The organism is Brevundimonas sp., from assembly GCF_046295775.1.
In the GTDB taxonomy this organism is placed as follows: Bacteria; Pseudomonadota; Alphaproteobacteria; order Caulobacterales; family Caulobacteraceae; genus Brevundimonas.
The window spans coordinates 1-54,059 of record NZ_JBKBML010000012.1; the positions used below are offsets into that span (position 1 = coordinate 1).

The following is a 54,059-nucleotide window of genomic DNA, read 5'->3' on the forward strand; positions in this document are numbered from 1 at the left end:
CGCACTTCGAACGTAGGCAACGCGGGCTACCCGGCCTGGACGACGCGAGTGGCGCCTGGGCGAACCGAGACGCTACGCTTCGCTATCGAAACTCGCCCGTAGGCTAGCTGGCGCCGCATCCGGCGGCTGCGTAGAACGTTTGCAGCCGAAACTTTCGTTTCGAAACACTCACGGATTGCCTTCTCGGAAGGAATGAGAGCTACCTTGCCGTAGCGACGGATTGTGGACTTCACCACGGCTCACGAATGTCGCGTTGCCGGCGGACTGCCAATGTCGGCTGAGGGCGCATAGCGGCTGTAGCGAACCCGACCGCAGAGTTAGCTCAACCCCGCGCAACCATCCCGGTCTTATGCGCAGCGTACGCCTTAGCATAACATCTAGATGCCCGATTGGCTGACTTGCACAAACTCTTACACGTCCGGGTCTCCCATGATGCAAACATATTAAGTATCAAACGGTTGATACTGGCATGTGTGACTTAAAATCTGCATCTTCGAAGTGCCGGTTCGAGTCCGGCCGCCGCACGACACGACGAAGGTTTAGCATGGCGGATCTTTCGACGTTTTTTGAGATGGCCGACGAAGCGTCTGGCTTCGAGCAGGCGTTTACCAAGGCCATTTCGGTCCTAAAACGCGGCGGCATGCAGTCGATGATCGCCGAGGAAAACATCCAACGGTTCTCGCATGGCAAACGGTGGAACCATCGTGCCAACCCGCACACCGTTGATGGTGAAATGCAGACGATGTCCGTCGAATGGGCCACGCCATTTCAGGAAATCGTCGACGGTGATCTGACCCTCATTCCCCGCGCCATACGGAGCATTTCCGAGCAGATGCACAGTGCCCAGATGCGGATGATGTATAAGACGCTTAGCGATGTTTGCGACGCCAATGGGCAAACCGTGGATGTCGCCGCGTCCGGCTCCCATGCAGCCGCCTTCCTTGAAATGCTGCGGAAGATCGAGTTCGGCGTCGATCGCGACGGCAACGTCAGTATGCCGCAGATTCATGCTGGTCATCAGGCGGCTGAGAAGATGATCGCCGACCTCGAAGCCCAACCACCCGAGTTCGCGGCCGAGGTCGAGCGCCTTAAGGCAGAAAAAAGCGAGGCGGCGCTTGCGAGGGAGCGAGAGCGTCTGAGCAAGTTCAAGATGCCGGAGGCGCGATGACCCGCGCGCTTATCGCCATCGGCGTCAACACGTACGACCATGTGAACGCCCTCGGTGCGGCCGAGCATGACGCTACCGTGGTGTTCAACGAGCTCATCAAGCCGCATGTGGGTGCGTACGAGCCGGCCTTCTCGCGCTTGCTGCTTTCACCGACGCTCGCCGAGGTCCGATTAGCCGTCGAGGAGGTCGTTCTTGGCGGCGTTCAATTCGACGAGCTGACCTTCTTCTTCGCCGGGCACGGGATGATCCAGCCTGTCGGCTTCTACATGGCCATGCGAGACACGAGGCTCGATCGCGCTACCGCAACGGCCTTCAGTCTTTCGGAGCTTTTCGCTCAGATTGCCGAGGCATCACCGGCGCAAACCAATGTGATCCTTGATGCATGCTTCAGTGGCGGCCTCGCGGCGGACCTGAGCATGCTCACCCGCCCAGAGACGAGCGGCTACGTCGGCTCACCGGCCGTGACCCTGCTTGCCATGTCCGCCCGAAACCAGGAAGCCAACGAGTATGTGGATGGCGGTGTCGGCACCTCGGCGCTGCTCGACTGCATCACGGGACGGGCGCTGGTCCGAGAGGATGTCGGCTCGCTTGAGCTCTTCGACATCGCCCAAGTGGTCATCCAACGTGTCCGCCGATCCGGCGACCAAAACCCGGTGCTGTCGGCGCTGAATGTGCACCGCCGTTCCCAGTTCTGTCGAAACCCCCTGTTTCAGGCGAGCAGCCAGTCGGCACTGAGGAAGTGGGAGCCCCGAGCATTTCTCGATGCCGTCGAGCCCGTTCTGGCGTCCCACCCCCACGACCCTCTGGACTTGATCGCCGACGTGGAGCGCTTGTTCGGGCATCTGATCGGCAAGGCGGACGAAAGCCGCGACGTGTTCAAAGGGGCTGAACTTCGCGCGACGGCTGCGATTGCCCTGCTGCCCTATGCCAGCATTCATCCTCAAATCAGCCGCTGGCTGCTGAGCCAACTGGAAAGCCTCATCGGCGTAATCCATCGAGCGCTTGATGAGGCCGTGGAGGCCTTCGAAGCCGAGAAGTTCGCTATGTTGGCCGGCCCCGGCGGGATGGCCAACCTCTACCTCCTACCAATCCGCCTATCGAAAGTACTGGGTTGGACAGGAGCGGCTTTTCACCTGGGGCGGCTGATCGGGCGCGAGGCAGAATTCCCGCGTGACAAGTTTAAGCGACTGCTGGATCTGATTGTCGAACGCTACCGTCTTTCCCTCGCGTCGATAAGCGACGCCCAAGCGCCATATCTGGCCTTGGCGCTCACTGCGATAGCGGCCCTCGATCTGAGGGAGGAAGGCGAAGCCATACTGAGCCCGCTCTTCAACTCGTATGTCGAGTGCAAAGCGCGGATCGCTGCCACCAGCATCGAGCCGTCTCGCATCTTCGCCTACATGCTCGCCCGCCTTACGGATTCCTTCGCTGAAGTGCAGGGGCAGGTCGCCCAGCCGAATGAGCTGGGAACGGTCTACCTCTTGGCAGCCCCGCTGTTTGATCTCACCGATGTCTTCGACGAAGCGATGAGCGAGCTCGACCACGTTACGATCAATGCCTTCGTAGCTGACGATCATACCCTGTTTGCTCTTGAAACGATCGACGACGGCGAGAACAACCCTTTCACCATCGGCCACTACATCTGGCGTATCGACGACTTGCTCCAGCACTTCCCGCCTCATGCGTTTGTCCAGCCGACCGACCCGTCGGTCGCGGGCGGCGCGATCCTAGCGTCACTCATTTTCCCGGACCGTGTGCCCTGGTTCGTTTTCGAGCGCTCGATCAGCTGAAGGTGCTGTCAGGTTAAGCGCCGCTGGACGTAACCTGCCTGACCCGACGAAGTCTGACGGTCAGTTATCCGGTCGCCTTCCAAGGTCCGCTGCTGGTTCATTGCGCCGAAAGCGACGACTTTTCTGACCGTCTCTGGTACGCTCCCAGACGTGCCGGAAAACGCTGCGATTTCCGTTGCCGTGGTGGCCATATGGTGACCACGAGCATCTGCCGAGTTGGTCGGTGCGAACTTTTGTTAACGTGCCCAATGACTTATCGGCGCGAATAAGGCGTTTTCAGTTACCTGTACTGGGACATCGAGCTGGAGCCCTAGGTCAGCTCCAAGGCGTCAGGCCTGCGGTGAAAGCCGTGTAGGCGGCGTAGGCGGCGAGAAGGATCGCGCCCTCCCGACGGCTCAGCCGGCCGCCGGTGTAGGCGAACAGCATCACCAGCAGCGTCACCGCGACCAAAACCGGCAGGTCGAAACCGGCGATGGCCGAGGGCACCGTCGTTGGCGCGATGATCCCGGTCAGGCCGCCGATGAACAGGATGTTGTAGATGTTGGAGCCCAGGACGTTGCCCAGCGCCATCTCGCCCTGGCGACGCCACGCGGCCATTGCCGAGGTGACCAGTTCCGGCAGGGATGTGCCGATGGCGACGATGGTCAGACCGATCACGGCGTCGCTGACGCCCAGCGTCTCCGCCATGCCGATGGCGCCGCTGACCAGCACGCCGCCGCCGGTCACGATCAAACCGAGCCCAGCGACGAACAGGATCAGGGCGAGCCAAAGCCGTCCCTTGGCCAGAGCGTGCGCCTCGAAGTCAGCGTCTACGCCCTCCATGGCGGCCGACCGATCATAGGCGGCGCTGTGCGTCGCTCCGGCGCGCTCCTGTCGATAGGCGTAGTAGATGTAGCCCGAGATGGCCGCCAGAAAGATCAGGCCCGCCTCTCGCGTCAGGCCGACGGTGGCCCCGGCGGCCAGCAAGGCCAGAACCGCCATCAAGCCCACTCCGCCGTCGCGCCATAAGGCGCTGGCTTTCACCGCGAACGGGGCGATCAAGGCGGCGGCGCCCAGGATCAGCAGCGAATTCGCGATGTTGGAGCCGACGATGTTGCCCACGGCGATGCCAGGCGACCCCGCCAGGCTGGCCTGGACGCTAGCGGCAAGTTCGGGCGTCGACGTGCCCATGCCCACGATCGTCAGGCCGATCAGCATGGGGGACAGTCTGAGCCGCTCGGCGATGCGCACGGCGCCGCGCACCAGCAGATCGCCGCCCAGAACCAGAAGAACGAGGCCGAGCAGGAGGAACAGGATATCGGTGGCCATGGGTGGTCCGGCCGTCTGGCTGTCGAACGATCAGTGGTGCTCAGGGTCAGCCTTCGGCCGGCTCTCGCGTCTGCGAGCGCGCTTCGGGCGAAAGACAGCGTTGGGTTCCGCCGGCCTCGTTGCGCGGCTCAAGGCTCACGGCCTGACCGTCCGCGCCGTAGGTCGCCAGCCACTGGCATCCGGTCTGAAGATCGGTCAGGACGAACAGGTTGGGCTCGGCGGTCGCGGTTTTCGTGAAGGTCGCGCCCAGTGCGGCGGTGCGCAGGGCGCCCAACGGGTCCTGGGCTGCGTTCTGAAGCGTCTCCGTCTGGCTGTTGAGCGCCTCGGCGGACGCGCGAAGCGAGCCTGCGGCCGTCTCGACGTCTTCCAGCATGGAGGTATCGATGGGCTCGCAGGCGGCCAGAGACACGCCGACGGCGGCGGCGATCAGCGGGAGTTTCACGGTGCGGATCACGGTTGGTCCTTGCTGCGCAGTTGATGATTGATCCGGAACAGGCGGTCGAGGTCGCGTGCGCGGCTTGTCATCAAGGTCGGCGATGCGGCGGGATGATTTCGACACGGCGGCTCCTCATGCAGTTGAGAGGCGCGCGATCACCGAGCTGCGGAATAGGCCGGACCCAGTCATCGAGCGCACCCGATGCGGTCCGACATCACGATCAGCGATCGTCAGAGGGGCCCGGGCCGCGAGCGGTCATATAATGCGGCGACGCGCTTGAGCCAATGGGTTTCGAGTGCGTCGAACGGCGGCCGTCTACTGACCGGGCCAGTTGACGCCGCGCGGACGGTACCAGCTGGGGGCGGCGGGCGGGGCGCAGTTGCGCTGCATCCCAAGGCCCTTGAGGAAGGCGCGGCGCAGCCGGCCGGCCTGCAACGCCTCCTGGACATGACGGCTGTGCTGTTCGGCGCCGGTCAGACGGCGGATCCAACTGCGGCCCGGAATGAAGTCCGTGGCGGCGTCGCGGATAGCGTCCAGCGCGGCCCTCGACGCCGCATCGGCGGCGCGCTCGCTCAGCAGCCGGCCGTCCGGCGGCGGGGGCTCGTCGGCGTCAGGGCCTAGCGCCTCGTTCAGCCGCTCGACCTCCAAGGCGATCGAGCTGCATTGATAGAGGTTACGCTGGTCGTAAGGGCTGGCCTGAGCCTGCAGCAGGACCATGGGAATCACCTGGCGACGCAGACCCAAGTCCTCAAGCGGGGCCGCGGCCGCTTCGTCCAGGCCGGACGCCACGGTGCGGGCGCCTTCCCCCGCCGAGCGCGCAGCCGCGCAGGCGCCGAGCAAGGGAAACAGGAGGAGCAGACAGGCGACGCGCATCATCGGGCTTTCACCACGCAGGCGCGGCGGCAAAAAGGCGGCGGATATCAGGCGACTGCGCGCTGCCCGTCGGATCCGTCCAGGTCCGCCGAGGCGGGGGTGGCGCTCGCCAGGGCGGTGTTCATTGCCATGCGAAGGCGTTCGGGCTTGATCGGCTTCTCCACGACGCAGGCCATGCCGGCGGCGACATAGCGTTTGGCGTCTTCCGGGTCCGCGTTGGCGGTCAGGGCCACGATCGGGGTTCTGCCGGCGGCGTCGGGCAAGGCGCGTATGGCTAGCGTCGCCTGGACGCCGTCCAGGCGGGGCATCTTGATGTCCATCAGGATCAGGTCGAACGGGCGGGACTGCACGGCCTCCAGCGCTTCCTGCCCGTCCTCCGCGAGTTCGGAGGTGCAGCCGAACATTTCGCACAGAGCCTGGGCGACCACACGGTTCGTGGCGTTGTCATCGACGATCAACACATGCGGCTGGGCCGCCAGGTCCAGCCCGGACAGGTCGGCCACATTGGTTGCGGGTTCGGCCTCGACCTGGGCGCGCTCGGCCTCGATGTCAAAGGCGAAGGTGGCCCCGCGTCCCGGGTTGTTCTCGGCCCAGATGCGGCCGCCCATGCGGTCGACCACCTGGTGGCAGATGGCCAGGCCCAGGCCGGCGCCGTCAGGACCCGCCTCATGCACAAAGGGTTCGAAGATGGTGTCGATCCGGTCGGGCGCGACGCCCGGTCCGTCGTCGCGCACGCGCGCCTGGATGCGGACGCGGCCGTTCTCCAGCCAGGCGTGAAGACCCGCCTCGACCACGCCGCCGCGTGCGAATTTCAGGGCGTTGCCGACCAGATTGTTGAACACCTGTTTCAGCCGCACAGGATCGACCAGGGCGGCCAGGTCGGTGTCGCCCTGATAGCGAACCATGAGCGACACGCCGTCCTGCGACGCGCGCGGCGTCCAAAGGGCCTGGATGTCGTCCATCATCGCCCGCAGAGGGGTGGGGACGGCCTGCAGCTCCAGTTCGCCCGCCTGGGCGCGCGACAAATCCATCGCATCCTGAAGGATGCGCAGCAGCGTTTCGGACGAATCCGTGATGGTCTGGACATGGGCCAGGGCCGTCGGATTCAGCGGCTGGCGACGCAGAAGCTCGGCCACCGCCAGGACGCCGTTCATCGGCGTGCGCAGCTCATGGCTCATGATGGCCAGGAACTGGCTGCGCGCGCGCGCAGCCGCCACCGCCTGGGCGCGGGTGTCGTTCAGATCACGGCTTTGATCGACCAGGGCCTGGTTATGAAGGCGCTGGCTCTCATTGACGGCCTTAAGGATCGACAGACCTGTGCCGACGCCCAGGTATCGGCCCTCATGGGTGACGATGAAGCCGCGCGTCAGGGCGCTGGGGCCGCCTTTCAGGAAGGCGTCGCAGAAGGCGTCGACCTTGACGCCCGCCTCGATCACGGCCGGCTCCGCGTCCATCAGGTGCGCGACGTCGCGATTGAGATACATGGCGTGACCCAGCGGTCCGGCCAGTTTCAAAAGGAAGGGGTCGCGCTCGATCAAGCCTAGCGGCCGTCCATCGGCAACCACGGCCAGGGCCAACAGATCGGGTTCAGCCTCAAAGCGCGCAAAGGCCTGGCTCGCCGTGGTGTTCGGCCCAACGGGATCGGCCCGCCGAATGAACGCTTCCATGGTCGGCATACTGGCCGTTACTCCACTGAGACCGGTGGACAATGCCGCCGATCCTTTGCGGAATCCTTAAGCTGAGCCGGCTTTTGCTCACCAAGGCGAAAACGATTTTTGCGCTGCGGGGACGGCTGGGTTAAAAGGCCGCCCCATCAACCGACACACCCTGGACTGACGCATGCGCGCGGCCGAACGGCCGACCGCAGACTTGCCATGAGCGATTTCACCTCATCAACGCCCGCCGCGTCCGCCCTCGTCCTGTTTTCGGGCGGGCAGGACAGCGCGACCTGCCTGGCCTGGGCGCTGGAGCGGTTCGTGCGGGTCGAGACCGTCGGCTTCGATTATGGCCAGCGGCATGTGGTCGAGATGCAGGCGCGACAGGCGGTGCGTAACCGTATGGTCGAGGCCCTGCCGCAGTGGGCCGACCGGCTGGGGCCGGATCACGTGGTCGATCTTACGGGATACGGCCGGATCGCCGAAAGCGCCCTGACCGCCGATCGCAAGATCGAGCTGGATGCGCGCGGCCTGCCGACGACCTTCGTGCCGGGACGAAACCTGGTGTTTCTGACGACGGCGGCGGCTCTGGCCGATCGGCGCGGGCTGGAGGTGCTGGTCGGCGGCATGTGCGAGACCGACTACTCCGGCTATCCCGACTGCCGAAACGACACCATTCAGGCCATGGCGCGCGCACTGTCGCTGGGGCTGGACAAGCCGGTGGTGATCGAAACGCCGCTGATGTGGCTGACGAAGGCCCAGACCTGGGATCTGGCGCATCGGATCGGCGGCGACGCCCTGGTCGAACTGATCATCGAGGACAGCCATACCTGCTATCAGGGCGACCGCACGCACCGCCACGCCTGGGGTTACGGCTGCGGCGACTGCCCGGCGTGCGAGCTGCGCGCCGCAGGGCATGCCGAGTGGGTCGCGAGCCGATGACCTATTCCGCCAAGGAAGTCTTTCTGACGGTGCAGGGCGAAGGCGGGCAGGCGGGCCGTCCGGCCGTCTTCCTGCGCTTCGCCGGCTGCAATCTGTGGAGCGGGCGTGAGCAGGACCGCGCCACGGCGGTCTGCACCTTCTGCGACACCGACTTCGTCGGCGTCGACGGGGGCGGCGGCGGCAAGTTCGCCACGGCCGATGGTCTGGCCGACCATGTCGCGGCGATGTGGCGGGGCAGGGCGGGGGACCCGCGCCTGGTCGTCTGCACCGGCGGCGAGCCTCTGCTGCAACTGGACGCCCCGCTGATCGAGGCCCTGCACGCACGCGGGTTCGAGATCGCCATCGAGTCCAATGGCACCCTGGCCGCGCCGGACGGGATCGACTGGGTGTGCATCAGCCCCAAGGCCGACGCGCCGGTCGTCCAGACCACGGGCCAGGAACTGAAACTCGTCTATCCGCAGGACAAGGCCATGCCCGAGCGGTTCGAGCATCTGGCGTTCGAACGCTTCTGGCTCCAGCCCATGGATGGTCCCGATCAGGCGGCCAACACCGCCGCCGCCATCGAATACTGCCTGACCCACCCGCAATGGCGCCTCAGCGTCCAGACACACAAGTACATCGGCGTCCGCTAATGCCCGTCTTCGAGATCACCAAACAGGCCACCTTCGACGCCGCCCACCACTTTCCGAACGAGCCGGAGGGCAGCATCTATCGCCGCGTGCACGGTCACTCGTTCACGGTCGAGGCGACGGTGCGGTCCGAGGTTCTGGACGCCGAACACGGCTGGGTCGCCGATCTCGGCGCGCTGGACCGGGCGCTGAAGGCCGCGGCCGAGACGCTGGACCACGGCATGCTGAACGAGCACGAGGGGCTGGAGCTGCCCAGCCTGGAGAACCTGTGCCTGTGGTTCGCTCGGACTTTGAAGCCGCAATGGCCGGGCCTGTGCCGTGTCCAGGTGGCGCGGCCGACCGTCAACGAACGCTGCGTCCTGACGCTTTAAGCGGTCAGCAGTCGCGGCCCTGGCGCTGACGCTGTTCGCAACGGCGCTGCTCGCGCTCGAACGCTCGCTGTTCGCGCTCTCGCTTCAGCTTGGTTTCCTCGTCCGAGGTGGTGACGGCGTCGAAGCCGGCGCCCACCACGGCCCCGCCGGCCTTGGCCGCTCCGCCGACCACGGCGGCGCCAGTGCCCACCACCGCGCCGACTAGACAGCCTTGCAGCATCAGGGCGCAGGCGATGAGGGCGGACAGGGACGCGATACGGGTCATGACGAGACCTTAGCCTGCGCTACGCCTCTGCGGAACCAGTTTGCGACGCTGACGCGCCACCGCCAGCGGCGACCCGTCCGCCCCCCAGCACGTGGCCTCGTCAACGGTCCAGCCGTGACCGAAGTCGAGCATCCGGAACTCGAAAAAGGCCCAGCCGTTCGGGGCCGTCTTCGGTGTGGGGTCGGCCAGGATGTCGTAGCGCAGGTCCACGGTCGTCATCGGCGGCGGGAGGCTGAAAGCGGTCCAGGCTGGCGGATAAAGTGCGTCCAGCAGGTAGCACAGGCCGTCGGCGTCCAGGGGGCGTCCGCCCTTCAGCCGCATCCAGAGACGTTCCACCACCGGCCGTCCTTCATTGCCCCCCAGGATGAAGGGACCGCCGTCGAAGCGGTAGTCGACGTGCTGGGAGAAGCGCGGGGCCATCGGCCCGCTGATCTCGCCGGTCGGCTCTTCAAGCCGGTGCAGCGGCGGAGGGGAGGCCAGCGGAGTCAGCGGGTTCGCCTCCGCCGCGTCCACGCCCCAGGTGGCGGTGGCGTGATGGGTCAGACGCTCGCCCTGTCCGGCCTCGACGGCGGAATAGGCCACGGTGCGGCCCCCGCGCAGCAGACGCGGCCGAAAGCTCATCGGCGCCTCGAACTTCGCCGCCGCCAGATACTGGACCGACAGAGTGCGCAGCGGCGCCTCGATCGCCAGGCCTTCACGCATGGCCTTGGCGCACAGGGCGGCCAGCAGCCCGCCGAACGGAAAGCCGGCCTCGGGCGGGGCGCCGATCGGGCCGTTCGAGAAATCGCCCGACAGGTGGGCGGTAAGGTCCTGGTCGAACGTCAGGGCGCGGGCGTAGGCGTCGGTCATAAGCCCCTTCTGGCAAGAAGGACGGGCGAAAGGCCAGCCCTTCGCCCGCCGAAGTCGGGAATGCGCAGCGCCTGACGCTCAGGTGCGTTGCCAAACAAGACTGACTGACTCCGTTTGCATTGGCAACCCACTTGCCAAACCCCTGACGCAGGGTCACTTTCCAGCCATGGGACGCACAGCCGACTACAGCCGCCAGAGCTGCTCCATCGCCGCGACGCTGGAAGTGATCGGCGATCCGTGGACGCTGCTGGTCATCCGCGACGCCTTCAACGGCGTCAGCCGCTTCGAACAGTGGCAGGAGCGGCTGGGCGTGGCCCGCAACGTCCTGGCGTCACGGCTGAAGACCTTGGTGCAGCATGGCGTGCTGGAGCCGCGCGCCTATTCCCAGCGCCCGCCGCGCAACGAATACGTCCTGACCGCCAAGGGCAAGGACCTGTACGCCGTGCTGGTGACCCTGCATTCCTGGGGCGAGAAGCACGTCTACGGCGGCGCGGACTCGGGCGTGACCATGACACACAAGACCTGCGGCGAACGGCTTCAGCCGCGCATCGCATGCGGCTGCTGCGGCGAGATGGTCAAACCGCGCGAGGTCCAGCTGGACTGGGCCGCCGACCGCCCGACCGTCGGCGACGTCATGCCCCGCGAAGAGGCGGCCTGACCGGGTCGAGGCGTCAGAACACCCCGACGGCGCCGTCGGCCCAGATCAGCAAAACCGCCAACAGGATCACGCCGGCCCCGAATAGGCGCGCGTTCGGGTTCAGCAGCTTCCGCACCGCCAACTCCACCGCCAGGCCCGCACCGATCAGAAGCACGCCGGCGAAGGCGAAGTCGTAAGCGGTCCAGGCCACCTCGCGGGTGAACTGCATCGCCGCCAGAGGAGCCAGCAGCAGCAGGCCGATGGCGGCCCACAGAGCGACGCGCCATAGGGCCAAGGCTGAACGCGCGGGCTTGACGGTCACCATCATGGTTTCTCCTTGCGACCGCCATGATGCGCCTGTTTCAGGCGGGACGGAAGAAGGCGGGTCAGCCGATCCCGGCCCTTTGCAGCACAGGAACCACGATGTCCTCCTCATCGTCGAGGTGGCGGTTCAGGGGCGTCTGGGCGGCGTCCAGCGCGTCGGCCAGACGCAGGGCGGCGTCGGCGGCCGGACTGCCTGACCGGACGGCGTGGTGCAGCGCGTTGCCGGTCGCGGACAGCGCCTCGAGGTGGGCGTGGATGGCGTCGTGATCGCGGTCCAGCAGGTCAAGCGCGGGCTGCAGGCGCGTGTCGAGGCGGCGGAACTGCGGGAAGTAGTGGCCGGTCTCGATCCGGTGATGGCCGTCGAGATGCTGGAGGAAGCCGGCGAGAACGGGCAGGGCGCGGTCGTGGAAGCCGCGCGCATCGGCGCGGCCGGCCCGCAGGTCGGACGCCGCCGCTGTCATCATCGCGGTCTCGCGGCGGAAGCCGTCATGCATCTGCAGCCAGAAGCGGGCGAGGTCCGACAGTTGGGCATCCGTCGCTTGAGCGCGGGGCGGGGACTGACACAGCGCGGCCATCTCGGGCGGCAGACCCTGCCGCGACGCCAGGGTCCAGGGGTCAGCCAACGGCGGTGGTCGCGGCGATGAAGCCGCCGCCCAGCAGGCGGTCGGGATCTGCGGGGGCGTAAAGGGCGCAGGCCTGACCGGGCGCCACGCCCTCTTCGCCTTGATCGAAGACGACGTGCACCGCTTCACCGTCTATCCGCAGACGAGCGGGGGAGGGCTGACGCGTCGAGCGGACGCGGGCCAGCACGGGCGCGCCCTCGCGCGCGGCGTCGTGGATCGTGGGCTGGTCGCCCAGCCAGTTCAGCTCTTCCAGCACCAGCGAGGCGGTCAGCAGGGCTTCGCGCGGGCCGACGACGACGCGGCGCGTTTCGGGCTCGAGCCTGGTGACGAACAGCGGCTCGCCCACGGCGACGTTCAAGCCCCGGCGCTGGCCGATGGTGTAGTCGGTGATGCCCGCGTGGGAGCCCAGGACGCGGCCGTCCATGTGCACGATCTCGCCGGCCTCGCGCCCCTGGGGCCGCAGGCGGTCGATCAGGGTGCGGTAGTCGCCGGACGGCACGAAGCAGATATCCTGACTGTCCGGCTTGGCGGCGATGCGCAGGCCCAGCGAGGCGGCGACGCCGCGCACCTGGGGCTTCTCGAGATCGGCCAGGGGGAAGCGCAGATAGTCCAGTTGGTCGGGCGTCGTGGCGAACAGGAAGTAGGACTGGTCGCGCGAATGGTCGATCGCCTTGCGCATCTGGGCGCGGCCGTCCGGGCCGATCGCGCGGCGCACATAGTGGCCGGTCGCCATGGCCTCGGCGCCCAGGTCGCGCGCCACGTCCAGCAGGTCGCGGAATTTGACCGTCTGATTGCAGCGGATGCAGGGCACCGGCGTCTGGCCACGCAGATAGCTGTCGGCGAACTGGTCGATCACGGCGTCGCGGAAGCGGCTTTCGTAGTCGAGGACGTAGTGGGGAATGCCGAGTGTCTCGGCCGCCAGGCGCGCGTCGTGGATGTCCTGGCCCGCGCAGCAGGCGCCCTTCTTCTTGAGCGCCGCGCCGTGGTCGTAGAGCTGAAGCGTCACGCCGACGACGTCATAGCCCGCCTTGGCCAGCAGGGCGGCGACGACGGTGGAGTCCACCCCGCCCGACATGGCCGCCACCACGCGCGATCCGACCGGCAGGCCGACCGCCGCGCGCGCAGAGGCGATCGCCGCGTCCATGTCGCCTTCAGACGTCATGGGGGCGATGTCGGGGATCGGGCAAAGGTCCTCGGCCAGGGTCATGCGCCGCCATATAGTCGTGTCTGCGTACGATTTCGAGGCGCGCCCGAAAACGAAGAAGGCCGCCCCCTCTCGGGAGCGGCCTCAATCTGTCCGGGGCTCAAGCAGCCCGAAGGGCGATAGCCCCTTAAGACCTGTAGGTCTGGATGCGCGTCGTACGCAGGCCCTGCATGCCCCATTTGTCGATCGCCTTCTGCCAGGCGAGGAATTCCTCGGCGGTCAGGCGATAGCGGGCCAGGGCGTCGTCCAGGCTGATCAGGCCGCCGCGCACGGCGGCTACGACCTCGGCCTTGCGGCGGATGACCCACCGGTCGGTGTTCGCCGGAGGCAGGTCACGCAGCGTCAGGGGGGTCCCCGTCGGCCCGACCACGTACTGTTCGCCTTTGCTGTTAAGGCGTCGCTCTTGCAGCATGGGCTTAAGCCTCTCTCACCACCACTCTTGAGACAGAAGCTACGCCCGGCCCTTCTAAAGGCCGTTTAAGCGTCGTGGTGAAGGAAAACTGAATCACTTCCGTCACGCACGACCCCCCGGTGTTGTTGCTCAAACGACGATTCCTTCGATTCAACGGCGACTTAAGGCTTCACTGATCAGCGTTTGATGCTGATCAGTTCGGCCAGCATTTCGTCCGCCGTCGTAATGATCTTGGACGAGGCGGAATAAGCGCGCTGGGTGGTGATCAGCCCGGTGAACTCGGTCGAGAGATCGACAGTCGAGGCCTCCAGCTGGTTGGCGCCGATCAGGCCTGCGCCGCCCGTGCCGGCCGCCTTCAGGTTGAAGGTCCCGGACGCCTGGCTGACGCGGAAGGCGTTGCCGGTGGTCTCGATCAGATTGTCGGGGCTGGGGAAGGTGGCCAGCGCCACCTGGGCGATGCGGCGCATCACGCCATTGTCGAAAATGGCGGTGACGAAGCCCTGCTCGTCGATCTTGACGTCGGTCAGATTGCCGAAGGCGGTGCCGTTGGTCAGCGTCGCCTGCACCACCGAGGCGCTGTCGTACTGGGTCAGGCCGCCGGCGGCCGCCGTCAGGTCGAAGTTCAGCGTCTGCTCGGCGATGCCCAGGCCATCAGCCCATTTGAAGGCCCCTGCGGCCGGCGCGCCCGAATTGGAGCCGCCAAAGGTCAGCACCGCGGCCGACGGGTCATCGAACAGGGCGGCGGCGCCCAACGCCTGCATGGCGGCGGTGTCCAGACGGCCGTCCTGGGTGAAGGCGACGATGCCGGTCTTGATCTGGCCGTTGGCCAAACCGGCGCCGCTCTCGACGTCGGACGCTGGGATGGCGCGAACCTCGGCGTACCACTGGTTGGGCACGTCGCTCTTGAGGAAGGAGATGGCGATGTTGCGCTGTCCGCCCTTGGAATCGGACACGGGGACGGTGAGTTCGAAATCGGCCTTCACGCCGGTTCCCGTTTCGGCGTTCCACATGGCCATGGAGTTGGTCGCCGGATCGTAGGTTCCGTTCTGGACGGCGGCCGATAGGGCCTGGCTGGACCGCAGGTTGGCGTTCAGCTGCACGCGGGTGGTGGCTTCGGCGGTGCCGCCGACCGAGCCGACATTGATTGTGCGCAGGCGCGAGAGATCCGATGGGTCGGTGGCGATGTCGCCATTGGCGTCGACCGGCCAACCCTGCAGATAGAGGCCGGCGGTGTTCTTCAGGTAGCCCAGATTGTCGACCCGAAAGGCGCCGGCGCGCGTGAACAGGCGGGTGTCGGTGACCCCAACCTCTTCTGCCTTGTCCGTCACGACGAAGAAGCCGTTGCCCGAAATGCCGAGATCGGTGCTGGTCGAGCCACGCTGCAACTGGCCGTTCTGGCTGGTGTAATGGCGCGCGTTGGCCAGGACGCCGCCGGCGGAATAGCCGGTGCCGGTGGTCTGGCTGTTGACCACGGTCTGGAACTCGGCGGCCGAGCGCTTGTAGCCGATGGTGTTCACGTTCGCGATGTTCTGCGAGATCGCGGCGAGGGCGGCGGAGTTGGCGGTCAGGCCGGAAACGCCGGCCATCATGGCGCTGTTGATGCTCATGGCGATAAGCTCCTTAGGACAGCAGTTTGAAGGGGTTGAGGGCCGAAGCGATCGAGCTCATCAGGCTCGGGTCGTCGTCGGTGGGCGTGGTGGGCGTCGAAGCCTGGCGCGCCTCGTCCAGCGCGATCAGGCTGGACAGCGGCAGGATCGAGGCGCCGATCGTGGCGTAGGGCTGGCCGTCGTAAAGTTCGACGCCGGTGATGCGGCCTCGGATAAGGACCTGTGCGTCGACGGCCTGGTCCGCGCCGGTCTTGGCCGTGACCTTCAAGGTGTAGACGCCGTCGGGCGCGTCGCCGCCCCCGGCGGTCTTGCCGTCCCAGGTGAAGTCGTGGACGCCCGTGGTCTTCGAGGGTGCATCGCCGGACCAGACGACCTTGCCCGCGCTGTCGAGCACCTGAAGCGTCGCCGTGGCCGCGTTGGCGCCGAGCTCGTAGCTCCAGCTGGCCTGACCGTTTTCCAGCTTGGTCGCGCCCCAGACGGCGGTGGCGTCCTTGCCGATGTAGTTGGCCGCGCCCGCCAGACCGCTGCCCTGCTGGGCCGCGAGCAGACCCTTGAGCAGGTCGTTGGTCAGCAGCTGCTGCTCGACCCCGGCCATCTGCGTCAGCTGGGCGGTGAACTGATTGGAGTCCACCGGCGAAAGGGGGTCCTGGTTCTTCAGCTGGGCGGTGAGCAGCGTCAGGAAGGTCTCGAAGTTCGAGGCCATCATCTGTGAGCCGGCGTTGATCCGGTTCGTGGCCGTGTTGGCGGAGATGGAGTCGACCATGGGTCAGACCTTCAGATCGACGCCGCGCGGCGTCAGCGAAAGGGGCGTCCAGGCCTGGGCCTGGATCGGGTCTTCCTCGGCGCCCAGGCGGGCGCGGGCGGAGAAGGCGGAAGCGCGCTCGCGGCGCTGATCGGACATCTGGCCCGAGCCGGCCTCACGTTCAGAGAAGTCCAGTGCGTCGTGGGCAAGCTGGAAGCCGGCGTCCTGAAGCTGGCGGCGCAGTTCGTCGGCCCGGCCACGCAGGTCCGTGGCGGCGGCCGGGTTGTCGAACGCCAGGCGGGCGGCCAGACGACCTTCGGAATCGATGTCCAGCTTCACGTCGACCCGGCCGAGATCTTCCGGCGTCAGCACCATGTCGAAGCGGGTCGAGCGCCCTTCCAGCCGGCGCACGATCTGGGCGGCGATCTGGGCGGTGGTTTCGACGGCTACGCGAGACATCTGCGAAAGGCCGAGATCGCGGCTCGGGCCGGCGGGGGAGGTCTCGACCGTCGCGCCGGACGACGAGGCGGGCGCGGCGTCCGGCGCAAGCGGGGCAGGGGCGGCCGGCCGGGGTTCGGCCAGGGCCGTTTGCGAGGGCGTTTTGGCGGCGGCGCCAGGTGCCGGCGCCGGGGTCGCCGCGTTGTCGCCCGGCTTGGGCGCCGCAGGCGTCTCGCCCGAGGGGGCGTCTGTCGTCTGAGTGGACCCCGACGAACCGCCTTGAGAGGGCGCGACGGCGGCGGAAAGGTTGCGGGTGCGATCCGCCGATGGGGGGTTTCCTGTCACAGGCGGCGGCGTGGCGCTGTCGTCGGCGGAGCCCGTTTGAGCCGGGGTGCTGGCGCCTTCCCCGTCCGGTGCCGCATCGTCGGGCGCGCTCGGGGGCGGGGCGACGGGCGTAGCGGCGCGCGACATGGCGCCGGCGAGAAGGACAGGGGGAGGCGTCGCTGCTGCTGGTGGGGGCGTGATTGCGAGGCCCGCCAGCAAGGCCGGGTCTGCGCCTGTATCGACGTCCGGGATCGGCGCTGCGGCGACGTCGGGCGTTTCCAGATCAGGCGACGGGGCCGGCTCAATGATCAACTCGGACGGGGCAGCCGGCGGCTGGGGGGCTTCCGGCGTCTGTGTCTCCATGCCGAATGCAAGGCCCTGGCGGGCGGACGGGGCGCCGGTCACGCCGAGGCGAGCGGTCGTCTGGGAGGAGGGTTCAAGCTGGCCATTCATCTGGTCCAGCAGGGAGGAAAACAGGCCGGGCGCAGCGCCGCTCTCGTCGCCGATCGGGGCGGAGACGCCGACGGGCGGCGTGAGGGCTGACAGGATGGCGGCGGCGGACATCGGCAGGCGATCTTCATGCTGGACGCGGCGGCGCCTGCTGCGCCCATGGGTTCGGCGTCCTCGTCGCAAGCGCCGGGCCAAGATCGACAGAAGGCCCAAGCTTATGATTTTTATGACTATCGTTCGAACGTAGCGGCCGTGCGAGGCCGGCTCTGTGGTCAAACTTGCCGCGCTTCGGCCGCTTTTTGCCCAGCCGGCCGCGCCCCTCTCAGGCGGTCTGAAGGAGTGGTCCGGCTCTTGCGCACCTGAATGCTCATGGAACGAGCGCGAACAGCGATGTCCTTTGAAAACAACACGCTGGCGCAGCCCCGGATCGGGCGCGCCGGGCAAAAAGCGCGCGTCGGGCGGCAAGGTCTGCCGGGCGTAGCCTTAACGGAGGCCTGCGCATGTCGCTGAACGCCATCCTGAACATCGCCACCTCGGGGATGCAGACGGCCCAGACCCAGCTGCGCGTGGTCTCGGACAACGTCTCCAACGTCAACACGCCCGGCTATGTCCGCAAGGTCGCGGATCAGAACCCGCTTTCGACGATGGGCGTGGGGTCGGGCGTCGAGGTGGCGCGCATCCGCCTGGCGACCGACCGCTTCCTGCAAGCGGCGGCGATGAACGCGGGCGCGGAGGCTGGCCGCCAGGGCGTGCGCTATGAACTGTATGACCGGATACAGTCGCTGTTCGGCGACCCCGGCGGCGACAGCGGCTTTTTCTCGCAGATCGACAGCCTGTTCTCGACCTTCGCCGCCGCGGCCGAGAACGCCGGCTCGCCTTCCCAGCGCCAGAGCGCCATCTTCGCCACACAGGCCGCCTTCGACGAAGCGCGCCGCATCGCGACCCAGATCCAGTCGGTGCGCGAGGACGCCGACGGGCGCATCCAGAGCGCGGTCGAGCGCGCCAACGGCCTGCTGGAGCAGATCGAGGCTCTGAACAAGGAGATCGCGCGCGCCACGGTGTCGGGCGGCGACGCCACTGGCGCTGAGTCGGCCCAAGGTCGCCTACTGACCGAGCTGTCCCAGATCATGGACATCCGCACCCAGGTCCGCTCGGTCGGCGGGGTCACGGTGCGCACGGCTGGCGGCGCCCTGCTGGCCGGCGACGGCCATGCGACGCTGGAATACAAGCGCGCGGGTGCAGTCAACACCGAGACCGCCTTCAACGAAATCTGGCTCAACGAGCCCGGCGGGCTGAAGCGCCAGCTCATGGACACCGTCACCTCGGGCGAGATCAAGGGCCTGTTGGAGCTGCGCGACGTCGACGCGCCTCAGGCGGCCGAGCGGCTGGGCGAGCTGATGACGCGTCTGGCCGACGAACTGAACCGCGCGCACAACGCCAGCTCAGCCGTGCCCGCGCCCCAGACCCTGACCGGCCGAAATGTCGGCCAGAGCCTGGAAAGCGCCATCGCCGACTTCTCGGGCGAAACCACCATCGCCGTGGTCAACGCCCAGGGTGTGATCCAGGCCCGCGCCGACATCGTCTTCTCGGGCGCGACCATGACGGTGAACGGCGCGGCTGCGACGCCCGCTGACTTCCTGACTGTGCTGAACGGCCAGCTGGGCGGCGCGGCGACCGCCAGCTTCGTCGGCGGCAAGCTTTCGATCACGGCGGCCGGATCGAACGGCGTGGCCGTCGCTGACGGCCAGCCGGCGTCCAACAAGGCCGGGCGCGGCTTCTCTCACTATTTCGGTCTCAACGACCTGGTCAGCACCGATCGACGCGCGCTGTACGACCTGGGTCTGACCACGACCTCGCCGCACGGTTTCACGGCGGGCGAGACCCTGACGTTCCGCTTCACCGCCGAGACGGGGGCCAAGCTGCGCGACATCAGCGTTGCGATCCCGCCCGGCGGCACGGTGGGCGACCTGCTGAACGCGCTGAACAGTCCGGCCTCGGGCGTCGGCCAGATGGGAAGCTTCACCCTAGACCCGGCCACCGGCGGCGTACGCTTCAACGCCTATGGCAGCCCCCAGCCGACCATGACCGTGCTTGAGGACCGGACCACCCAGGTTCCGTCCGGCGTGTCGCTGACCGAGCTGTTCGGCATCGGCGGAGGGGTGCGCGCCTCGCGGGCCGACGGCTTCACGGTGCGCGGCGACATATCGTCCAGCCCGGCCAAGCTGGCTTTGGCGCAACTGGATCTGAATGCTGCGGCCGGCGTATCGGCGTTGTCGGCTGGCGATGGACGGGGCGGCCGCGCCCTGGCCGACGCCGGAACCGTCAACGCCCTGTTCGGCGCAGCCGGCGGGTCGTCGGGCGGGTCCATGTCCGTCAGCCGTTACGCCGCCGAACTGTCCGGCGACATCGGCGGGCGCGCCTCCGCCGCCAAGGGTCGACGCGACAACGCCATCGCCCTGGCCGGCGAGGCGTCGGCCCGTCAGGTGGCCCAGGAGGGCGTGAACCTGAACGAGGAGCTGGTCCTGATGACCACCTATCAGCAGGCCTTCAACGCCTCGGCCCGTCTGATCCAGGCGGCGTCGGAAATGTATGATGTTCTGATCGGGATGGTTCGCTGATGCGTGTCTCCACCTATGGCTCCTATCAGACGGCGCTGCTCGATCTCATGAGCGCCCAGGCGCGCGGCGAGGAAGCCAACCGCCGCGTCTCCACCCAGAAGAACGCCACCGACCTGGTTGGCTTTGGTCGCCAGTCCGAGACGCTGACGGCGCTGAAGTCGTCCCAGGCGCGCATCCAGGGATTTATGGACGTAGGCCAGGCGGTCTCGGCCCGACTGGACGCCCAGGACCTGTTCATGGGGCGACTGGCCGAAGGCATTCAGGGCGCCCGCCAAGAGATCGCCAACGCCTTGGGCGCCGGGCGCGTCGAAACGCTGATGTCGGCGCTGGAGACCCAGTATCAGTCCGCGCGCGAGGGCCTGAACGGCAAGCATCAGGGCCTCTATCTGTTCGCCGGCGGGCGCGTGGACCAGGCCCCCCTGGCGGCCGCCGATTTGACCGCGCTGGCCGCCGCAGCCACGCCCTTCGGCAACGACCAGATCCGCCAGACCTCGCGCATTGACGAGGGCACGACCATACAGACCGGCTTTCTGGCCAGCGACCTGGGCGGACGCGGCCTGAATGTCATGGCGCAGATCCAGCGATACCAGCAGGGCCTGCCCGCCGTCATCGACGGTCAGACCTTCACGCCCGCCGGCGCCGACACGATCGCCGGCAAGCCCACCGCCGACGTCGAGGCCTTCCTGAAGGCGGCGATGAGCGAACTGGATCGCGCCTTCGCCGAGGTCACCGACCAAACCGCCATCAACGGCGGGATGCAGAACCAGGTGGAGCGATCAATCGCCGCCCAGGACAATCAGCGCGTCGCCCTGGAGGCGTTGGTGGGATCCAAGACCGACGCCGACATGGCCAAGGCGATCACCGACCTGCAGATGGCCCAGGTGGCGATCCAGGCCTCGGCCCAGGTGATCAGCCAGCTGAAGCAGACTTCGCTGCTCGACTATCTGCGCTAAGCAGCTGAAAGATTAAGGCTACGCTGGACGGGCGGGTCTCACTGGAACATAGTGAGAACACATGGCCCAGATCGAACTCCGGCGAAAGCTTTCCATCCTGGCGGACGCCGCCAAATATGATGCGTCCTGCGCATCATCCGGCACCAGCAAGCGCAATTCGGTCGGCGGCAAGGGCGTCGGCTCGACCGAGGGCATGGGCATCTGCCACGCCTATACGCCGGACGGGCGGTGCGTCAGCCTTCTGAAGATCCTGCTGACCAACTTTTGCATCTACGACTGCGCCTATTGCATCAATCGATCGTCTTCCAACGTCGAGAGGGCGCGCTTCTCGATCGACGAGGTCGTGGAGCTGACGCTCAACTTCTACAAGCGCAACTATATTGAGGGCCTGTTTCTGTCGTCGGGCATCATCCGCTCGGGCGACTACACGATGGAGCAGATGGTCGAGGTGGCGCGCCGCCTGCGCGAGGACCACGATTTTCGCGGCTATATCCATCTGAAGCTGATCCCCGAGGCGGACCAGCGGCTGATCGATCTGGCGGGACTGTATGCGGACCGTCTGTCGGCCAACATCGAATTGCCGCGCGACGAGGCGCTGGGTCGGCTGGCTCCGCAGAAGGACCCGGGCGTCATCCGCAAGGCCATGGGGCAGGTCCGGCTGGGCGTCGAGGCGGCGCGGCCGGCAAAGGCGGATCGCGCCAAGCCGCCCAAGTTCGCGCCGGCGGGTCAGTCGACCCAGCTGATCGTCGGCGCGGACGGCGCGCCGGACACCGAGATTCTGGACCGCTCTTCGGCGCTCTACGGCGGCTATGGTCTGCGCCGGGTCTACTATTCCGCCTTCAGCCCGATACCGGATTCCAGCGCGGCCCTGCCGCTGTCCAAGCCGCCGCTGATGCGCGAGCACCGGCTGTATCAGGCCGACTGGCTGATGCGGTTCTACGGCTTTTCCGCCCCCGAGATCGGGGCGGCGACGACGGACGGCATGTTGGATCTGGCGATTGATCCCAAGCTGGCCTGGGCGTTGAACGAGCGGGCCCAGTTTCCGGTCGATGTGAACCGCGCGCCGCGCGAGATGCTGTTGCGGGTCCCGGGGCTGGGGGTGAAGTCGGTCAACCGGATCGTATCGGTGCGACGCTGGCGCACCCTGCGCCTCGAGGATGTCGGCCGGCTGACGCGGTCGGTGGAGAAGATCCGGCCCTTCATCACCGCGCTGGACTGGACGCCCGGCGGTCTGACAGACGCGGTCGACCTGAAGCTGAAACTGACCCCTGCGGCCAAGCCGGTGCAGTTGAGCCTGTTCTGATGGCGAGCGCCTGGCTGGACGACGAGACGGATTTCGACGGCTGGCGCCAAGCCGCGCGCCGCTTTCGGCTGGAGGGCGTGACCCCGGCCGAGGCGCGGTTCGCCGTGCGGGGCGCAGCGGGGCAGGGGAGCCTGTTCGATACGCCGACCGCCCCTCCTGTCGAAGCGTCGCAAGTAGGCGAGCTGCGCGTGCCCAAGGATTTCGTCGATCTTGCGCGTGAGGTGATCCTGCATCGCTCGCAGGATCGGTTCGACCTGCTCTATCGCCTCTTGTGGCGGCTGGGCGACGAACCGGATTTGATGAAGGTCGCCTCCGATATCGACGTCTGCGAAGCGATGGAGCGCGCCAAGAACGTCAGCCGCGCCAGCCACAAGATGAAGGCCTTCGTGCGCTTTCGTCGGATGGAGGACGAGGCCGGCGAGGCTTGGGTCGCCTGGTTCGAACCGGCGCATCGCGTTGTAGAGAAGACCGCACCCTTCTTTCAGCGGCGCTATACGAATCTTCGGTGGTCGATCCTGACGCCCGACGGCTGCGCCTTCTGGGACGGCGAGGCGCTGACCTACGGCCCGCCCGCGACGCGCGACATGGCGCCGGCCGAGGACGAGATCGAGGAGTTCTGGAAGACCTATTACGCCTCCACCTTCAATCCCGCCCGGCTGAAGATGAAGACGATGCAGGGCGAGATGGCCAAGCGCTATTGGAAGAACCTGCCTGAGGCCGCCCTTATCCCGGAACTGGCGGCGCGGTCGGCGGTTCGGACCGAGGCCATGGTGTCCGCCCCCGCTCCCGAGCCCAACGCCCGCCTGGCGAAGGCGACCGCGCCGATCCACGAGCGCGGGCCCGCCGACGGCCTGGTGGCCTCAAGCCTCGCCGAACTCGAAAAGGGCGTGCAGGGGTGCCGTCGGTGTCCGCTGTGGCGCGACGCGACCCAGGGCGTGTGCGGCGAGGGTCCGCGCCAGGCTGCGCTGATGGTGGTGGGCGAACAGCCGGGCGACCAGGAAGATCTGGCCGGTCGCCCCTTCGTGGGACCGGCAGGCCAGGTGTTCAACGCGGCGTTGGAGGAGGCGGGCATCGACCGCGCCGACGTCTATGTCACCAACGCCGTCAAACACTTCAAGCACGAGCCGCGCGGCAAGCGCCGGCTGCACAAGACGCCGAACGCCGGCGAGGTGACGGCCTGCCGCTGGTGGCTGGATCAGGAGCGCGGGTTGGTGAAGCCGCGCGTGGTCCTGGCGCTGGGCGCCACAGCTGGGCTGGGCGTGCTTGGCCGCAAGCCGGCGGTGACGAAGGAGCGGGGCGAACCGCTGGCGCTGGAGGGCGGCGCGGCGGCGCTTTTGACGGTTCACCCGTCCTATCTGCTGCGTCTGCCGGACGCCGAGGCCAAGGCTCGAGAACGTGAGCTGTTCGTCCGCGACCTGATGCGCGCCAAAGCCCTGCTTTAACGGGCGGATTTACGCCGCGATCGTGAACGATTACGGCTCAGCTGCGTTCAACGGCTCGGAAAGCCTCGGGGGGCGAATGGCCACTGCGGATTATCGTATCGAGGAGGACGGCGGATCGGGTGCGCGCCTTGTCCTGACCGGCGACTGGACCACGACGGGTCTGGGCCGCACGCCTGCGCGGCTTGAACGTGATGCGGGCGACCGCGCCTTCTCGGGATTGGACCTGTCGGAACTCGACCGTTTCGACACCGCCGGCGCCCTCGCACTGGTCAAGGCCTCGCGTGGCGGCCTGCCCAATGACGCCTTCGACAGCCGGCCCGAGGCGGGTCGCATCTACGCCATGGTCGAAAAGCTGGACCGCGAGGCCATCGCCGCGCCGCGCGAGGCCAACGCCTTCGTGCGCACCTTCGCCAAGATCGGCCGCGGCGTTTACGATTTCGGCCAAGAGCTGCTGCTGTCGCTGGCCTTCCTGGGCCGGCTGATCACGGCCGTCGGCTCGGCCGCCAAGAACCCGCGCCGCATCCGCTGGCCCGCCTGGTTCAGCCAGGCGGAGCGGGCCGGCCTGGACGCCATTCCGATCATCGCGGTGACCAACTTCTTCATCGGCGCGGTCATCGCTTTCCTGGGAGCCAATCTGCTGAGCCAATTCGGCGCCGCGGTGTTCACGGTCCAGCTGGTCGCCGTCTCGGTGCTGCGCGAATTCGCCGTGGTCATCACCTCGGTCCTGCTGGCCGGTCGCTCCGCCTCGTCCTTCGCCGCAGAGATCGGCTCGATGCGGATGAACCAGGAGGTCGACGCCATGCAGGTGATGGGCGTCAATCCGTTTCAGGCCCTGGTCATCCCGCGCCTGGCCGCCATGCTCGTCATGCTCCCGCTGCTGACCTTCGTGGGGATGCTCGCGGGCCTATTCGGCGGGGCGCTGGTGACCTGGAGCCAGCTGGCCTACGGCCCGGCCTTCTTCATCCAGCGCATCACCGAAGACCCGATGATGGGCACTCACCTGATGGTCGGCATGGTCAAGGCCCCCGTCTTCGCCATCGTGGTCGCCGCGATCGGCTGCCGGCAGGGCATGTCGGTCGCCGGCGACGTCGAGAGCCTGGGCCGTCGGGTGACGTCGGCCGTGGTGCAGGCCATCTTCGCCATCATCTTCCTGGACGCCGTCTTCGCCCTGATCTTCCTGGAGCTGAACCTGTGACGGCGCCGGAGACCATCGAAGCGAAGGACTCCTACGACGTGACGGGGCGCGACGGCGAGGCCCTGATCCAGGTCGAGGGCCTGCTCAGCCAGTTCGGCGACCGCACCATCCACGAGAACCTGGATCTGACGGTCGAGCGGGGTCAGGTGCTGGGCGTTGTGGGCGGATCGGGCACCGGCAAGACGGTGCTGCTGAACACCATCATCGGTCTGAAGCAGCCCGAGGGCGGGACCATCCGCCTGTTCGGCCACGACACCGCCGACATGACCAAGGATCAGGCCGCCGAAATCGAGCGGCGCACCGGCGTGCTGTTCCAGCAGGGCGCCCTGTTCTCTTCGTTGAGCGTGCTGGACAATGTGGCCTCGCCCCTGGTGGAGCACACCAGCCTGTCCAAGTCGGACATTCGCGAATTGGCCGAGATGAAGATCGCCATGGTGGGCCTGAAGCCCGAGGCGGCGTTCCTGAAACCCGCCGAACTGTCGGGCGGCATGCGCAAGCGCGTCGGCCTGGCGCGCGCCCTGGCTCTCGACCCAGAACTGCTGTTCCTGGACGAACCGACGGCGGGGCTGGACCCCATCGGCGCCGCCGCCTTCGACGAACTGATCCGCAATCTGTCGGACGATTTGGACCTGACGGTCTTCATGATCACCCACGACCTCGACAGCCTATACGCCATCTGTGACCAGGTGGCCGTGCTGGCCGACAAGCACGTGGTGGAAAAGGCCACGGTTCAGGAACTGGAGCGTTCCGACCATCCGTGGATCAAGGAATACTTCCTGGGGCCGCGCGGTCGCGCCGCCACCAAGACAGCCGCTTGAGGAGAGCGGGACATGGAAAGAGACGCCCACTACGCCGCCGTCGGCATCGCCACCGTCGCCCTGCTGCTCGCCCTTGCGGTGTTCAGCATCTGGCTGGCCAGGCTGCAGTTCAACAGCGAATACGATGTCTATGACATCGTCTTCTACGGCCCCGTGCGCGGTCTGTCCGAAGGCGGCGAGGTCCACTTCAACGGCATTCGCGTCGGCGAGGTGACCAACCTGAACCTGGATCCCAACAAGGGCGACCAAGTCATCGCCCGCGTGCGTCTGAACGGCACCACGCCGGTGCGGGTGACCTCGCGCGCCCAGCTGGAGCCGCAGGGCATCACAGGCCTGAACTACATCCAGATCACCGCCGGCTCGCCCGAGAGCCCGCTGCTGAAGGCCCAGTATCCCGAGAATGTCGTGCCGGTGATCCAGAGCCAGCCGTCGCCCATCGCCGAACTGCTGAGTGGGTCTGGGACTGTGCTGGCTCAGACCGTGGATGCCCTGAACCGGGTCAACCGCATCCTGTCGGACGACAACATCCGCTCCTTCTCGACCAGCCTGAAGAATGTCGAGTCGCTGTCCAACGAGCTAGAGGCCCGCAAGGGGATGTTCCAGCAGCTGGAGCAGGCTCTGACCCGCGCCAACAGCGCCGTGGCCGAATACGAGCGCCTGGGCGTCAGTGCGCGTGAACTGGTCGAAAACGACGGCCGTCGCGCGGTGGCCAATATCGAACAGGCGACCGAACAGGCCCAACAGGCGATCGCCTCGATTAATCGGACGGCCACCAATCTGGAAGGTCCGCTGGGCGATCTGGGCTCTCAAGGCCTGCCGCAGCTGATGCAGGCCATTCAGGGGCTGGAAAGCGCCACCCGTTCGCTGGAGGGCCTCGTCGACGAGGTCCGCTCCAGCCCCCGTGACTTCATCAGCCGCGCGCCGGCCAAGGAAATCGAGGTGCAGCCGTGAACCGTTCGCTTCTGATCGCGGCCGCCGCCGCCCTGCCGATCCTGTCCGGCTGCGCCCTGCTGTCCTCGCCGGATCCGGTGCAGATGTACCACTTCGGCGGCCAGGCGCCGGCCGAGGCCCGGGCGCCGATCGCGCAGCCCGTGGCCATGGGGCTGCGTCGCATCGAGATGCCCCAGGCCTCTCGCACCGACCGCATTGTCGGCGTGACGGGCTCCGAGGTCGCCTACATCAAGGGCGCGCGTTGGGTCTCGCCGGCAGACGACCTCTATACCGAGGCGCTGGAGAACGCCTTCGCCGCTCGGGCGCAGCGCGTTCGTCTGGTGGGGCCGCGCGAGCTGACCACGGCGGAACGCAGCCTCGACGTCGATATGCGCGCCTTCGAGGCTCGATATGACGCGCCCGGCGCCGCGCCGTCGGCCGTCATCACGGCGCGCGCTCAGATCCTGAGCCGCGAGGATCGGTCGGTGGTCGCGGAGCAGACCTTCTCGGTCTCACGCCCGGCAAGCGAGAACCGCGTGTCGGCCATCGTCCAGGCGTTCGAAGCCGCGACGGCGGACATCAACGCCCAGATCGTCGACTGGGCCGACCAGAACGCGGGCTGATCTCAGGCCGCCATGCGCCATTCGGGCTGGACGGGGGCGGGCGCGTGGAACTCGTCCCACATCGCGTCCTCGTCCGCATAGCGCGCGCTGGCGGCCGAGGAGATGACGTCGATCACCTGCTCTTCCTGGCGGTCCCAGATGACGGCCAAGTCTCTAGCGCCCGAGGGGTCGCAGGGGACGATCAGGTAGCGGTCGGAGAGAGCGGCGCGGGCCATGGTCTGAACTCCTGAAGCGGTTTGCCTCTTGTCGATGAAGACAGGATGCGACAGCATTACGCCAGTTTCGGACGTAGCCCTGTGGAGAAGTCGTGCGACACGACAAGGCGGCCATGGTGATCGAACTGGCGCGGGCCCTCGCCGGCAGCGCCGAGGGGCTGACGCTCGACGAAATGGCGCGCGCCATGGGCGTGGGCCGGCGGACGGCCGAGCGGATGCGCGATGCTGTCCTGGCCCTGTTTCCACAGACGGAGGAAATGTCGGACCCGCCGACCAAGCGATGGCGCATCCGGGGCGGCCTGTCCGCCTTCGAACAGGCGCCGACGGCGGTGGAGATGGTCGAGCTGGCCCGGGCGGCCCAGTCCCTGCGCGCCTCGGGCGAACCGGCGCGGGCGGCGGCGCTCGAAGCGCTTGAGCGCAAGGTCAGGGCGGCGATGCGCTCCACCACTCTGAACCGTATGGCGCCGGATCTGGAGGCCTTGGTTCGGGCCGAGACCATCGCCGTTCAGGCCGGTCCTCGCCCTTCGGCGGACGAAGCCATGCTGGCCGAAATCCGCGGCGCCCTGCTGGCGCAAAGGCCGCTGGGGTTCGTCTACTCCCGGCCGGGGGCGGAGCCCAGGCGGCGCAGCGTGACGCCCTGCGGGGTGATGTTCGGGCGGGCCAACTATCTGGTCGCCGCCGACCGCGACAGCGGCCGCGTCCAGACCTTCCGCCTGGACCGAATGAGCGGCGTCGAGGCAGGCGAAGGCATGGCCGTCCCGCCGGCCGATTTCGACCTGGGCGTCTTCGCCAGTCAATCGTTCGGCATCTATCAAGACCAAGTCGAGGACGTGGTTCTGCGCATCTCGCCCGAGGGCGCGGCCGAGGCGCGGGCCTGGCGCTGGCACCCGACCCAGACGGTCGAGGATCAGGCCGACGGGGCGGTTATCGTACGCTTTCGGGCGTCCGGCATGCGCGAGCTGGCCTGGCATCTGTTCAGCTGGGGAGATCAGGCGGCCATCGTCGCGCCTGACCGGCTCAAGGCTGTCATGGCCGCGGAACTGGCGGCCGCCACGCGCGCTTTGGACGCCGCCGGCGCATGACGAAGGCGTAAGGTGACCAGCCCCCGCGCCGGCCTTAGGACCGGGACGTCGCCCGTGGAGATGCACGCATGAAGACTTGGCCGTTAGCCGTTTCCGCCTTGGCTCTGGCCGCTGCCCTGACCGCCCTGACGGGTTGCGCGCCGGCGGGACCGGTCTCCGACATCCGGCTGCCGGGGTTTGCCGGCCTTCAGGCCCGGCCGACGGTGGCGAGCATCAGTCGGGACAGTCAGGGGCGGTTCGAGGCGGTCTATGAGCTGGATCGCGAAGCGCCCGTCTGGGCCTTCCGCCGATCCGCTCTGTCGCGCGAGGGCCGGCGGCCGTGGCGGCTCGACCAGTGGCGAGTGACCACGCCGGGCGTGACGCTCAGCCGGGTCGGTTTCTATGACGTGCTGACCGCCGAGGGCGGCGGTCCCGTGCCGCGCCAGGTCCGGGTGGCGCTGACTCCTGTGTCGGCCGACGTGGAGGCGGACTACGACCCGGCGCTGATGTTCTCCACCGGCGCCATGGCGCTTTACACCGACCATTTCGACGTCATCCCCTATAGCCGTTTGGACGAAGTGCAGGCCCTGCCCAGCGATCTGAACGAGGTCCCAACGCCCGGCTCCGGCCCTGTCGAGACGCGCTTTCGCGACGCGCGCGGGCCGGTGCTGTTCCGAGGCGAGCGCGTCGCCGAGGCGGTCGGCCGCAACGCCGATACTTACGTCCTATTCGGCGCGGGCGAAGCCAGCGAGAGTCGGGGCGTCGCCGCCATCGTCGATCCGGGTCTGCCCGGATGGATCGGTGATGAATTGGAAACCTTCACGCCGCGCATCCTGGACTACTACGCCCAACGCCTGGGGCCGAAACCCGGCGCGACGCCGACCGTCATGGTCAGCTGGCGCGGACCCTCCAGCGGCCGCAACAGCCTGGGCGGCAGCGTCATGAGCGGGCTGATCGTCATGACCTTCGAGGGGTCGGGCCTGACCCGCGTCGACCCGTCGGCCATCGTGCGCTCGCGCTGGTTCATCGGCCACGAGGCGGCGCACTTCTGGCTGGGACAGGCCGTGCGCTATCAGTTCGCCCGCGACGCCTGGATCACCGAAGGCGGGGCCGACCTGATGGCCGTTCGAGGCCTCAAGGCGCTTGATCCGTTCTACAACGCCCGTGCCGAGCTGCAGAACGAGGTCAACGACTGCACCCGGCTGGCCGTGCGGCCGGTGGCCGAGGCCGGCGATCGCGGCGAGCACCGGGCCTATTACGCCTGCGGGGCCGTCTTCGCCATGGCGGCCGAGGGAGCGCAGGCCCAGCGGGGCGGCGGAGACTATTTCGACTTTCTTCGGCCGCTGATCGACGCCAACCGGCGGGACGGCGTGCTGACGCGCGAGGAATGGCTGTCGGCCCTGACGCGGACTTCGCGCGATCCGTCACTGCGCCTGGATGTCGAACGCCTGCTGGACCAAGGCGCGTCAGATCCCGCCGCCGTCATCGCCCGCCTGTTCCAGCGAACAGGCGTGGCGCATCGTGTCGAGAACGGCAGGGTTGCGCTGCTCTAGGGCCGCGCTTCAGCCTACAGCCGGTCCTTGACCGCCTTGGCTACGGCTTCCGCGGTGATGCCGAACTTTTCATAGAGCACTTCGGCCGGAGCCGAGGCGCCGAAGCCTGTCATGCCGACGAAGGCGCCATCCTCGCCGATGAAGCGCTCCCAGCCCTGTTTGATGGCCGCCTCGACCGCCACGCGCACCGTGCCGCGGCCGATGACCGAGGCCTGGTAGGCGGCGTCCTGCTGCTCGAACAGTTCGAAGCAAGGAACCGAGACCACGCGGGTCGGCACGCCGGCCGTCTCCAGCGCCTCGGCCGCCTTCAGCGCGATGGCGACCTCGGTGCCGGTGGCGAACAGGGTGGCGCGCGCCTCGCCCGACGCCGCCTTCAGCTCATAGGCGCCCTTCCTGGACAGGTTCTCGCCCGAGGCGGTCAGACGCACGGCCGGCGTCTTCTGGCGCGACAGGGCCAGGGCGGACGGCGTGGTCTTGGTCTCCAGCGCAATCTGCCAGCACTCCAGCGCCTCGACGGTGTCAGCCGGGCGATAGACGTTCAGATTGGGAATGGCGCGCAGCGCGGCCAGATGCTCGACCGGCTGGTGGGTCGGCCCATCCTCGCCCAGGCCGATCGAATCGTGGGTCAGCACATGGACCACCCGCACGCCCATCAGGGCGGCCAGGCGGATCGATGGGCGGCTGTAGTCCGAGAACACCATGAAGGTGCCGGCGTAGGGAATGACCCCGCCGTGCAGGGCCATGCCGTTCATCGCGGCGGCCATTCCGTGTTCGCGGATGCCCCAGTTGATGTAGCGGCCCTCATAGGTCGGGGCGTCGAAGATCGGCGTGTTCTTGACGAAGGTGTTGTTTGAACCCGTCAGGTCCGCCGAACCGCCGATCATTTCCGGGATGGCGTTGAACAGCGTGTCCAGCGCGGCGCCCGACGACTGGCGCGTAGCCTGGGCCGGCCGGCTGTCGACCAGGGCCTTCAGCTCGGCCTCCAGGGCGTCAAAGGCGTTCGCCGGCAGGTCGCCGTTCATGGCGCGGGTGAAGTCGGCGGACTGGTCCGACGCCTCCAGACGCGCCTCCCAGACCTTGCGCGCCTTGGCGCCGCGGCGGCCGACCTTGCGCCAGGCCTGTTCGATGCTCTCGGGCAGTTCGAAGGGATCGTGGGTCCAGGCCAGGCCCAGCCGCGTGGCGGCGATCTCGGCGGTGCCCAGGGCCGCGCCGTGGGTCTTGTGGCTGCCTTCCATGGTGGCGGCGCCGCGGCCGATCTTGGTCTTGCAGGCGATCAGGGTCGGCTTGTCCTGGCGGGTCGCCCACTTCAGGGCGGCGCGCACGGCGTGGACGTCATGGCCGTCGACCGCCTTCACGGCCCAGCCCGCGGCCTTGAAGCGGCCCTTCTGATCCGTGCAGTCCGACAGGGACACCTTGCCGTCGATGGTGATGTCGTTGTCGTCCCACAGCACCGTCAGCTTGTTCAGGCGATAGCGGCCGGCCAGGGCGATGGCCTCCTGCGACACGCCTTCCATCAGGCAGCCGTCGCCGGCGATGACCCAGGTGCGGTGATCCACCAGATCCTCGCCATAGCGCGCCGCCAGATGGCGCTCGGCCATGGCGAAGCCCACGCCGTTGGCCAGGCCCTGACCCAGCGGACCGGTGGTCGTCTCGACGCCCGGCATGTGGCCGTATTCGGGGTGACCGGCGGTCTTGGCGCCCCACTGACGGAAGTTGGACAGTTCTTCCTTGGTCGCATCCTTGTAGCCGGTCAGGTGCAGCAGGGCGTAGATCAGCATCGAACCGTGGCCGGCCGACAGGATGAAGCGGTCGCGGTCGTGCCAGTCGGGGCGCGAGGCGTCGAACTTCAGAAACCTGGAAAACAGCACCGTGGCCACGTCGGCCATGCCCATTGGCATGCCGGGGTGGCCGGACTTCGCCTGCTCCACGCCGTCCATGGCGAGCACGCGAATGGCGTCGGCCATCTGCTTGACGGTGGGCTTGGCTTGCGCGGAAACGACTTCGGTCACGGGCGAGACCTCTCGGACGGCGTTGAAAAGGGGGCGGCGCCGCTTTACCCCGTGGCGCGGGCGGGTTCTATACGAAATCTGGAGGATGCGACCGATGGCCGACGCCACCACCGCCGCCAAGGCCCGGATCGACCGCGCTTTGGGCGCGCTAGAGCGCAAGATCAACGTGCTGAAGGCCCGCCCCGTCCCCGGCGCGGCGGTCAGCGACGACGACCTGTTCGCGCCCAAGGACGTGACCGACGCGGTCGCCGCCCATCGCATCGCCGAGCTTGAGGCCGCCGGGCGTCAGGCCGCCGACGCCCTGGCCCGCGCCGCCGAGGCCGTGCGCGACGTGCTAGAGGAAGACGATCAGGAGGCGCGCGCCTGATGGCCACCGTCACCATCGACATCAACGGCCGCCCCTATCAGGTGGGCTGCGCCGACGGTCAGGAAGAGCGCGTGCGCATCCTGGCGCGCCAGTTCGACGCCCATGTGCGCTCGGTCGCGGGCGACGTCGGCCAGGTCGGCGACCTGCGCCTGTTCCTGATGGCCGCCCTGATGCTGGCCGACGAACTGCACGAGGCGCGCGGCAAGGCCCAGAACGGCCCGTCCCCGGCCGCCCCCGCCTCAGCCTCATCCGACGGCGTCGCCGAGGCCCTGAACGCCGTCGCCGCCCGCATCGAAAAGATCGTTCAGGACATCTGACCGGCAGACCGGCGGCTGAGCGTTTTCGAGCAGAGTGGTCCCTGAGCTTCGGGATCGTGCTGCTTCTGGAAGGAGCCCTGCGGAATGACCGCTAGGGGTGGATAGCCGACCTTCCCACAGCTATCGTTTCCGAATGAAGAGGTTCGTCTCAAGCAAGAACGACAAGGGCTTCGCCAAGACCGTTTTAGAGGTTGATGACGGCGGAGTGGCCTGCTTGGCGTTTGAACGCGAGGACAGTGCCTACCCGGAGTGGGACTATTGGGAGCAGGACTTGGAGACCGCGAAGGCGATGTGCCTCGACCTCTGGGGGGTGCCGACGGTGTCGTGGGGCGAGGTTCCTGCTTAGCCGCGAATGTCCGCTACGGGTCGAAAGCAGACTTAGACGTCGTTGCCCATTTGCGACTTGCCCACTCACCTTGCACGGGCCCGCCCATCCGATACCTACATCCCATGCGCCTGCCCCTGATCCCGCATCCGACCACGGCCGACGTCGGCGGACTGACTCTGGAGGTCGAGGTGCGTCGGGCAGGGCGGGTGTTGAGCCTGGAGTATGCGCTGGGCGGGCCGGTGGAGATGGTGCGCTGGCCTGAGGGCGCGGCGAGGGTTCACTCCGACGGGCTGTGGCGCACGACCTGTTTCGAGGCGTTCGTGGGCGCGGGCGCGGGCTATGTCGAGGCGAACCTGTCGCCGTCGGGGGCGTGGGCGATCTATGAATTCGACGGCTATCGGGACGGGATGCGGACGGTCGAGGCGCCGGCGCCGTTCATCGTCATGCGTCAGGCGCCGGGACAGGTCGTCCTGACGGCGGATGTGCAACTGCCGCCGGATGCGACGGGGCCGATCGGCCTGTGCGCGGTGATCGAGCGGTGGGACGGGGCGATCAGCTATTGGGCGCTGGCCCATCCGTCGGATAAGCCGGACTTCCACCATCCTGAGTCCTTCGCGCTGGAGCTGCCATGAAGTTCGGCCTCGATCGTCTGTTGTCCGATCCGGCGCTGCGGGCGCCGCTGGCCGGCCGGCGCGTGGCGTTGCTGGCGCATCCGGCCTCGGTCACGGCGGACCTGACCCATGCGGTGGATGCGCTGGCGGCCTGTCCCGAGATCACGCTGACCGCCGCCTTCGGCCCGCAGCATGGAATGAAGGGCGACCTGCAGGACAATATGATGGAGAGCCCGGACTACCGCGATCCGGAGCACGGCTTTCCGGTGTTCAGCCTGTATGGCGAGGTGCGCCGCCCGCGCGACGAGTGGATGGGCGAGTTCGACATCCTGCTGGTCGATCTGCAGGACCTGGGGTGCCGCATCTACACCTATGTGACGACGCTGCTTTACGTGCTGGAGGCGGCGGCGAAACACGGCAAGGCGGTATGGGTGCTGGACCGGCCCAACCCGGCCGGGCGGCCCGTCGAGGGGCTGACGCTTAAGCCCGGATACGAGAGCTTCGTCGGCGCCGGGCCGATGCCGATGCGCCACGGCCTGACGATGGGCGAGCTCGGCCGCTGGTTCATCGACCACTTCGGCCTGGACGTGGATTACCGCGTCATCGAGATGCAGGGCTATGACCCAGAGGCTGGGCCCGGCTTCGGCTGGCCGCTGGGCCGGCGGGAATGGGTCAATCCCAGCCCGAACGCGCCGAACCTGAGCATGGCGCGCGCCTATGCCGGCACGGTGATGCTGGAGGGCGCGACCCTGTCGGAGGGGCGAGGCACGACCCGGCCGCTGGAGCTGTTCGGAGCGCCCGACATCGATGCGCGGGCGGTCATCGCCGAGATGCAGAGGCTGGCGCCCGACTGGCTGGGCGGCTGCGTGTTGCGCGACATGTGGTTCCAGCCGACCTTCCACAAACACGTCGGCCAGCTGTGCTCGGGCGTGCAGATCCACGTCGAGGGACCCTGGTATGACCACCAGGCCTTCAAGCCGTGGCGGGTGCAGGCGCTGGGGTTCAAGGCGATCCGGCGGCTGTACGGCGACTATGACCTGTGGCGCGACTTCCCCTACGAATACGCCTTCGGCCGCCTGCCGATCGACACCATCAACGGCGGGCCGGGTCTGCGCGAGTGGGTCGATGACAACGAGGCCACGCCGGGCGACCTCGACGCCCTGACCCTGCCTGACGAACGGGCGTGGGAAGAGACGCGGCGGCCGCACCTGATCTATTAGTGCAGCTTCAGCCGCCCCGAGACGCGGCGGTGCAGCAGGCGCGACAGAGCCAGCAGCGCCGTCCGGGGCGCGCCCAGGATCGAGCGGTGGTGGTCCAGGTGCAGGGCCATATAGGCCCATTTGGCCAATAGGCCCTCGATCAGGAAGTTGGAGCCGCCCAGCCCACCCATCAGCGAGCCGACGCCCTGGTCATCGCCCAGCGACACCAGCGATCCTCGGTCGCGATAGACGAAGGGCTTGTCGAAGCGGGGATCGAGCAAGGCGCGGCTGAGATATTGCGCCTGCTGGCTCGCGGCCTGGGCTCGGGCGGGCACGGGCTGGCCGCCGGGCCTGGGCGTCTGGGCGCAGTCACCAAGTGCATAAATGTGCGGCGCCGAGGTGCGCAGGCGATCGTCGGTGACGAACTGGTTCAGCTTGCCGGTGTCAAGTCCAAGCTCGGCGTTGAAGTCCGCCGCCTTCACTCCGGCCGCCCAGACGACGAGATCGGCGGGGACGGGGCCTTGGGAGGTTTCCAGACCCTGCGCGGTGACGCGCTGAACCTCCGCGTTTGTCATCAGGTCTATGCCGCGCTCGGTCAGGGCGCGGGCGGCCTTGGCGGCGACCTTTTCCGGTAGCCCCCCCAGGATGCGCGGCGCGGCCTCGACGATGGTGACCTTCATCTGGAAGGTCTGATCGCCCGACAGGCCGGCGACCAGTTCTCCGTGGCCTTCCAGCAGTTCGGTGGACAGCTCGACCCCCGTGGCCCCGGCGCCCACGATGGCGATGCGCAGCACGCGCTCCTCAGACACCGACGCCGCCAGGAGGGCGGTGGTCAGCCGGCGATGAAAGGCCTCGGCGTCGGCGACGTCTTCCAGCAGGTGGGCGTGCTCGGCCGCGCCGGGCGTATCGAACAGGTTTGAGCCCGAGCCGGTGGCCAGCACCAGGGTCTGGAACCCTAGTGTGCGCGGCGGGACCAGCACCTCGCCGTCGTCGTCGTAGATGGCGGCCAGGGTGACCGTGCGCGCCTCGGCGTCCAATCCGGTGAGGTCGCCTAGCACGAAGCGGAAATGATTACGTCGGCTCAGCAGCGGATAGGACAGCCCCTCCTGATGCGAATCCAGCGATCCGGCGGCGACCTCGTGCAGGCTGGGCTTCCACAGGTGAAAGACCGAGCGGTCGATCAGGGTCACGCGCCGGCGCCCCTCACGCCGCCCCAGCTTGCGCCCCAGCCGCGCCGCCAGCTCCAGCCCGCCGGCGCCGCCGCCGACGATGACGATGTCATGGGCCTCGGCCGATTTGCGCTTCAAGGTTGTTCCTCCAATATGGACAACGCGCCCATGGCTTGACCGTTCGACGGCGCGTCGTCGCAGGAGATGTGATGTTGATCGGCTGGATTGTCGCCCTGGCGATTGTTTTCTCTCCCATGCAGGCGGCCCCGACGCCGTCAATCAGTCCTGAAGCGGCCGCCCTTATCGCGCCGGTGGGACAGGCCATCGAGGCCGAGAAGGCGCGCCAGTCCGCTCTGCCCCCGCCTGCCGACGACCGCGAGAAGCTGGAGCGGATGGGCGTGCTGGATCAGGTCGGGCGTCGCGCCATGAACCCGATCGATCTCAGCGTCCTGCCGCCCGAGCAGCGCCAGCCGGCCATGCGCGCCATGTGGGCGCCGATCAAGGCGATGGACGACCAGTTGATGGTCGAGCTGATGACCATGGTCCCCGAAGAGGGTTGGTTCTATCGCAGCCAGTGGGGCGACCAGGCCGCCGGCGCCGCCTTCCTGATCGTGCAGCACTCCAACGTCGAGGCCTGGCGACGTTTCGTGCCGGTGCTGGAGCCGCTGGTGGCGACAGGCGAGGTGGACGGCCCCAGCTACGCCCTGATGTTCGACCGGCTGGCCATGAACGACGGGCGGCTCCAGCGCTATGGCAGCCAGATGACCTGTGTGGATGGCCGTTGGGCGCTGGCCCCGCTTGAGGATTCCGAGAACGTCGAGGCCCTGCGTCAGGCGATGGGCTTTCCCGAAACCCTGGCCGAATACACCGCGCGGTTCGACACCTATCCTCCTTGCGCCTGAAAATCTGTCCGAAGCGTAACTTGACCCTCAGGGGCGTCAGAACCCAGGCTGGCGGCTCATGAATCGCATGTGGGGGCTCTCATGCTTTCGATCCGAAACCTGGTCCACGTCTATCCCAACGGCACGCGCGCCCTGGATGACGTAAGCCTGGAGGTGCCGACTGGCATGTTCGGCCTTTTGGGACCGAACGGCGCGGGCAAATCGACGCTGATGCGGTCGATCGCGACGCTGCAGACGCCGACCTCGGGTCAGATGACGTTCGGCGAGATCGACGTGATCAAACAGCCGGAAGAGCTGCGCCGCACCCTGGGCTATCTGCCCCAGGACTTCGGCGTCTATCCGCGCGTTTCGGCCTACGACATGCTGGACCATATGGCTGTGCTGAAGGGCATCGCCGACGGGAAGGATCGCAAGGCAACCGTCGAGAGCCTGTTGAACCAGGTCAACCTGTGGCCCGTCCGCAAGAAGGCCCTGGCGGGCTTCTCGGGCGGGATGCGCCAGCGGTTCGGCATCGCCCAGGCCCTGATCGGCCAGCCCCGGCTGATCATCGTCGACGAGCCCACCGCCGGTCTCGACCCGGAAGAGCGCAACCGCTTCCTGAACCTGCTGGCCGAGATCGGCGAGAGCGTGGTGGTCATCCTGTCGACCCACATCGTCGAGGACGTGGCCGATCTGTGCCCGCGAATGGCGGTGCTGGCCGACGGCAAGATCCGTCTGGAAGGCGCGCCGTCCGACCTGCTGGGCCAGATGCAGGGCCGAGTGTGGAAGAAGACCATCGACAAGGCCGATCTGCCCGAACATCGCGTTCAGCACGAGGTCATCTCCACCCGCCTGTTCGCCGGGCGCACGGTGATCCATGTCCTGTCCGACGCCAAGCCGGGGCCGGGGTTCGAGCCGGTCTCGGGCGGCTTGGAAGATGTCTACTTCTCGACCCTGTCGGCCTCGCGCCGCGCCGCCTGAGGTCGATAGATCATGTTCGCCCGCATCGCGGCCTTCGAGTTCCGCTATCAGCTTCGCCAGCCGGCCTTCTGGGTCATCGGCATCCTGTTCCTGCTGCTCGGCTTCGGGCTTGCCGCGTCCGAGAACGTCTCGCTGGGCGCCGGCGGGAATGTGCACAAGAACGCGCCCTATGCGCTGACGCTGGCCCAGATCGCGTTCAACATGTTCTTCATGCTGGGCACCACGGCGATCGTCGCCAATGTGGTGGCCCGCGATGTGTCGACGGGCTTTGGGCCTATCGTCCAAGCGACGCGGATGTCGAAGTTCGACTATCTGTACGGCCGCTTCTTCGGCGCATTCGCGGCGGTCGCGCTCTGCTATCTGTCGATCTCGATCGGCACCTTCCTGGGCACGCTGATGCCCTGGGTCGATCCCGAAACGCTGGGGCCGATCCGGCCCGGCGACTACGCCTACGCCTATCTCGTGTTCGGTGTGCCGGGCGTGCTGCTGAGCTCGGCCCTGTTCTTCGCGCTCGCGACCGTCACGCGCTCGATGATGGCGACCTACGTGGGCGTGGTGGCGGTGTTCATCCTCTACACCGTGGCCACCGGCGTGATGGGCAACAAGCCCGAGTTCGAGACCGTCATGGCCTGGGCCGAGCCTTTCGGCGCATCGGCCTATGAGCTGGTCACCCGCTATTGGACGGCGGCGGAGCGAAATAGCCTGAACCCGCCGCTGACCGGCGTGCTGCTGGGCAACCGTCTGATCTGGATCGGCGTGGCGCTGGTCGCGCTGGCGGTCGCCTATGCCCTTTATCGGCCGGCCGTTCGCGGGTCGAAGGCCAAGAAGCAGGACCGGCTGCGGGCCCTGGCGGAGGCGGCGCCCCCGGCTCAGGCCGACCTGTCGTCGCTGGCGCGTCCGACACACGGGATGAAGGCTTCGCTGGCCCAACTGTGGTCGCGCACCCGGCTTGAGATGGCCATGGTGTTCAAGAGCCCGGCCTATGCGGTCCTGATCGTTCTGGGCTTCGTCTTCGCCAGCATCATTCTGCTGTTCACCGGCGAACTGTATGGCGCGCCGATCCTGTTGGTGACGCGCGTGGTGATCGCAGGCCTGACGGGCTCCTTCGGCCTGATCGCCATGATCGTGGCCATCTACTATTCGGGCGAGCTGGTCTGGCGTGACCGCGAGCGGCGCGTGCACGAGATCGTGGATTCCTCGGCCGCCGCCGACTGGACCTTCTTCGTGCCCAAGGTTCTGGCCCTGGCGCTGGTGCTGATCTCGACCCTGATCGCGGGCGCCGCGGCCGGCATGGCCGTGCAGACCTACAAGGGCTATTTCGACTACGAGATCGACAAATACCTGCTTTGGTACGTCGCGCCGGAGGCGCTGAATTATACCCTGCTGGCGGTGCTGGCGATCTTCGTTCAGGCCCTGTCGCCCAACAAGTTCGTCGGCTGGGCGATCATGGTCGTCTACATGATCTCGACCATCGTCCTGGGCAATCTCGGTTTCGATCACCTGCTGTACCGCTATGGTTCGGGCATCGCCGTGCCGCTGTCGGACATGAACGGGCAGGGCAGGTTCGCCGGCTACGCCAGCTGGGTGAACGCCTATTGGACCGCCTTTGCGGTGGTGCTGATGGTCATCGCCTACGGCCTGTGGCGTCGTGGGACCGAGGTGCGGCTGAAACCCCGCCTGAAGCGTCTGCCGCGCCGTCTGGCGGGACCGGCCGGCGCGATCGGAGGCCTGGCGCTGGTCGTCTTCGCCGGCCTGGGCGTCTTCATCTTCATCAACACGAACGTGTGGAACGAATACCGCAGCCGCACCCAGTTCGAGCGTATGCAGGCGGACTATGAAAAGACGTTGCTGGGCTTCGAAAGCCTGCCCCAGCCGTCGATCGACCAGGTCACCTTGGCCATCGACATCTTTCCGCACGATCCCCGCATGGTCACGCGCGGCAGCTATGTGATCGAAAACCGCACCGACCGACCGCTGAACGCGATCCATCTGCGCTGGACCAGCGACGATCTGGAAGTGCCGGTCCTGGAGGTCGAGGGCGCGTCGCTGGAGCGTCAGTGGGATCGCTTCGACTACCGCATCTACCGTTTCGCCCAGCCGATGCAGCCCGGCGAGCGGCGAACCGTACAGTTCGAAACGGTGCTGGCGCAGAAGGGCTTCAAGGTGCGCGGCAACATGACCTCGATCGTGGACAACGGCACTTTCGTGAACAGCCGTGTCTTCACGCCGATCATCGGCATGGACCGCAACGGCCTGCTGTCGGATCGCGCCAAGCGCCGCAAGCACGGCCTGCCCGCAGAGTTGCGCATGGCCAAGCTGGAGGACGAGGCGGCGCGTCAGCACAACTACATCGGCGCCGACTGGATCCGGGCGGACATCACCGTCTCGACCGTGGCCGACCAGACGCCGATCGCGCCGGGCTACAAGGTGTCGGACCAGACCGCGGAGGGCCGCCGCACAGCGCGGTTCGTGACCGAAGCGCCGATCCTTAACTTCCTGTCGGTGCAGTCGGCGCGCTACGACGTCACCCGTCGCGAGCATGCCGGCGTCGATCTGGCCGTCTACCATCACCCCGGCCACGAGCAGAACGTGCCGCGCATGCTGGACGCGCTGGAGAAGGGGCTGGACTATTTCCAGGCCAACTTCAGTCCTTACCAATTCCGCCAGGCGCGGATCATCGAGTTCCCGGCCTACGCCAGCTTCGCCCAGGCCTATGCGAACACCATGCCCTATTCCGAAGGGCTGGGGTTCATCGCCGACTTCTCGGACCCTGAGAAGATCGACTACGTGACCTACATCACCGCCCACGAACTGGGTCACCAGTGGTGGGCGCACCAGGTCGTCGGCTCGGACCAGCAGGGCTCGACCCTGCTGTCGGAAAGCCTGGCGCAGTATTCGGCGCTGATGGTGATGGAGAAGATCTACGGCCCGGATCAGATCCGTCGCTTCCTGAAGTACGAGCTGGACAACTTCCTGCGCGCCCGGGCGATGGAGCGGCTGGAGGAACTGCCCCTGATGCGGGTCGAGAACCAGCAGTACATCCACTATCAGAAGGGCGGCATGGTCATGTACCTGCTGCGCGATCAGATCGGCGAGGAGGCGGTGAACCGCGCCCTGCGCCGCGTGCTGGATCAGTATGCGTTCAAGAGCGCGCCTTACCCGCGTTCGCTTGACCTGATCCAGGCCATCCGCGCCGAGGCGCCCGCCGACAAGCAGGACCTGATCACCGATCTGTTCGAGAAGATCACCCTGTATGATCTCAAGACCACCGCCGCGACCGCCACGCGCCGCGCCGATGGCCGCTGGGACGTCGCGGTGACGGTCGAGGCGCGCAAGCTGTATGCCGACGGCAAGGGGGAGGAGACGGAAAGCCCCTTGAACGAAATCATCGATATCGGCCTCTTCTCGGCCGAGCCGGGCAAGAAGGACTTCACCCGCGACAGCGTCCTGGCGTTCGAACGGCGGCCGGTGCGCACGGGCGTGCAGACCTTCCGCTTCATCACCGCCCAGAAACCCAGCTTCGCCGGCGTGGACCCCTACAACAAGTGGATCGACCGCAACTCCAACGACAATACGCGCAGGGTCGACTGACGCTCTGAACAGATCGGCCGCGCCCGCGTTGACTCCGCCGATTCGCATGGAGACGACGTCATGGCTGCGCGGCCGACCTGGAGCGGACATTTGAAGCTGTCGCTGGTGACCTGTCCGGTCGCTCTCTACACCGCGACGACCTCGACCAACGATGTCCGCTTCCACCTGATCAATCCAGAGACCAACAACCGCATCCGCATGGTGCCGACCGATCCCGACACGGGTCCGATCGAGCGGTCGGATCTGGTCAAGGGTTATGAGGTGTCCAAGGACGAGTACGTCCTGTTCGACGACGCCGATTTTGACAAGGTCCGGCTGGAGAGCACCAAGACAATCTCCATCGACACCTTCGTCGACGAGGCGGACATCGACCGCCTGTACTGGGACAGCCCCTTCTATGTGGTGCCGGAAAAGGGCGTGGGGGCGGAGGCCTTCGCGGTCATCCGCGAGGCGATGAAGACCGCCGGCAAGGTGGCCCTGGGCTGTCTGGTCCTACGCGGCAAGGAGCGTCAGCTGGCGCTGGAGGTCCACGGCAAGGGATTGGTCGCCTATACGCTGCGCGCTCACGACGAGGTGCGCCAGCCCGAGGACTATTTCGACGACATTCCAAACGTGAAGGCCGACAAGGACATGGTCGAGATCGCCGCGCGCATCATCGGCCAGAAGGAGGCGGACTTCGATCCGACCACCTTCAAGGACGGCTACGACGACGCGCTGCGCGAAATGATCAAGGCCAAGCAGGAGGGCGGCAAGGGCGTGGTCGAGGCTTCCGAGCCCGACGACACCAATGTCATCGACCTGATGGCGGCGCTCAGGGCCAGCCTTAAGGGGACGGCGTCGACGGGAGCCAAGAAGGCTCCGGCCAAGAAAGCGCCGGCCAAGAAGCCTACCGCCAAGACATCCGCCGGGAAGAAGCCGGCCGCCAAGAAGAAGGCGGCGTGAGCCTGACCGCGCCTCGCTGAAGCCTGCCCCTTCGACTCGATTTGTCTGATAGCTTAGCGGCGCGATGATCAAATACATCGGCTCCAAGCGCGCCCTCCTGGGCCAGTTGACGGGGGCCGTCCGGGCGGCCCTGCCCGGCGGCGGGCGAGTGTGCGACCTTTTTTCGGGCACCGCCCGCGTGGGTCAGGCGCTGAAGCGCGAGGGCCATACGGTTTGGTCCAACGACCTGACGGCCTATGCGCACATTCTGGCGACCTGCTACGTCCAGGCTGACGCCGTGGTCTGGCAGGACAAGGCCGAGCGGCTGATCGCGGAACTGGCCGCTGCGCCGGCGATGGACGGCTGGTTCACCGAGGCCTGCTGCCGCCAGGCGCGCTATTTCCACCCGGACAACGGCGCGCGCATCGAGGGCGTGCGCGAGCGGATCGCAGCCCTGTCGCTCGAGCCGGAACTGGAGGCCATCGCCCTGACCAGCCTGATGGAGGCGGCCGACCGGGTCGATTCCACCGCCGGCGTCCAGATGGCCTATATGAAGGCGTGGGCGGCTCGGGCGATGAAGCCGCTGACGCTGCGTCTGCCCGACCTGACGCCGGGCGTCGGGCGCGCCACCCGCGCCGATGCGGTCCAGATCGCGCCGACGATCGAGGCCGATCTGGTCTATCTGGACCCTCCCTACAACCAGCATTCCTATCTGGGGAACTATCATGTCTGGGAGACCCTGACCCTGTGGGACCGGCCCGAGACCTATGGCGTGGCCAACAAGCGGATCGACTGCCGCACGCGAAAGAGCGCCTTCAACAGCCGGCCCGGCATCGGCCCGGCCTTGCAATCGGTGATCGACGCCTTGGAGGCGCCGCAGCTGATCGTGAGCTTCAACGACGAAGGCTATCTGGGCCGCGACCAGTTGATCGAAATGCTGTCCTCGCGCGGGCCGGTTCAGGTGATCGAGATCGACCGGCCGCGCTACGTTGGCGCGCGCATCGGCATTCACGACCCCAAAGGCCGAAAGGTCGGTTCGGTCGGACGGTTGAGGAACGTCGAATATCTGTTTGTCGCCGGCCTGGAGGACGCGGTTCTGAACGCCGCCGCTTGAATGCGCCGGAACGCCGCGGCGCCTTCGTCGTTCAGGCAGGATGGAAGAACTGAGCCTTAGCCCCCGCCGCTACGTCGTTCGTGAGACCGCCGCCTGGCGCGCGCCCTCGGCCACTCGGTTTGATTCCCGGCCCGCCAATGACGCTGAGGTGGCGGTGCAGGCCGAAGCGGCCGTAATGCCGCGCTGGTTCCTGGTGATAGGAGGCGGCGTGGCCGCAGCTCTGATGGGCGCCGCATTGGGCGGAATGCTGGCGCTCTAAGGCATCCGCCACACCCGGCTGCGCTTGACCTCCTGATCCTCCAGCTCGCGTGTAGTCGGGACCGTGTATTCGGCCAGAAACTCCAGACCCTCACGCGGAAAGTAGCTGCGCCCGGGATCGCCGATCAGCACCTCGGAGCCGACCGCTCGCGCCTGGCGAAGCCAGGTCAGAACCCGCTCAGTCATCGGCTTTTCGTAGCAGACGTCGCCGGCCAGGATCAGGTCCGCCTTGGGCGGCGGCGCGTCCAGCAGGTCAGCGTCGGTGAACGCCAGCGACACCCCGTTGGCCTCGGCGTTCAGCGCCACGGCCGCGCGGCAAAAGGGGTCGATGTCGGCGCACAGGACGGACGTCGCGCCCGACTTCATCGCCGCCACCCCCACCAGGCCGGACCCGCTGGCGAAGTCGACGACGCTGCGTCCGCGCACCGCTTCTGGATTGTCCAGCAGCCAGCGGGCGATCGCCTGACCGCCGGCCCAGGCGAAGGCCCAGAATGGCGGCGGCAATCCCATCGCGCCCAGTTCCTCTTCGGTCAGACGCCACAGCGGCGTCACCTCGTCCGCCAGCCAAAGCGAGATTTCCGGCGCATGCGAAACCGGCTGAAGCCGGGTGTTGGCCAGGATGAAATCACGAGCGGTTTCAGGCGTCAGGAGCCTGGATGGGGTCGGCGGCGAAGCGGCGTGCATCATCGATCATAGCCGCGCGCGCCCCTCGAACCAATGTCAGGGCACCCTGATAAAAAGTCAGGTTGACATTACATAACGCGCCTGTCAGGCTAGCCTTACATTCAGGGAGGCGACATTGATCAGAGCTTGGAAAGAAGGCACGGCGGCGCACAAGCGCTACGTCATCCGCACCATGGCCTTCATGGTCCCCTATATGCTGATCTGCGTTGCAGCGATGGGCGGGGCTTTCGATGAGCTCATCGGCAAGCCTGCCGGTTGGCTTTTGGCGATCGTGGTCTCGGCGCCCGTCATCGGGCAGATCTGGGCGACCCTGGCGCTGATCCGCGACAGCGACGAATATGTGCGCGCCATGACCGCCAGACAGTTCATCATCGCCACGGGCATCGCCCTGGCCGGAGCGACCCTGTGGGGCTTTGGCGAGACCTTCGCGGGCGCGCCGCATCTGCCCTCATGGCTGGTCTATCCGCTGTTTTGGGGCGCGTTCGGCTGCGTCGCGCCCTTCGTCCAGAGCTCCAGGGCATGAGGAACCGGCTCAAGCTGCTGCGCACCGAACGCGGCTGGACCCAGGCCGATCTGGGCGAAAGGCTCGGGGTCTCGCGCCAGGCGGTGAACGCCCTGGAGACCGAGAAGCACGACCCCTCTCTCGACCTCGCCTACCGTATCGCCGCCCTGTTCGAGCAGGCGGTGGAGGATATCTTCGACAATCCCCACGCCTGAGGCGCGGGCCACTTTTCCAAAGGAGCCGACAATGTTCAACGCCCTCATCTGCGGGCGCGTGAAGACGCGCGCCCAATCGACCGCCAGGCCGTCGCGCTGGAAGGCGGCCCTGATCGGCCTGGCCGTCTGCACGCCCAGTCTGATGGTCGGGGTGCAGGCCTGGGCCGAGGCCCCCAGCGTCGTGCGGGCCGCGCCTTTCACCTCCGACCGGCTGTCGGTCGAGGTTCTGGGGCAGGGGCCGGACCTGATCCTGATCCCCGGCTTCGCCTCGTCTCGCGAGGTCTGGCGCGCCACCGCCGAGCGGCTCAAGGCCACGCATCGGGTTCATCTGGTGCAGCTGGCCGGATTTGCGGGCGAACCGTGGACGCACGGCGACGGTCCGTTCGTCGACCCGGTCGTGGCCGAACTGGATCGCTATATCCGGTTACAGAGCCTCTCTGCGCCGGCGGTGGTGGGTCATTCGATGGGCGCTCTGATCGGGCTGAAGCTGGCCCAGGCCCATCCGGGCGACGTCGGGCGGCTGATGAGCGTGGACAGCCTGCCGTTCTTCTCGGCCCTGTATGGCCCCCAGGCCACGGCCGAGACGGCGCGCCCGTTCGCCGACCAGGCCGCGCGCGCCATCCTGACCACCGACGAGGGCGCCTTTCGCGCGGGGCAGGGTGGCACGGCGCAGGGGCTCAGCCGCGATCCCGCTACACGCGAGGCCATGGTGGACTGGTCCATGACATCTGACCGCCGCGCCATGGCTGCGGCCATGCGCGAGGTCATGACGACCGACGCCCGACCTCAGCTTTCGGTCATGACCACGCCCGTCACCGCCCTTTACGCCGCAGACGCGGACGGCGGCGCGCCCTCGGCCATGGCCGATGCGCTATGGTCGCGTGAATACGCGGCGCTGCCCAATGTCCGACTGATCCGCGTGGATGACAGCCGCCATTTCATCATGGCCGACCAGCCGGAGCGGTTCGCTCAGCTGCTGGACGCCTTTCTGGCGGACTAGCTCTGACGCGGGGTGACGTCGCCGGTCCGCATCGGCTGGCCGGCGAACTCGCCTGCGTAGTCGCCAGCGATCAGCTGGGCGAAGGCGCTCTGCGGGATGGCGATCTGATAGGCGCCCTCGGCGTAGGGGCCGACTTGGTAGGGGCCGATCAGAAAGGTCAGCCCGCCAGCCTTGCCTGCCGTGGTGCCGGGCGTCAGCACGAAGGGCGTGGCCGACGCCCGTGGGCAGGCCCAGTCCTTGCCGCCCAGGGTCAGGGGCTCTGCCGACGGATCGCGGGCCTTCTTGGCCGTGTTGATCGCCGCGCATAGCGCGCGGTCCAGCGGCGACAGGTCCGCCCCGCGCGCGAACAGCTCGGCCGGCGTCACCATGCGCTTGGTCGTCTTGTCCCACAGCGCGGCGGAATACAGCGTGTTGGGGTGGGCCCCGCCGGTGAAGTCGAAGTCGCGGCGTTGCAGGCTGAACAGCCGGCTGGTCTCGGCGCCGGCGAAATAGTCGATCTGTTTCTCGTAGGGCGGCAGGCCCTGATCGCCGCCGGCCTCTGTGCGGTCGGCCTGGGCGCCCTCCACGAACTGTCGCAGGTCGCGCGTCGCCTGGGCGTAGGTCGCCTTGTGCAGGTCGGGCTGGGCCTTGATCGGTTCGGGCAGGGTCAGCTTGACCGAGGCGAACTGGTTCTTGCTCTCATAGGTCATCGGCGCCTGGGCGTCGGCCGGCGCGGTCGCCGTCGTCTGATCGCCGGGGGCGGGCGGGGCGGTGGTGGCGGCTTCGCGGCGGTCGCAGGCGGCCAGCACGGCGGAGGCGGCGACCCCGAGGATCAGCAGGCGAAGATGCGCGGTCATCCGTGAAAACTCCTGGAGACAAACTCAGACGGTCAAGCTTCCCAACGCGATGGCGGCCAGAAGGATCAGCCCCGTCGTGCGATTGCTGCGGAACAGGGCCAGGGCGCGCCGGGGGTCATCGAGTCGCAACCGCCTGACCTGCCAGACCAGATGCGCCGCATAGACGACTAGACCCAGGAAGAAGAACAGGCCCAGGCTCGCCGCCAGGCCGGCCAGCAGGGCGAACAGCACCGCCAGCGCGTAGAAGATCGCCACCCCCACGCCGGTTCGTCCGCCCAGGCGCCGGGCTGAAGACTTCACGCCCACCATGGCGTCGTCCTCGATGTCCTGCAGCGCGTAGATGGTGTCGTAGCCCAGGGTCCAGAACACTCCGCCCAGCCACAGCAGCACAGCGGGCCAGTAGGCGGCGGGATGCAGGGCGACGGTCCCCGTCTCGGCAGGGGCCTGCCACAGGAAGGGGCGCAACTCGCCGCGCAGCTCGGGCGGCAGGATGATGGCGGCGGCCAGGGGCAGGGCGGCCGCGAACCCCATCAGCGCGCCCCAGTTGAACGTCAGGCCCAGCCAGGCCTGCGGCCACCAGGTGATGCGCTTCATGAACGGATAGGCCGCCACCAGCGCCAGTGATCCGACTCCCAGCAGAATGGCTGCGACCGGCAGGGTCAGCAGGATCAGCAGGCTGATCAGGCTGCAGCCGATCAGGAACGCCCAGCCCTGCTTCACGCGGATCTGACCCGACGGGATCGGCCGGCCGGCGGTGCGCGCCACCTGGGCGTCGAAGTCGCGATCGACGATGTCGTTGAAGGCGCACCCGGCCGCCCGCATCAGGCAGGCGCCGACCGTGAAACCCAGCACTAGCCACAGTTCATACAGCCCCGGCGTCGCCCGATATTGCGCCAGCGCCAGCGCGATCCCCTGCAGGCCCGGCAGCAGCAGCAGCCAGATGCCGATCGGCCGGTCGAAACGACCCAGCTTCAACCACGGCTTCAGCCCATCGGGCGCACGCCGATCCACCCAGTTCGATCCGGCGTCGGGCAGGGGGGCGGAAGTCATGAAGGGCTCATAGCCGGGCGAGGCCGTCGCGTCATTACGGCTTTCTAACGTGCCTGGTCCGTTCAGGGCGGTTAGCGATTTCTGACGACAGGAGGCCACCCATGACCATCCCTCGCCGCGCCGTGTTGGGCGCTCTCGCCGCCGGGCCGCTCGTCGCTCCGACCCTGGCCGCCGCGCACGTCTCCGATCGCGACGCCTGGCTGGATGCGGCCTTCGCCGAGCACGGGCCGCCGGCCATGGCTGCGGCGGTCGTGGGCTCTCGCGGCCTGGATTGGTCCGGCGTGCGCGGCGTGCGGATGCTGGGCGAAAGTGAGCCGGCGACGTTGCAGGATCGCTGGCATCTGGGCTCCAACACCAAGGCCATGACTGCCGCTCTCTACGCCCGCCTGGTCGATCAGGGGCGGATGAAGCGAGACGCAACGCTGGCCGACCTATTCCCGGGCGCCGACATCCACGCGGACCTGGAGGGCGTCACCGCCGACGACCTGATGAACCACCGCTCGGGCCTGCTGGATCGCGAACTGATCACCCGCGAGGTGCTGGTCGCGGGTCACGCGGATCAGCGGCCGCTTCGAGGCCAACGCGCCACCTTCGCCGCCTCGACCCTGGCCAGGGCGCCGGGCGGCGCGCGTGGTTCCTTCGCCTACAGCAACGCCGGCTATATTCTGGCGGGCGCGGCGATCGAGCGGGCGTTGGATCAGGCGTGGGAGGATGCCCTGACCGCCGAGGTGTTCGAGCCGCTGGGTCTGTCAGCCGCCGGCTTCGGCGCGCCCGAAGGCGATCAACCGCGCGGACACCACACGGCCTTGGGCGGCGTGACGATGTCGGTCGATCCGGCGCGGGGGGACAATCCGGCCTTCATGCGTCCGGCAGGCGGGGCGCATATGTCGGTCGCCGACTACGCCCGCTGGCTTCAGGTCTGGCTGAACGGGGGCGAGGGCCTGCTGTCGCCGGAAAGCTTCCGCCACATGACCACGCCGCCCTCGGGCGAAGGTCGGCCCTATGCGCACGGCTGGATCATCAACCCCTCGGATCCGCTGGCGAACGGGACGCTGACCCTGGCGCATGAAGGTTCAAACACCCTGTGGCACGCCATCGCCATCGTCGCGCCCGACCATGGGCGCGGGGTTTTCGCCCTGGCCAATGAGTTCTCCAAAGGGGCTCCGGCGGACCAGACCTTGGCCGTGCGCCTTCTGCGCGACCGCTAGGGCGCGACGCGGCCCGGCGCCTTGCGGGCGGGAAAGACCACGTCGGGGTCGGGGCGCTCGGTTTTCAGGCCGGGCCGGCCCAGGCGCGTCAGGATGTGGCGCATGACGTTCAGCCGGGCGGTCTTCTTCTTGTCGGTGGCGATGATGGTCCAGGGGCCGTCCTCGTGGTCGGTGGCCTCGAACATGCGGTCGCGCGCGGCGGAATAGTCGCTCCAGCGCGCCTGGGCCTCGGCGTCCAGGGACGAGACCTTGAACCGCTTCAGCGGATCCTCGACCCGCGCGGCCAGCCGCTCGGCCTGTTCGGCCTTGGTGATGTCCAGCCACAGCTTGATCAGCGTAATGCCGTCGTCGGCCAGCATCCGCTCGAAATGCGGCGCGTCCTTCAGGAAGCGCTCGTACTGCTCGGGCGAGCAGAAGCCCATCACCGGCTCGACGCCCGCGCGGTTGTACCAGGACCGGTTCAGGATCACGGTCTCGCCCGCCGCCGGCAGGTGGCTGACGTAGCGCTGGAAATACCACTGGGTCTGTTCGCGCTCTGTCGGCTTGGGCAGGGCGATGACCCGGGTCTGGCGCGGCGACATGTGCTCGGTCAGCCGCTTGATCGCGCCGTCCTTGCCCGCGCTGTCGCGACCTTCGAACACGATCAGGGTCCGCAGACCCCTTTCGATGGTCCAGGCCTGGGTCTCGACCAGCTGGATCTGGAGACGCTCCAGCTCGGCGTCATAGTCGTCGCGCTTGCTCATGGCTGCGACTGTGGGCCGCAGCAGGCGGAGCCGCAAGCGTGTCCACGGCGTTGCGGTGGCCATGAGACGTGATCTGGCGAACTTCTGGACCGGGCTTAGCCTGCTGACGCTGGCCGCCTGCGGGGGCTTTCTGCTGCTGGACCGCTTCGCCCCGCCGCAAGACTTGCCCTGGACGCCGCTGGATCTGAACCAGCCGATCGGCATGGCGACCTCGGCCAAGGTGGCGCGGCTGGACGTGGCGCTGAACGCCTCTGAAGAGCAGGTCGAGGTGGCGACCGAGACCTGCATGGCCTTGTTGCGCGACGCGGGCGTTCAGGTCAGCCGGGCGGCGGATCGCAACGAGGGCGGCTTCTGCATCGTCCAGGGCGCGGTGCGGCTGACCGGCGGGACGACACCACTGGCCCCAGCCGGCGTGGTCATGCAGTGCCCGATGGCCGTGCGCCACGTCCTGTGGGACCGCCACGTCATCCAGCCCGCCGCGCTGGAGATCATGGGCGCCGAGGCCAGCCGGATCGACAATCTGGGCACCTACGCCTGTCGCCGCGTTTACGGCTCCCAAAGCCCGACCGACCGGCCCAGCCAGCATGCGCGCGCCAATGCGCTGGACGTGGCGGGCATCCGCCTGGACGACGGGCGCACGGTCTCGGTGCTGCGCGACTGGGACGGAGAGGGGCCGGCGGGGCCCGAGGCGGCGACCTTTCTGCGGCGACTGCGCGACGGCGGCTGCCGCCTATTCGGCAATGTCCTGACGCCCGACTACAACGCCGCCCACGCCGATCATTTTCATGTGGACGCGGCGCGTCGCGGGATTTGCGCCCGTTCGTCTTAACCAAGGACGCTCGCCTTTGCGGTTGACCGGTTCCATTTCGCGGGAGACAAAGCTTGCGCAGCCCGGATTTCGCGGGGTCCAAACCCGCGTCTCGCTCCTTCGTCCGAACGAGCTTGTCCAGATGGGCTGACGGGTCATCCCGCGTGGAGACCCGCCTGGCAAAGCGCGTTTACGGAGACGCAGATATGGCGACCGGCACGGTCAAGTGGTTCAACTCCACCAAGGGCTACGGCTTCATCCAGCCCGAAGACGGCGGCAGCGATGTGTTCGTTCACATCACCGCCGTCCAGAAGGCCGGCCTTCAGGGCCTCGATGAGAACGCCAAGGTCGAGTACGAGCTGGAAAACCAGCGCGGCAAGACATCGGCGATCGATCTCAAGGTCCTCTAAGGCCTGAAAACCTAGATCGAGACGGGCGCGGGGGCTTTGGCTTCCGCGCCCGTTTTCGTTGGCGGCGCAGGCAGGCTGCGGCTGGACCACTGGGCCAGCACCACGCCGCCCAGCACCAGCGCGCCGCCCAGCGCCTGCACCGGCGTCAGGGTCTCGCCGAATATCCACCAGCCCAGCAGGCCCGCCGTGACCGGCTGGATCAGCACCGTCACCGCTGTAAGGGACGCCGGCAGCCGCCCCAGCGCCCAGGCCACGCCGCCCTGGCCGAACACGTGCATGACCGCCAGGCCGATGCAGGCGGCCCAGCCGCCGGCGCTGGCCGGAATGATACGCTCGCCCAGCATCAGCGCGACCAGCAGCAGCGGAACCACGCCCACCGCCGTGGCCCAGAAGGTGATGCGCATGGCCCCCGCCGTCGCCCGCGCCGCCTTCACGGCCAGAAAATAGCCCGCGTACCAGAGCGCGACCGACAGGCTGAAGATGTCGCCCAGAAGCGGATTGGTCCCCTGCGCGCCGTCCGCGCCGGCCGCCATGGCGAAGGCCCCGCCCAGCGCCAGACCGAGCGCCAGCATGAACAGCCGCTTGGGCGTCTCCTTGAAGACGATCCAGCCGAACGCGGTCACGACGACCGGGGTCAGGTTGCACAGCACCGTGGCGTTGGCGACCGAAGTCATGACGATGCCGTAGTGCCAGAAGCTGAGGTCCAGGGCGAAGAAGGCGCCCGCGACCACCATCCATTTGCCGGGCAGGCCCAGGCCCCCGCTGCCCGGCCGTGCGCACAGCAGCGCCAGCAACGGCAACGACAGCAGAAACCGCCAGAAACCCGCGGCCGCCGGCCCGGTGTCGGTCAGCCGCACCAGGATCGGGGCCAGCCCCAAAACGGCGGCGCACAGGATCAAAAGGCCGAGCGCGGCCAGGCGGGGCGAGGGGCGTGACATGTCGCCACGCCCTTAGGCCGGGTTTCGCACCCGCGCCAGCAGACTTTCGTTCAGGCCGCCTGAGCGGCGTAAGCCCGCACCTCGGCGATGCGCGCGGCCTTGTCAGTCTCGGGCAGGAAGCTGCCTTCAAAGCTGTTGATCGCCAGCTGCGTCAGCTGCTCGCGGCTCAGGCCCACCGCGTCGGCCAGCTGGGCGTAGTTGGCGTTCACATAGCCGCCGAAATAGGCCGGATCGTCGGAGTTCAGCGTCACGTGCAGGCCGCGACGAAGCATCTCCGGCACGGGATGGGCCTTCAGGTCGTCGACGACGCAGAGCTTCAGATTGGACAGCGGGCAAACCGTCAGCGTCATCCGTTCGGCCGCCAGGCGCGCGATCAGGGCTTCGTCCTCCATCGATCGATTGCCGTGATCCATGCGGTCGATGTGCAGCAGGTCCAGCGCCTCGTGCACATAGGCCGGCGGGCCTTCTTCGCCCGCATGGGCGACGCGCTTCAGGCCCAGCTCGCCGGCGCGATCGAAGACGCGGGCGAACTTGGACGGCGGATGGCCGACCTCGGACGAATCCAGGCCCACGCCCGCGATCCGGTCCAGATAGGGCTCGGCCTGACGCAGGGTTTCGAACGCCGCATCCTCGTCCAGGTGGCGCAGGAAGCACAGGATGAGCTTGGAGGTGACGCCCAGCTCGCGCTCGGCGCGTTGCATGCCGTCCCACAACCCGTCCAGAACCGTTTCGAAGGCCACGCCGCGGTCGGTGTGGGTCTGCGGGTCGAAGAAGATTTCGGCGTGGCGCACTTTGTCGTCAGCCGCACGCTGGAAATAGGCGAAGGCCAGATCCTCGAAGTCCCGACGCGTCAGCAGCACGTTTGCCCCGGCGTAGTAGATGTCGAGGAAGTCCTGGAGGTTCGAGAAATCGTAGGCCGCCCGAACTGCTTCGACGCTCTCGAACGGAATCGCCACACCGTTTCGCCGCGCCAGCTCGAACATCAGCTCGGGCTCCAGCGAGCCCTCGATGTGCAGATGCAGTTCGGCCTTGGGCAGGCCGGCGATGAAGGCGTCAAGCGACATGAACTGGGTCTCCGAATGGCGACCCAGTCTAGCCTACATACGCTCGGGCGTGTCGATGCCGAGGAGGGCCAGCGCGGTTTCCAGCTGATGCAGGGTCGCCTCTGCCAGCGCCAGACGCGAGCCGCGCGACGCTTCGTGGCCCGGCGCCAGGATCGGGCAGGCGGCGTAGAACTTCGAGAAGCTCTGGGCCAGCCGATAGGCGTGCTCGGCGATCAGATGGGGGGCGCGCTTGTCATAGGCGTCGGACGCCGCTTGGTCGAAGGCGTCCAGCGTTAGGGCCAGATCGCGCTCGGCCGGTTCGGCGATGACGATGTCGGCTGCCGTCGCGCCCTGGTCCGCCGCCTTGCGCAGCAGCGATTTGATGCGGACGGCCTGGTACAGCAGGTAAGGCCCGGTCTTGCCCTCGAAGCTCATGAAGCGGTCGAGGTCGAAGACGTAGCTGGTCGTGCGGGCGTTCGACAGGTCGGCGAACTTAAGCGCCGCGATCGCGACCTTGTGGGCGATGGCCTCGAACTCTTCGGCCGGCAGGTCGTCGCCCAGTTCGGCCTCGCGCAGACGTTCGCGCGCCTTCTCCGTGGCCTGATCGATCAGGTCGCGCAGTTTCAGCACGCCGCCGGCGCGGGTCTTGAAGGGCTTGCCGTCGGTCCCGTTCATGGTGCCGAAGCCCAGATGCTCCAGCGAGCCTTCGGGGGCGTAGCCGGCCAGATAGGCGGCGCGGAACACCTGTTCGAAATGCTCGGCCTGGCGTTCGTCCACGACGTACAGGATCAGGTCGGGCGAGAGCGCCTTCTTGCGATCCAGAATGGTGGCCAGGTCGGTGGTCCCGTACATGGCCGAGCCTTCCGACGACACCACCAGCAGGGGCGGGGGCGAGGGGGCCTCGATCACCGAGCCGTCGGCCAGCTTCTTCTTGCGGGTTTCGCCGGGGCGGGCGACGTGGACCACCTGGGCGCCGTCATCCTCGACCAGCAGGCCCGTTTCCTTCAGGTGCGCCAGCATCTCGGCCATCTGCGGATCGGCATCGCTTTCGCCGTTCCACAGGTCGAAGTCGACCGACAAGGCGGCATATTCGCGCTCCAGCGCCTCGCGGCTGACGG

56 protein-coding genes (1 of these 56 running past the window's edge) are annotated in these 54,059 nt (G+C 67.6%); 33 read left to right on the forward strand and 23 right to left on the reverse strand.

Annotated features, from left to right (window positions below):
• The first annotated feature begins 544 nt into the window (after positions 1-544).
• The gene (locus tag ACK4I0_RS08755) at positions 545-1,168 is read left to right on the forward strand and encodes a hypothetical protein (RefSeq protein WP_409610019.1); all 624 of its coding nucleotides are present in this window, start codon (positions 545-547) and stop codon (positions 1,166-1,168) included.
• A complete protein-coding gene (locus ACK4I0_RS08760) occupies positions 1,165-2,958 on the forward strand; it encodes a caspase domain-containing protein (RefSeq protein WP_409610021.1) in 1,794 nt (597 codons plus the stop codon). Before ACK4I0_RS08755 ends, ACK4I0_RS08760 begins: the two co-directional genes overlap by 4 nt.
• A gap of 315 nt (positions 2,959-3,273) precedes the next feature.
• Here the strand turns inward: ACK4I0_RS08760 and ACK4I0_RS08765 are convergent, their stop codons facing one another.
• The 4 genes from ACK4I0_RS08765 to ACK4I0_RS08780 form a co-directional block, all read right to left on the reverse strand.
• Complete coding sequence (locus ACK4I0_RS08765; RefSeq protein ID WP_409610023.1) at positions 3,274-4,266, reverse strand: calcium/sodium antiporter; 993 nt, start codon at positions 4,264-4,266, stop codon at positions 3,274-3,276.
• A 46-nt stretch (positions 4,267-4,312) separates the two neighbouring features.
• The gene (locus tag ACK4I0_RS08770) at positions 4,313-4,720 is read right to left on the reverse strand and encodes a hypothetical protein (RefSeq protein WP_409610025.1); all 408 of its coding nucleotides are present in this window, start codon (positions 4,718-4,720) and stop codon (positions 4,313-4,315) included.
• A gap of 297 nt (positions 4,721-5,017) precedes the next feature.
• Complete coding sequence (locus tag ACK4I0_RS08775) at positions 5,018-5,578, reverse strand: hypothetical protein (RefSeq protein ID WP_409610027.1); 561 nt, start codon at positions 5,576-5,578, stop codon at positions 5,018-5,020.
• Between the two features lie 44 nt (positions 5,579-5,622).
• Positions 5,623-7,242, reverse strand: coding sequence for an ATP-binding protein (locus ACK4I0_RS08780; protein WP_409610029.1), 1,620 nt, complete (start codon positions 7,240-7,242; stop codon positions 5,623-5,625).
• 207 nt (positions 7,243-7,449) lie between these two features.
• Here ACK4I0_RS08780 and queC point away from each other — a divergent pair, with 207 nt between their 5' ends.
• Genes queC through ACK4I0_RS08795 form a run of 3 tightly spaced genes read left to right on the forward strand, consistent with a single transcriptional unit; the run spans position 7,450 to position 9,172 of the window.
• A complete protein-coding gene (gene queC, locus ACK4I0_RS08785) occupies positions 7,450-8,172 on the forward strand; it encodes a 7-cyano-7-deazaguanine synthase QueC (RefSeq protein WP_409610031.1) in 723 nt (240 codons plus the stop codon).
• Complete coding sequence (queE, locus tag ACK4I0_RS08790) at positions 8,169-8,804, forward strand: 7-carboxy-7-deazaguanine synthase (RefSeq protein WP_409610033.1); 636 nt, start codon at positions 8,169-8,171, stop codon at positions 8,802-8,804. Before queC ends, queE begins: the two co-directional genes overlap by 4 nt.
• Entirely contained in the window at positions 8,804-9,172 is a 369-nt protein-coding gene (locus tag ACK4I0_RS08795; protein WP_409610037.1) for a 6-pyruvoyl trahydropterin synthase family protein, read from the forward strand. The genes queE and ACK4I0_RS08795 overlap by 1 nt, the downstream gene beginning before the upstream one ends.
• Positions 9,173-9,176: 4 nt before the next feature.
• Here ACK4I0_RS08795 and ACK4I0_RS08800 read toward each other — a convergent pair whose 3' ends face one another.
• Complete coding sequence (locus tag ACK4I0_RS08800; RefSeq protein ID WP_409610039.1) at positions 9,177-9,437, reverse strand: hypothetical protein; 261 nt, start codon at positions 9,435-9,437, stop codon at positions 9,177-9,179.
• 9 nt (positions 9,438-9,446) lie between these two features.
• Positions 9,447-10,286, reverse strand: a complete 840-nt coding sequence (locus ACK4I0_RS08805) for a thioesterase family protein (RefSeq protein WP_409610041.1) — start codon at positions 10,284-10,286, stop codon at positions 9,447-9,449.
• A gap of 166 nt (positions 10,287-10,452) precedes the next feature.
• Here ACK4I0_RS08805 and ACK4I0_RS08810 point away from each other — a divergent pair, with 166 nt between their 5' ends.
• Entirely contained in the window at positions 10,453-10,944 is a 492-nt protein-coding gene (locus ACK4I0_RS08810; RefSeq protein WP_409610043.1) for a winged helix-turn-helix transcriptional regulator, read from the forward strand.
• A gap of 13 nt (positions 10,945-10,957) precedes the next feature.
• On the opposite strand, the gene ACK4I0_RS08815 is transcribed toward ACK4I0_RS08810, so the two are convergent.
• The 7 genes from ACK4I0_RS08815 to ACK4I0_RS08845 form a co-directional block, all read right to left on the reverse strand.
• A complete protein-coding gene (locus tag ACK4I0_RS08815; RefSeq protein ID WP_409610045.1) occupies positions 10,958-11,251 on the reverse strand; it encodes a hypothetical protein in 294 nt (97 codons plus the stop codon).
• Between the two features lie 58 nt (positions 11,252-11,309).
• Positions 11,310-11,870 (reverse strand): hemerythrin domain-containing protein, encoded by a 561-nt coding sequence (locus tag ACK4I0_RS08820; RefSeq protein ID WP_409610047.1) that lies wholly within the window; start codon positions 11,868-11,870, stop codon positions 11,310-11,312.
• The gene (gene mnmA, locus ACK4I0_RS08825) at positions 11,863-13,077 is read right to left on the reverse strand and encodes a tRNA 2-thiouridine(34) synthase MnmA (protein WP_409610049.1); all 1,215 of its coding nucleotides are present in this window, start codon (positions 13,075-13,077) and stop codon (positions 11,863-11,865) included. The genes ACK4I0_RS08820 and mnmA overlap by 8 nt, the downstream gene beginning before the upstream one ends.
• 124 nt (positions 13,078-13,201) lie before the next feature.
• The gene (locus ACK4I0_RS08830; protein WP_409610051.1) at positions 13,202-13,486 is read right to left on the reverse strand and encodes a DUF1153 domain-containing protein; all 285 of its coding nucleotides are present in this window, start codon (positions 13,484-13,486) and stop codon (positions 13,202-13,204) included.
• Positions 13,487-13,662: 176 nt separating this feature from the next.
• Positions 13,663-15,093 carry a flagellar hook protein FlgE gene (gene flgE, locus ACK4I0_RS08835; protein ID WP_409610053.1) on the reverse strand — a complete coding sequence of 477 codons (1,431 nt, stop codon included), beginning with the start codon at positions 15,091-15,093 and terminating at the stop codon, positions 13,663-13,665.
• A 13-nt stretch (positions 15,094-15,106) separates the two neighbouring features.
• Positions 15,107-15,856: a flagellar hook assembly protein FlgD gene (locus ACK4I0_RS08840; protein ID WP_409610055.1), complete on the reverse strand. Its 750-nt coding sequence runs from the start codon at positions 15,854-15,856 to the stop codon at positions 15,107-15,109.
• A gap of 3 nt (positions 15,857-15,859) precedes the next feature.
• Positions 15,860-17,161 (reverse strand): flagellar hook-length control protein FliK, encoded by a 1,302-nt coding sequence (locus tag ACK4I0_RS08845; protein ID WP_409610057.1) that lies wholly within the window; start codon positions 17,159-17,161, stop codon positions 15,860-15,862.
• Positions 17,162-17,547: 386 nt separating this feature from the next.
• On the opposite strand from ACK4I0_RS08845, the gene flgK reads away from it, so the two are divergent.
• The 8 genes from flgK to ACK4I0_RS08885 all read left to right on the forward strand — a co-directional run bounded on the left by flgK (position 17,548) and on the right by ACK4I0_RS08885 (position 26,929).
• Positions 17,548-19,665, forward strand: coding sequence for a flagellar hook-associated protein FlgK (flgK, locus tag ACK4I0_RS08850; protein WP_409610059.1), 2,118 nt, complete (start codon positions 17,548-17,550; stop codon positions 19,663-19,665).
• On the forward strand, positions 19,665-20,618 hold the full coding sequence (locus ACK4I0_RS08855; protein ID WP_409610061.1) for a flagellin: 954 nt from the start codon (positions 19,665-19,667) through the stop codon (positions 20,616-20,618). The genes flgK and ACK4I0_RS08855 overlap by 1 nt, the downstream gene beginning before the upstream one ends.
• Before the next feature lie 61 nt (positions 20,619-20,679).
• Complete coding sequence (locus ACK4I0_RS08860) at positions 20,680-21,921, forward strand: putative DNA modification/repair radical SAM protein (RefSeq protein ID WP_135061643.1); 1,242 nt, start codon at positions 20,680-20,682, stop codon at positions 21,919-21,921.
• On the forward strand, positions 21,921-23,363 hold the full coding sequence (locus ACK4I0_RS08865; protein ID WP_409610063.1) for a UdgX family uracil-DNA binding protein: 1,443 nt from the start codon (positions 21,921-21,923) through the stop codon (positions 23,361-23,363). The genes ACK4I0_RS08860 and ACK4I0_RS08865 overlap by 1 nt, the downstream gene beginning before the upstream one ends.
• Before the next feature lie 76 nt (positions 23,364-23,439).
• Positions 23,440-24,558, forward strand: a complete 1,119-nt coding sequence (locus ACK4I0_RS08870) for an MlaE family ABC transporter permease (protein ID WP_409610065.1) — start codon at positions 23,440-23,442, stop codon at positions 24,556-24,558.
• A 14-nt stretch (positions 24,559-24,572) separates the two neighbouring features.
• On the forward strand, positions 24,573-25,376 hold the full coding sequence (locus tag ACK4I0_RS08875) for an ABC transporter ATP-binding protein (RefSeq protein ID WP_409610164.1): 804 nt from the start codon (positions 24,573-24,575) through the stop codon (positions 25,374-25,376).
• Between the two features lie 12 nt (positions 25,377-25,388).
• The gene (locus tag ACK4I0_RS08880) at positions 25,389-26,327 is read left to right on the forward strand and encodes an MlaD family protein (protein ID WP_409610067.1); all 939 of its coding nucleotides are present in this window, start codon (positions 25,389-25,391) and stop codon (positions 26,325-26,327) included.
• Positions 26,324-26,929: an ABC-type transport auxiliary lipoprotein family protein gene (locus ACK4I0_RS08885; RefSeq protein ID WP_409610069.1), complete on the forward strand. Its 606-nt coding sequence runs from the start codon at positions 26,324-26,326 to the stop codon at positions 26,927-26,929. Before ACK4I0_RS08880 ends, ACK4I0_RS08885 begins: the two co-directional genes overlap by 4 nt.
• A gap of 2 nt (positions 26,930-26,931) precedes the next feature.
• On the opposite strand, the gene ACK4I0_RS08890 is transcribed toward ACK4I0_RS08885, so the two are convergent.
• Positions 26,932-27,144, reverse strand: coding sequence for a hypothetical protein (locus ACK4I0_RS08890; RefSeq protein WP_409610071.1), 213 nt, complete (start codon positions 27,142-27,144; stop codon positions 26,932-26,934).
• 92 nt (positions 27,145-27,236) lie between these two features.
• On the opposite strand from ACK4I0_RS08890, the gene ACK4I0_RS08895 reads away from it, so the two are divergent.
• Positions 27,237-28,226, forward strand: coding sequence for a helix-turn-helix transcriptional regulator (locus ACK4I0_RS08895; RefSeq protein ID WP_409610073.1), 990 nt, complete (start codon positions 27,237-27,239; stop codon positions 28,224-28,226).
• A gap of 68 nt (positions 28,227-28,294) precedes the next feature.
• Positions 28,295-29,758, forward strand: coding sequence for a hypothetical protein (locus ACK4I0_RS08900; RefSeq protein WP_409610075.1), 1,464 nt, complete (start codon positions 28,295-28,297; stop codon positions 29,756-29,758).
• 14 nt (positions 29,759-29,772) lie between these two features.
• Here ACK4I0_RS08900 and tkt read toward each other — a convergent pair whose 3' ends face one another.
• Complete coding sequence (tkt, locus tag ACK4I0_RS08905; RefSeq protein ID WP_409610166.1) at positions 29,773-31,722, reverse strand: transketolase; 1,950 nt, start codon at positions 31,720-31,722, stop codon at positions 29,773-29,775.
• 139 nt (positions 31,723-31,861) lie between these two features.
• On the opposite strand from tkt, the gene ACK4I0_RS08910 reads away from it, so the two are divergent.
• The 5 genes from ACK4I0_RS08910 to ACK4I0_RS08930 all read left to right on the forward strand — a co-directional run bounded on the left by ACK4I0_RS08910 (position 31,862) and on the right by ACK4I0_RS08930 (position 34,610).
• Positions 31,862-32,134 (forward strand): hypothetical protein, encoded by a 273-nt coding sequence (locus tag ACK4I0_RS08910; protein ID WP_409610077.1) that lies wholly within the window; start codon positions 31,862-31,864, stop codon positions 32,132-32,134.
• Positions 32,134-32,451 (forward strand): cell division protein ZapA, encoded by a 318-nt coding sequence (locus tag ACK4I0_RS08915; RefSeq protein ID WP_409610079.1) that lies wholly within the window; start codon positions 32,134-32,136, stop codon positions 32,449-32,451. Before ACK4I0_RS08910 ends, ACK4I0_RS08915 begins: the two co-directional genes overlap by 1 nt.
• A 133-nt stretch (positions 32,452-32,584) precedes the next feature.
• The gene (locus ACK4I0_RS08920; protein ID WP_409610081.1) at positions 32,585-32,797 is read left to right on the forward strand and encodes a hypothetical protein; all 213 of its coding nucleotides are present in this window, start codon (positions 32,585-32,587) and stop codon (positions 32,795-32,797) included.
• Positions 32,798-32,901: 104 nt separating this feature from the next.
• Complete coding sequence (locus ACK4I0_RS08925) at positions 32,902-33,411, forward strand: DOMON-like domain-containing protein (protein ID WP_409610083.1); 510 nt, start codon at positions 32,902-32,904, stop codon at positions 33,409-33,411.
• On the forward strand, positions 33,408-34,610 hold the full coding sequence (locus ACK4I0_RS08930) for an exo-beta-N-acetylmuramidase NamZ domain-containing protein (protein ID WP_409610085.1): 1,203 nt from the start codon (positions 33,408-33,410) through the stop codon (positions 34,608-34,610). Before ACK4I0_RS08925 ends, ACK4I0_RS08930 begins: the two co-directional genes overlap by 4 nt.
• Here ACK4I0_RS08930 and ACK4I0_RS08935 read toward each other — a convergent pair.
• Positions 34,607-35,896: an NAD(P)/FAD-dependent oxidoreductase gene (locus ACK4I0_RS08935; protein ID WP_409610087.1), complete on the reverse strand. Its 1,290-nt coding sequence runs from the start codon at positions 35,894-35,896 to the stop codon at positions 34,607-34,609. The genes ACK4I0_RS08930 and ACK4I0_RS08935 overlap by 4 nt on opposite strands.
• Before the next feature lie 71 nt (positions 35,897-35,967).
• Between ACK4I0_RS08935 and ACK4I0_RS08940 the strand changes: the two genes are divergently transcribed.
• The 6 genes from ACK4I0_RS08940 to ACK4I0_RS08965 all read left to right on the forward strand — a co-directional run bounded on the left by ACK4I0_RS08940 (position 35,968) and on the right by ACK4I0_RS08965 (position 43,505).
• The gene (locus tag ACK4I0_RS08940) at positions 35,968-36,660 is read left to right on the forward strand and encodes a DUF6624 domain-containing protein (protein WP_409610089.1); all 693 of its coding nucleotides are present in this window, start codon (positions 35,968-35,970) and stop codon (positions 36,658-36,660) included.
• 81 nt (positions 36,661-36,741) lie between these two features.
• On the forward strand, positions 36,742-37,620 hold the full coding sequence (locus ACK4I0_RS08945; protein ID WP_409610091.1) for an ABC transporter ATP-binding protein: 879 nt from the start codon (positions 36,742-36,744) through the stop codon (positions 37,618-37,620).
• Positions 37,621-37,632: 12 nt separating this feature from the next.
• Positions 37,633-41,211, forward strand: a complete 3,579-nt coding sequence (locus ACK4I0_RS08950; protein ID WP_409610093.1) for an ABC transporter permease/M1 family aminopeptidase — start codon at positions 37,633-37,635, stop codon at positions 41,209-41,211.
• Positions 41,212-41,271: 60 nt separating this feature from the next.
• Positions 41,272-42,153 (forward strand): Ku protein, encoded by an 882-nt coding sequence (locus ACK4I0_RS08955; RefSeq protein ID WP_409610095.1) that lies wholly within the window; start codon positions 41,272-41,274, stop codon positions 42,151-42,153.
• Between the two features lie 64 nt (positions 42,154-42,217).
• Positions 42,218-43,246 carry a DNA adenine methylase gene (locus tag ACK4I0_RS08960; RefSeq protein WP_409610097.1) on the forward strand — a complete coding sequence of 343 codons (1,029 nt, stop codon included), beginning with the start codon at positions 42,218-42,220 and terminating at the stop codon, positions 43,244-43,246.
• 40 nt (positions 43,247-43,286) lie between these two features.
• Positions 43,287-43,505, forward strand: coding sequence for a hypothetical protein (locus ACK4I0_RS08965; protein ID WP_409610099.1), 219 nt, complete (start codon positions 43,287-43,289; stop codon positions 43,503-43,505).
• On the opposite strand, the gene ACK4I0_RS08970 is transcribed toward ACK4I0_RS08965, so the two are convergent.
• On the reverse strand, positions 43,502-44,188 hold the full coding sequence (locus ACK4I0_RS08970; RefSeq protein WP_409610168.1) for a class I SAM-dependent methyltransferase: 687 nt from the start codon (positions 44,186-44,188) through the stop codon (positions 43,502-43,504). The genes ACK4I0_RS08965 and ACK4I0_RS08970 overlap by 4 nt on opposite strands.
• A 115-nt stretch (positions 44,189-44,303) precedes the next feature.
• Here ACK4I0_RS08970 and ACK4I0_RS08975 point away from each other — a divergent pair, with 115 nt between their 5' ends.
• The 3 genes from ACK4I0_RS08975 to ACK4I0_RS08985 are packed head-to-tail and all read left to right on the forward strand — an operon-like array spanning position 44,304 to position 45,905.
• Positions 44,304-44,711 (forward strand): hypothetical protein, encoded by a 408-nt coding sequence (locus ACK4I0_RS08975; protein ID WP_409610101.1) that lies wholly within the window; start codon positions 44,304-44,306, stop codon positions 44,709-44,711.
• A complete protein-coding gene (locus ACK4I0_RS08980) occupies positions 44,708-44,905 on the forward strand; it encodes a helix-turn-helix transcriptional regulator (protein ID WP_409610103.1) in 198 nt (65 codons plus the stop codon). The genes ACK4I0_RS08975 and ACK4I0_RS08980 overlap by 4 nt, the downstream gene beginning before the upstream one ends.
• Before the next feature lie 31 nt (positions 44,906-44,936).
• Positions 44,937-45,905, forward strand: a complete 969-nt coding sequence (locus ACK4I0_RS08985; RefSeq protein WP_409610105.1) for an alpha/beta fold hydrolase — start codon at positions 44,937-44,939, stop codon at positions 45,903-45,905.
• On the opposite strand, the gene ACK4I0_RS08990 is transcribed toward ACK4I0_RS08985, so the two are convergent.
• Positions 45,902-46,741: a PdaC/SigV domain-containing protein gene (locus tag ACK4I0_RS08990; RefSeq protein WP_409610107.1), complete on the reverse strand. Its 840-nt coding sequence runs from the start codon at positions 46,739-46,741 to the stop codon at positions 45,902-45,904. The two genes, ACK4I0_RS08985 and ACK4I0_RS08990, sit on opposite strands and share 4 nt — an antisense overlap.
• 24 nt (positions 46,742-46,765) lie before the next feature.
• Positions 46,766-47,791, reverse strand: a complete 1,026-nt coding sequence (locus ACK4I0_RS08995; protein ID WP_409610109.1) for a UbiA family prenyltransferase — start codon at positions 47,789-47,791, stop codon at positions 46,766-46,768.
• Between the two features lie 101 nt (positions 47,792-47,892).
• On the opposite strand from ACK4I0_RS08995, the gene ACK4I0_RS09000 reads away from it, so the two are divergent.
• Complete coding sequence (locus ACK4I0_RS09000) at positions 47,893-48,999, forward strand: serine hydrolase domain-containing protein (RefSeq protein ID WP_409610111.1); 1,107 nt, start codon at positions 47,893-47,895, stop codon at positions 48,997-48,999.
• Here the strand turns inward: ACK4I0_RS09000 and ppk2 are convergent.
• Positions 48,996-49,742 carry a polyphosphate kinase 2 gene (gene ppk2, locus ACK4I0_RS09005; protein ID WP_409610113.1) on the reverse strand — a complete coding sequence of 249 codons (747 nt, stop codon included), beginning with the start codon at positions 49,740-49,742 and terminating at the stop codon, positions 48,996-48,998. The genes ACK4I0_RS09000 and ppk2 overlap by 4 nt on opposite strands.
• 61 nt (positions 49,743-49,803) lie before the next feature.
• Here ppk2 and ACK4I0_RS09010 point away from each other — a divergent pair, with 61 nt between their 5' ends.
• The gene (locus ACK4I0_RS09010; protein ID WP_409610115.1) at positions 49,804-50,571 is read left to right on the forward strand and encodes an extensin family protein; all 768 of its coding nucleotides are present in this window, start codon (positions 49,804-49,806) and stop codon (positions 50,569-50,571) included.
• Between the two features lie 185 nt (positions 50,572-50,756).
• Entirely contained in the window at positions 50,757-50,960 is a 204-nt protein-coding gene (locus ACK4I0_RS09015; RefSeq protein WP_409610117.1) for a cold-shock protein, read from the forward strand.
• A gap of 11 nt (positions 50,961-50,971) precedes the next feature.
• Here the strand turns inward: ACK4I0_RS09015 and ACK4I0_RS09020 are convergent, their stop codons facing one another.
• The 3 genes in view from ACK4I0_RS09020 to argS are tightly spaced (at most 50 nt apart) and all read right to left on the reverse strand, a layout consistent with a single transcriptional unit that may run on beyond the window.
• The gene (locus ACK4I0_RS09020; protein WP_409610119.1) at positions 50,972-51,898 is read right to left on the reverse strand and encodes a DMT family transporter; all 927 of its coding nucleotides are present in this window, start codon (positions 51,896-51,898) and stop codon (positions 50,972-50,974) included.
• A 50-nt stretch (positions 51,899-51,948) separates the two neighbouring features.
• Positions 51,949-52,962 carry an adenosine deaminase gene (locus ACK4I0_RS09025; RefSeq protein WP_409610121.1) on the reverse strand — a complete coding sequence of 338 codons (1,014 nt, stop codon included), beginning with the start codon at positions 52,960-52,962 and terminating at the stop codon, positions 51,949-51,951.
• A gap of 33 nt (positions 52,963-52,995) precedes the next feature.
• Positions 52,996-54,059 carry the 3' portion of an arginine--tRNA ligase gene (gene argS, locus ACK4I0_RS09030; protein WP_409610122.1) on the reverse strand. The gene runs 739 nt beyond the window's last position, so only the last 1,064 of its 1,803 coding nucleotides appear in the window; its start codon lies off the right edge, out of view; it ends in the stop codon at positions 52,996-52,998.

What these genes read in the sequence shown, in the direction of transcription:
- ACK4I0_RS08945 (WP_409610091.1), top strand. Translation starts at nt 36,742, where the DNA reads ATGCTTTCGATCCGAAACCTGGTCCACGTCTATCCCAACGGCACGCGC.
- tkt (WP_409610166.1), bottom strand. Translation starts at nt 31,722, where the DNA reads ATGGCCGACGCCATTCGCGTGCTCGCCATGGACGGCGTGGAGCAGGCG.
- ACK4I0_RS08815 (WP_409610045.1), bottom strand. Translation starts at nt 11,251, where the DNA reads ATGATGGTGACCGTCAAGCCCGCGCGTTCAGCCTTGGCCCTATGGCGC.
- ACK4I0_RS08960 (WP_409610097.1), top strand. Translation starts at nt 42,218, where the DNA reads ATGATCAAATACATCGGCTCCAAGCGCGCCCTCCTGGGCCAGTTGACG.
- ACK4I0_RS08795 (WP_409610037.1), top strand. Translation starts at nt 8,804, where the DNA reads ATGCCCGTCTTCGAGATCACCAAACAGGCCACCTTCGACGCCGCCCAC.
- ppk2 (WP_409610113.1), bottom strand. Translation starts at nt 49,742, where the DNA reads ATGAGCAAGCGCGACGACTATGACGCCGAGCTGGAGCGTCTCCAGATC.
- ACK4I0_RS09020 (WP_409610119.1), bottom strand. Translation starts at nt 51,898, where the DNA reads ATGTCACGCCCCTCGCCCCGCCTGGCCGCGCTCGGCCTTTTGATCCTG.
- ACK4I0_RS08995 (WP_409610109.1), bottom strand. Translation starts at nt 47,791, where the DNA reads ATGACTTCCGCCCCCCTGCCCGACGCCGGATCGAACTGGGTGGATCGG.
- ACK4I0_RS08980 (WP_409610103.1), top strand. Translation starts at nt 44,708, where the DNA reads ATGAGGAACCGGCTCAAGCTGCTGCGCACCGAACGCGGCTGGACCCAG.
- ACK4I0_RS08810 (WP_409610043.1), top strand. Translation starts at nt 10,453, where the DNA reads ATGGGACGCACAGCCGACTACAGCCGCCAGAGCTGCTCCATCGCCGCG.
- ACK4I0_RS08915 (WP_409610079.1), top strand. Translation starts at nt 32,134, where the DNA reads ATGGCCACCGTCACCATCGACATCAACGGCCGCCCCTATCAGGTGGGC.
- ACK4I0_RS08870 (WP_409610065.1), top strand. Translation starts at nt 23,440, where the DNA reads ATGGCCACTGCGGATTATCGTATCGAGGAGGACGGCGGATCGGGTGCG.
- ACK4I0_RS08880 (WP_409610067.1), top strand. Translation starts at nt 25,389, where the DNA reads ATGGAAAGAGACGCCCACTACGCCGCCGTCGGCATCGCCACCGTCGCC.
- ACK4I0_RS08800 (WP_409610039.1), bottom strand. Translation starts at nt 9,437, where the DNA reads ATGACCCGTATCGCGTCCCTGTCCGCCCTCATCGCCTGCGCCCTGATG.
- ACK4I0_RS08985 (WP_409610105.1), top strand. Translation starts at nt 44,937, where the DNA reads ATGTTCAACGCCCTCATCTGCGGGCGCGTGAAGACGCGCGCCCAATCG.
- mnmA (WP_409610049.1), bottom strand. Translation starts at nt 13,077, where the DNA reads ATGACCCTGGCCGAGGACCTTTGCCCGATCCCCGACATCGCCCCCATG.
- flgE (WP_409610053.1), bottom strand. Translation starts at nt 15,093, where the DNA reads ATGAGCATCAACAGCGCCATGATGGCCGGCGTTTCCGGCCTGACCGCC.
- ACK4I0_RS09025 (WP_409610121.1), bottom strand. Translation starts at nt 52,962, where the DNA reads ATGTCGCTTGACGCCTTCATCGCCGGCCTGCCCAAGGCCGAACTGCAT.
- ACK4I0_RS08775 (WP_409610027.1), bottom strand. Translation starts at nt 5,578, where the DNA reads ATGATGCGCGTCGCCTGTCTGCTCCTCCTGTTTCCCTTGCTCGGCGCC.
- ACK4I0_RS08940 (WP_409610089.1), top strand. Translation starts at nt 35,968, where the DNA reads ATGTTGATCGGCTGGATTGTCGCCCTGGCGATTGTTTTCTCTCCCATG.
- ACK4I0_RS08890 (WP_409610071.1), bottom strand. Translation starts at nt 27,144, where the DNA reads ATGGCCCGCGCCGCTCTCTCCGACCGCTACCTGATCGTCCCCTGCGAC.
- ACK4I0_RS08780 (WP_409610029.1), bottom strand. Translation starts at nt 7,242, where the DNA reads ATGGAAGCGTTCATTCGGCGGGCCGATCCCGTTGGGCCGAACACCACG.
- ACK4I0_RS08990 (WP_409610107.1), bottom strand. Translation starts at nt 46,741, where the DNA reads ATGACCGCGCATCTTCGCCTGCTGATCCTCGGGGTCGCCGCCTCCGCC.
- ACK4I0_RS08970 (WP_409610168.1), bottom strand. Translation starts at nt 44,188, where the DNA reads ATGCACGCCGCTTCGCCGCCGACCCCATCCAGGCTCCTGACGCCTGAA.
- ACK4I0_RS08755 (WP_409610019.1), top strand. Translation starts at nt 545, where the DNA reads ATGGCGGATCTTTCGACGTTTTTTGAGATGGCCGACGAAGCGTCTGGC.
- ACK4I0_RS08955 (WP_409610095.1), top strand. Translation starts at nt 41,272, where the DNA reads ATGGCTGCGCGGCCGACCTGGAGCGGACATTTGAAGCTGTCGCTGGTG.
- queC (WP_409610031.1), top strand. Translation starts at nt 7,450, where the DNA reads ATGAGCGATTTCACCTCATCAACGCCCGCCGCGTCCGCCCTCGTCCTG.
- ACK4I0_RS08760 (WP_409610021.1), top strand. Translation starts at nt 1,165, where the DNA reads ATGACCCGCGCGCTTATCGCCATCGGCGTCAACACGTACGACCATGTG.
- ACK4I0_RS08840 (WP_409610055.1), bottom strand. Translation starts at nt 15,856, where the DNA reads ATGGTCGACTCCATCTCCGCCAACACGGCCACGAACCGGATCAACGCC.
- ACK4I0_RS08765 (WP_409610023.1), bottom strand. Translation starts at nt 4,266, where the DNA reads ATGGCCACCGATATCCTGTTCCTCCTGCTCGGCCTCGTTCTTCTGGTT.
- ACK4I0_RS08860 (WP_135061643.1), top strand. Translation starts at nt 20,680, where the DNA reads ATGGCCCAGATCGAACTCCGGCGAAAGCTTTCCATCCTGGCGGACGCC.
- ACK4I0_RS08900 (WP_409610075.1), top strand. Translation starts at nt 28,295, where the DNA reads ATGAAGACTTGGCCGTTAGCCGTTTCCGCCTTGGCTCTGGCCGCTGCC.
- ACK4I0_RS09010 (WP_409610115.1), top strand. Translation starts at nt 49,804, where the DNA reads ATGAGACGTGATCTGGCGAACTTCTGGACCGGGCTTAGCCTGCTGACG.
- ACK4I0_RS08920 (WP_409610081.1), top strand. Translation starts at nt 32,585, where the DNA reads ATGAAGAGGTTCGTCTCAAGCAAGAACGACAAGGGCTTCGCCAAGACC.
- ACK4I0_RS08925 (WP_409610083.1), top strand. Translation starts at nt 32,902, where the DNA reads ATGCGCCTGCCCCTGATCCCGCATCCGACCACGGCCGACGTCGGCGGA.
- ACK4I0_RS08855 (WP_409610061.1), top strand. Translation starts at nt 19,665, where the DNA reads ATGCGTGTCTCCACCTATGGCTCCTATCAGACGGCGCTGCTCGATCTC.
- ACK4I0_RS09015 (WP_409610117.1), top strand. Translation starts at nt 50,757, where the DNA reads ATGGCGACCGGCACGGTCAAGTGGTTCAACTCCACCAAGGGCTACGGC.
- ACK4I0_RS08805 (WP_409610041.1), bottom strand. Translation starts at nt 10,286, where the DNA reads ATGACCGACGCCTACGCCCGCGCCCTGACGTTCGACCAGGACCTTACC.
- ACK4I0_RS08965 (WP_409610099.1), top strand. Translation starts at nt 43,287, where the DNA reads ATGGAAGAACTGAGCCTTAGCCCCCGCCGCTACGTCGTTCGTGAGACC.
- ACK4I0_RS08830 (WP_409610051.1), bottom strand. Translation starts at nt 13,486, where the DNA reads ATGCTGCAAGAGCGACGCCTTAACAGCAAAGGCGAACAGTACGTGGTC.
- ACK4I0_RS09000 (WP_409610111.1), top strand. Translation starts at nt 47,893, where the DNA reads ATGACCATCCCTCGCCGCGCCGTGTTGGGCGCTCTCGCCGCCGGGCCG.
- ACK4I0_RS08930 (WP_409610085.1), top strand. Translation starts at nt 33,408, where the DNA reads ATGAAGTTCGGCCTCGATCGTCTGTTGTCCGATCCGGCGCTGCGGGCG.
- ACK4I0_RS08865 (WP_409610063.1), top strand. Translation starts at nt 21,921, where the DNA reads ATGGCGAGCGCCTGGCTGGACGACGAGACGGATTTCGACGGCTGGCGC.
- ACK4I0_RS08950 (WP_409610093.1), top strand. Translation starts at nt 37,633, where the DNA reads ATGTTCGCCCGCATCGCGGCCTTCGAGTTCCGCTATCAGCTTCGCCAG.
- flgK (WP_409610059.1), top strand. Translation starts at nt 17,548, where the DNA reads ATGTCGCTGAACGCCATCCTGAACATCGCCACCTCGGGGATGCAGACG.
- ACK4I0_RS08910 (WP_409610077.1), top strand. Translation starts at nt 31,862, where the DNA reads ATGGCCGACGCCACCACCGCCGCCAAGGCCCGGATCGACCGCGCTTTG.
- queE (WP_409610033.1), top strand. Translation starts at nt 8,169, where the DNA reads ATGACCTATTCCGCCAAGGAAGTCTTTCTGACGGTGCAGGGCGAAGGC.
- ACK4I0_RS08845 (WP_409610057.1), bottom strand. Translation starts at nt 17,161, where the DNA reads ATGTCCGCCGCCGCCATCCTGTCAGCCCTCACGCCGCCCGTCGGCGTC.